The organism is Streptococcus parasanguinis (genome assembly GCF_001073155.1).
GTDB classification, from domain to species: Bacteria; Bacillota; Bacilli; order Lactobacillales; family Streptococcaceae; genus Streptococcus; species Streptococcus parasanguinis_D.
In genome coordinates, this window is the sequence record NZ_JVEE01000046.1 from 1 (window position 1) to 57,671 (window position 57,671).

63 protein-coding genes, 1 tRNA gene, 3 rRNA genes and 1 pseudogene (1 of these 68 running past the window's edge) are annotated in these 57,671 nt (G+C 42.0%); 6 read left to right on the forward strand and 62 right to left on the reverse strand.

Annotated elements, in window-relative coordinates; translation table 11 throughout:
* The 35 genes from rrf to tgt form a co-directional block, all read right to left on the reverse strand.
* Nucleotides 1-116, reverse strand: a 5S ribosomal RNA gene (gene rrf / locus ADH92_RS08320).
* A gap of 79 nt (nt 117-195) precedes the next feature.
* Nucleotides 196-3,095 (reverse strand): 23S ribosomal RNA (locus ADH92_RS08325).
* Between the two features lie 123 nt (nt 3,096-3,218).
* A tRNA-Ala gene (locus tag ADH92_RS08330) sits at nt 3,219-3,291 on the reverse strand.
* Between the two features lie 53 nt (nt 3,292-3,344).
* A 16S ribosomal RNA gene (locus ADH92_RS08335) occupies nt 3,345-4,892 on the reverse strand.
* The 16S, 23S and 5S rRNA genes sit together here with 1 tRNA gene alongside, the layout of an rRNA operon.
* Nucleotides 4,893-5,152: 260 nt before the next feature.
* Nucleotides 5,153-6,424, reverse strand: coding sequence for a glutamate-cysteine ligase family protein (locus ADH92_RS08340; RefSeq protein WP_049498097.1), 1,272 nt, complete (start codon nt 6,422-6,424; stop codon nt 5,153-5,155).
* A 253-nt stretch (nt 6,425-6,677) separates the two neighbouring features.
* Nucleotides 6,678-7,064, reverse strand: coding sequence for a 50S ribosomal protein L17 (gene rplQ / locus ADH92_RS08345; protein ID WP_003002399.1), 387 nt, complete (start codon nt 7,062-7,064; stop codon nt 6,678-6,680).
* Between the two features lie 11 nt (nt 7,065-7,075).
* Nucleotides 7,076-8,014 carry a DNA-directed RNA polymerase subunit alpha gene (locus ADH92_RS08350; protein WP_003009635.1) on the reverse strand — a complete coding sequence of 313 codons (939 nt, stop codon included), beginning with the start codon at nt 8,012-8,014 and terminating at the stop codon, nt 7,076-7,078.
* 45 nt (nt 8,015-8,059) lie between these two features.
* Nucleotides 8,060-8,443, reverse strand: a complete 384-nt coding sequence (gene rpsK, locus ADH92_RS08355) for a 30S ribosomal protein S11 (protein WP_003002390.1) — start codon at nt 8,441-8,443, stop codon at nt 8,060-8,062.
* Nucleotides 8,444-8,466: 23 nt separating this feature from the next.
* Nucleotides 8,467-8,832 carry a 30S ribosomal protein S13 gene (gene rpsM / locus ADH92_RS08360; RefSeq protein WP_003009631.1) on the reverse strand — a complete coding sequence of 122 codons (366 nt, stop codon included), beginning with the start codon at nt 8,830-8,832 and terminating at the stop codon, nt 8,467-8,469.
* A gap of 17 nt (nt 8,833-8,849) precedes the next feature.
* Nucleotides 8,850-8,966 carry a 50S ribosomal protein L36 gene (gene rpmJ / locus ADH92_RS10670; protein ID WP_001808836.1) on the reverse strand — a complete coding sequence of 39 codons (117 nt, stop codon included), beginning with the start codon at nt 8,964-8,966 and terminating at the stop codon, nt 8,850-8,852.
* 23 nt (nt 8,967-8,989) lie between these two features.
* The gene (gene infA, locus ADH92_RS08365; RefSeq protein WP_001029883.1) at nt 8,990-9,208 is read right to left on the reverse strand and encodes a translation initiation factor IF-1; all 219 of its coding nucleotides are present in this window, start codon (nt 9,206-9,208) and stop codon (nt 8,990-8,992) included.
* A gap of 116 nt (nt 9,209-9,324) precedes the next feature.
* Nucleotides 9,325-9,981 (reverse strand): adenylate kinase, encoded by a 657-nt coding sequence (locus tag ADH92_RS08370; RefSeq protein ID WP_049498098.1) that lies wholly within the window; start codon nt 9,979-9,981, stop codon nt 9,325-9,327.
* A 96-nt stretch (nt 9,982-10,077) separates the two neighbouring features.
* Nucleotides 10,078-11,388: a preprotein translocase subunit SecY gene (secY, locus tag ADH92_RS08375; RefSeq protein ID WP_023920186.1), complete on the reverse strand. Its 1,311-nt coding sequence runs from the start codon at nt 11,386-11,388 to the stop codon at nt 10,078-10,080.
* A 12-nt stretch (nt 11,389-11,400) separates the two neighbouring features.
* Nucleotides 11,401-11,841: a 50S ribosomal protein L15 gene (gene rplO / locus ADH92_RS08380; protein ID WP_003002405.1), complete on the reverse strand. Its 441-nt coding sequence runs from the start codon at nt 11,839-11,841 to the stop codon at nt 11,401-11,403.
* 145 nt (nt 11,842-11,986) lie between these two features.
* Entirely contained in the window at nt 11,987-12,169 is a 183-nt protein-coding gene (rpmD, locus tag ADH92_RS08385; RefSeq protein ID WP_002894509.1) for a 50S ribosomal protein L30, read from the reverse strand.
* A gap of 14 nt (nt 12,170-12,183) precedes the next feature.
* Nucleotides 12,184-12,678, reverse strand: a complete 495-nt coding sequence (gene rpsE / locus ADH92_RS08390) for a 30S ribosomal protein S5 (protein WP_003009617.1) — start codon at nt 12,676-12,678, stop codon at nt 12,184-12,186.
* A 17-nt stretch (nt 12,679-12,695) separates the two neighbouring features.
* Nucleotides 12,696-13,052, reverse strand: a complete 357-nt coding sequence (rplR, locus tag ADH92_RS08395; RefSeq protein WP_003010871.1) for a 50S ribosomal protein L18 — start codon at nt 13,050-13,052, stop codon at nt 12,696-12,698.
* Between the two features lie 83 nt (nt 13,053-13,135).
* A complete protein-coding gene (rplF, locus tag ADH92_RS08400; RefSeq protein WP_003010839.1) occupies nt 13,136-13,672 on the reverse strand; it encodes a 50S ribosomal protein L6 in 537 nt (178 codons plus the stop codon).
* A gap of 189 nt (nt 13,673-13,861) precedes the next feature.
* On the reverse strand, nt 13,862-14,260 hold the full coding sequence (gene rpsH, locus ADH92_RS08405; RefSeq protein WP_003010897.1) for a 30S ribosomal protein S8: 399 nt from the start codon (nt 14,258-14,260) through the stop codon (nt 13,862-13,864).
* Between the two features lie 211 nt (nt 14,261-14,471).
* The gene (locus ADH92_RS08410; protein WP_001085699.1) at nt 14,472-14,657 is read right to left on the reverse strand and encodes a type Z 30S ribosomal protein S14; all 186 of its coding nucleotides are present in this window, start codon (nt 14,655-14,657) and stop codon (nt 14,472-14,474) included.
* Between the two features lie 17 nt (nt 14,658-14,674).
* Complete coding sequence (rplE, locus tag ADH92_RS08415) at nt 14,675-15,217, reverse strand: 50S ribosomal protein L5 (RefSeq protein WP_003009606.1); 543 nt, start codon at nt 15,215-15,217, stop codon at nt 14,675-14,677.
* Between the two features lie 23 nt (nt 15,218-15,240).
* Nucleotides 15,241-15,546: a 50S ribosomal protein L24 gene (gene rplX, locus ADH92_RS08420; protein ID WP_003002315.1), complete on the reverse strand. Its 306-nt coding sequence runs from the start codon at nt 15,544-15,546 to the stop codon at nt 15,241-15,243.
* Nucleotides 15,547-15,620: 74 nt separating this feature from the next.
* Entirely contained in the window at nt 15,621-15,989 is a 369-nt protein-coding gene (rplN, locus tag ADH92_RS08425) for a 50S ribosomal protein L14 (protein WP_003002384.1), read from the reverse strand.
* 25 nt (nt 15,990-16,014) lie between these two features.
* A complete protein-coding gene (gene rpsQ, locus ADH92_RS08430; protein WP_003009600.1) occupies nt 16,015-16,275 on the reverse strand; it encodes a 30S ribosomal protein S17 in 261 nt (86 codons plus the stop codon).
* Nucleotides 16,276-16,298: 23 nt separating this feature from the next.
* Nucleotides 16,299-16,505, reverse strand: a complete 207-nt coding sequence (rpmC, locus tag ADH92_RS08435) for a 50S ribosomal protein L29 (RefSeq protein WP_003002350.1) — start codon at nt 16,503-16,505, stop codon at nt 16,299-16,301.
* A gap of 9 nt (nt 16,506-16,514) precedes the next feature.
* Nucleotides 16,515-16,928, reverse strand: coding sequence for a 50S ribosomal protein L16 (gene rplP, locus ADH92_RS08440; RefSeq protein ID WP_000960947.1), 414 nt, complete (start codon nt 16,926-16,928; stop codon nt 16,515-16,517).
* Between the two features lie 3 nt (nt 16,929-16,931).
* The gene (rpsC, locus tag ADH92_RS08445) at nt 16,932-17,585 is read right to left on the reverse strand and encodes a 30S ribosomal protein S3 (RefSeq protein WP_003002336.1); all 654 of its coding nucleotides are present in this window, start codon (nt 17,583-17,585) and stop codon (nt 16,932-16,934) included.
* Between the two features lie 12 nt (nt 17,586-17,597).
* Complete coding sequence (gene rplV / locus ADH92_RS08450) at nt 17,598-17,942, reverse strand: 50S ribosomal protein L22 (protein WP_000818139.1); 345 nt, start codon at nt 17,940-17,942, stop codon at nt 17,598-17,600.
* 11 nt (nt 17,943-17,953) lie between these two features.
* Nucleotides 17,954-18,235, reverse strand: coding sequence for a 30S ribosomal protein S19 (rpsS, locus tag ADH92_RS08455; protein ID WP_000533766.1), 282 nt, complete (start codon nt 18,233-18,235; stop codon nt 17,954-17,956).
* A 96-nt stretch (nt 18,236-18,331) separates the two neighbouring features.
* Nucleotides 18,332-19,165 carry a 50S ribosomal protein L2 gene (rplB, locus tag ADH92_RS08460; RefSeq protein ID WP_049498099.1) on the reverse strand — a complete coding sequence of 278 codons (834 nt, stop codon included), beginning with the start codon at nt 19,163-19,165 and terminating at the stop codon, nt 18,332-18,334.
* A gap of 17 nt (nt 19,166-19,182) precedes the next feature.
* Nucleotides 19,183-19,479: a 50S ribosomal protein L23 gene (locus tag ADH92_RS08465; RefSeq protein WP_003009593.1), complete on the reverse strand. Its 297-nt coding sequence runs from the start codon at nt 19,477-19,479 to the stop codon at nt 19,183-19,185.
* Entirely contained in the window at nt 19,479-20,102 is a 624-nt protein-coding gene (gene rplD, locus ADH92_RS08470) for a 50S ribosomal protein L4 (RefSeq protein WP_003009591.1), read from the reverse strand. Before rplD ends, ADH92_RS08465 begins: the two co-directional genes overlap by 1 nt.
* 24 nt (nt 20,103-20,126) lie before the next feature.
* Entirely contained in the window at nt 20,127-20,753 is a 627-nt protein-coding gene (gene rplC / locus ADH92_RS08475) for a 50S ribosomal protein L3 (RefSeq protein WP_003010846.1), read from the reverse strand.
* Between the two features lie 81 nt (nt 20,754-20,834).
* Nucleotides 20,835-21,143: a 30S ribosomal protein S10 gene (gene rpsJ / locus ADH92_RS08480; RefSeq protein WP_003009585.1), complete on the reverse strand. Its 309-nt coding sequence runs from the start codon at nt 21,141-21,143 to the stop codon at nt 20,835-20,837.
* Between the two features lie 432 nt (nt 21,144-21,575).
* Nucleotides 21,576-22,718 (reverse strand): tRNA guanosine(34) transglycosylase Tgt, encoded by a 1,143-nt coding sequence (tgt, locus tag ADH92_RS08485; RefSeq protein WP_003010858.1) that lies wholly within the window; start codon nt 22,716-22,718, stop codon nt 21,576-21,578.
* A 150-nt stretch (nt 22,719-22,868) separates the two neighbouring features.
* Between tgt and ADH92_RS08490 the strand changes: the two genes are divergently transcribed.
* The gene (locus tag ADH92_RS08490) at nt 22,869-23,738 is read left to right on the forward strand and encodes a DUF975 family protein (protein ID WP_049498100.1); all 870 of its coding nucleotides are present in this window, start codon (nt 22,869-22,871) and stop codon (nt 23,736-23,738) included.
* A 57-nt stretch (nt 23,739-23,795) separates the two neighbouring features.
* Here ADH92_RS08490 and ADH92_RS08495 read toward each other — a convergent pair whose 3' ends face one another.
* The 16 genes and pseudogenes from ADH92_RS08495 to hisS form a co-directional block, all read right to left on the reverse strand.
* On the reverse strand, nt 23,796-24,248 hold the full coding sequence (locus ADH92_RS08495; RefSeq protein WP_021154247.1) for a CoA-binding protein: 453 nt from the start codon (nt 24,246-24,248) through the stop codon (nt 23,796-23,798).
* A gap of 134 nt (nt 24,249-24,382) precedes the next feature.
* On the reverse strand, nt 24,383-27,028 hold the full coding sequence (polA, locus tag ADH92_RS08500) for a DNA polymerase I (protein ID WP_049498101.1): 2,646 nt from the start codon (nt 27,026-27,028) through the stop codon (nt 24,383-24,385).
* 257 nt (nt 27,029-27,285) lie between these two features.
* Nucleotides 27,286-28,749 (reverse strand): alpha-L-fucosidase, encoded by a 1,464-nt coding sequence (locus tag ADH92_RS08505; protein WP_049498102.1) that lies wholly within the window; start codon nt 28,747-28,749, stop codon nt 27,286-27,288.
* A 141-nt stretch (nt 28,750-28,890) separates the two neighbouring features.
* On the reverse strand, nt 28,891-29,667 hold the full coding sequence (trpA, locus tag ADH92_RS08510; protein ID WP_049498103.1) for a tryptophan synthase subunit alpha: 777 nt from the start codon (nt 29,665-29,667) through the stop codon (nt 28,891-28,893).
* Between the two features lies 1 nt (nt 29,668).
* Nucleotides 29,669-30,874 carry a tryptophan synthase subunit beta gene (trpB, locus tag ADH92_RS08515; RefSeq protein ID WP_049498104.1) on the reverse strand — a complete coding sequence of 402 codons (1,206 nt, stop codon included), beginning with the start codon at nt 30,872-30,874 and terminating at the stop codon, nt 29,669-29,671.
* Nucleotides 30,864-31,451, reverse strand: coding sequence for a phosphoribosylanthranilate isomerase (locus tag ADH92_RS08520; RefSeq protein WP_049498105.1), 588 nt, complete (start codon nt 31,449-31,451; stop codon nt 30,864-30,866). The genes trpB and ADH92_RS08520 overlap by 11 nt, the downstream gene beginning before the upstream one ends.
* Nucleotides 31,438-32,205 carry an indole-3-glycerol phosphate synthase TrpC gene (gene trpC, locus ADH92_RS08525; protein WP_049498106.1) on the reverse strand — a complete coding sequence of 256 codons (768 nt, stop codon included), beginning with the start codon at nt 32,203-32,205 and terminating at the stop codon, nt 31,438-31,440. Before trpC ends, ADH92_RS08520 begins: the two co-directional genes overlap by 14 nt.
* Nucleotides 32,202-33,206 carry an anthranilate phosphoribosyltransferase gene (trpD, locus tag ADH92_RS11450; protein ID WP_049498142.1) on the reverse strand — a complete coding sequence of 335 codons (1,005 nt, stop codon included), beginning with the start codon at nt 33,204-33,206 and terminating at the stop codon, nt 32,202-32,204. The genes trpC and trpD overlap by 4 nt, the downstream gene beginning before the upstream one ends.
* Before the next feature lie 9 nt (nt 33,207-33,215).
* A pseudogene (locus ADH92_RS11455) lies at nt 33,216-33,776 on the reverse strand (aminodeoxychorismate/anthranilate synthase component II); the annotation flags it as partial.
* The gene (trpE, locus tag ADH92_RS08535; RefSeq protein ID WP_049498107.1) at nt 33,773-35,131 is read right to left on the reverse strand and encodes an anthranilate synthase component I; all 1,359 of its coding nucleotides are present in this window, start codon (nt 35,129-35,131) and stop codon (nt 33,773-33,775) included. The gene trpE and the pseudogene ADH92_RS11455, both read right to left, overlap by 4 nt.
* Before the next feature lie 514 nt (nt 35,132-35,645).
* On the reverse strand, nt 35,646-36,008 hold the full coding sequence (locus ADH92_RS08540) for a DUF1304 domain-containing protein (RefSeq protein ID WP_023920162.1): 363 nt from the start codon (nt 36,006-36,008) through the stop codon (nt 35,646-35,648).
* Nucleotides 36,009-36,023: 15 nt separating this feature from the next.
* Nucleotides 36,024-36,452 carry a MarR family winged helix-turn-helix transcriptional regulator gene (locus tag ADH92_RS08545; RefSeq protein WP_049498108.1) on the reverse strand — a complete coding sequence of 143 codons (429 nt, stop codon included), beginning with the start codon at nt 36,450-36,452 and terminating at the stop codon, nt 36,024-36,026.
* A gap of 268 nt (nt 36,453-36,720) precedes the next feature.
* Entirely contained in the window at nt 36,721-37,350 is a 630-nt protein-coding gene (locus ADH92_RS08550; protein ID WP_049498109.1) for an HAD-IA family hydrolase, read from the reverse strand.
* Entirely contained in the window at nt 37,347-38,627 is a 1,281-nt protein-coding gene (locus ADH92_RS08555) for an MATE family efflux transporter (RefSeq protein ID WP_049498110.1), read from the reverse strand. Before ADH92_RS08555 ends, ADH92_RS08550 begins: the two co-directional genes overlap by 4 nt.
* A 50-nt stretch (nt 38,628-38,677) precedes the next feature.
* Nucleotides 38,678-40,162, reverse strand: coding sequence for a threonine synthase (thrC, locus tag ADH92_RS08560; RefSeq protein ID WP_049498111.1), 1,485 nt, complete (start codon nt 40,160-40,162; stop codon nt 38,678-38,680).
* A 180-nt stretch (nt 40,163-40,342) separates the two neighbouring features.
* The gene (gene hisS / locus ADH92_RS08565) at nt 40,343-41,626 is read right to left on the reverse strand and encodes a histidine--tRNA ligase (protein ID WP_049498112.1); all 1,284 of its coding nucleotides are present in this window, start codon (nt 41,624-41,626) and stop codon (nt 40,343-40,345) included.
* A gap of 170 nt (nt 41,627-41,796) precedes the next feature.
* Here hisS and ADH92_RS08570 point away from each other — a divergent pair, with 170 nt between their 5' ends.
* Entirely contained in the window at nt 41,797-42,138 is a 342-nt protein-coding gene (locus ADH92_RS08570) for a metal-sulfur cluster assembly factor (RefSeq protein WP_013904437.1), read from the forward strand.
* Nucleotides 42,139-42,301: 163 nt separating this feature from the next.
* On the opposite strand, the gene ADH92_RS08575 is transcribed toward ADH92_RS08570, so the two are convergent.
* Both ADH92_RS08575 and ilvD read right to left on the reverse strand, forming a co-directional pair.
* Nucleotides 42,302-43,576: a uracil-xanthine permease family protein gene (locus ADH92_RS08575; RefSeq protein ID WP_049498113.1), complete on the reverse strand. Its 1,275-nt coding sequence runs from the start codon at nt 43,574-43,576 to the stop codon at nt 42,302-42,304.
* 585 nt (nt 43,577-44,161) lie between these two features.
* Nucleotides 44,162-45,865, reverse strand: a complete 1,704-nt coding sequence (ilvD, locus tag ADH92_RS08580) for a dihydroxy-acid dehydratase (RefSeq protein ID WP_049498114.1) — start codon at nt 45,863-45,865, stop codon at nt 44,162-44,164.
* A gap of 187 nt (nt 45,866-46,052) precedes the next feature.
* Between ilvD and ADH92_RS08585 the strand changes: the two genes are divergently transcribed.
* From ADH92_RS08585 to rpmG, 4 genes are all read left to right on the forward strand, one after another.
* Entirely contained in the window at nt 46,053-47,075 is a 1,023-nt protein-coding gene (locus ADH92_RS08585; protein ID WP_049498115.1) for an SPFH domain-containing protein, read from the forward strand.
* 2 nt (nt 47,076-47,077) lie between these two features.
* On the forward strand, nt 47,078-47,278 hold the full coding sequence (locus tag ADH92_RS08590; protein WP_003011522.1) for a type II toxin-antitoxin system antitoxin: 201 nt from the start codon (nt 47,078-47,080) through the stop codon (nt 47,276-47,278).
* Nucleotides 47,279-47,428: 150 nt separating this feature from the next.
* On the forward strand, nt 47,429-47,611 hold the full coding sequence (rpmF, locus tag ADH92_RS08595; protein WP_003009516.1) for a 50S ribosomal protein L32: 183 nt from the start codon (nt 47,429-47,431) through the stop codon (nt 47,609-47,611).
* A gap of 15 nt (nt 47,612-47,626) precedes the next feature.
* Nucleotides 47,627-47,776, forward strand: coding sequence for a 50S ribosomal protein L33 (gene rpmG, locus ADH92_RS08600; protein ID WP_001265622.1), 150 nt, complete (start codon nt 47,627-47,629; stop codon nt 47,774-47,776).
* 415 nt (nt 47,777-48,191) lie between these two features.
* On the opposite strand, the gene ADH92_RS08605 is transcribed toward rpmG, so the two are convergent.
* The 9 genes from ADH92_RS08605 to ADH92_RS08645 all read right to left on the reverse strand — a co-directional run.
* Nucleotides 48,192-48,971 (reverse strand): dimethylarginine dimethylaminohydrolase family protein, encoded by a 780-nt coding sequence (locus ADH92_RS08605; RefSeq protein WP_049498116.1) that lies wholly within the window; start codon nt 48,969-48,971, stop codon nt 48,192-48,194.
* A 27-nt stretch (nt 48,972-48,998) separates the two neighbouring features.
* Nucleotides 48,999-50,078: an alanine/ornithine racemase family PLP-dependent enzyme gene (locus ADH92_RS08610; protein WP_049498117.1), complete on the reverse strand. Its 1,080-nt coding sequence runs from the start codon at nt 50,076-50,078 to the stop codon at nt 48,999-49,001.
* A 33-nt stretch (nt 50,079-50,111) separates the two neighbouring features.
* Complete coding sequence (locus tag ADH92_RS08615; protein ID WP_049498118.1) at nt 50,112-51,548, reverse strand: amino acid permease; 1,437 nt, start codon at nt 51,546-51,548, stop codon at nt 50,112-50,114.
* 89 nt (nt 51,549-51,637) lie between these two features.
* Nucleotides 51,638-52,414, reverse strand: coding sequence for a dimethylarginine dimethylaminohydrolase family protein (locus ADH92_RS08620; RefSeq protein ID WP_049498119.1), 777 nt, complete (start codon nt 52,412-52,414; stop codon nt 51,638-51,640).
* Nucleotides 52,415-52,946: 532 nt separating this feature from the next.
* Nucleotides 52,947-53,942 carry an alpha/beta hydrolase fold domain-containing protein gene (locus ADH92_RS08625; RefSeq protein ID WP_049498120.1) on the reverse strand — a complete coding sequence of 332 codons (996 nt, stop codon included), beginning with the start codon at nt 53,940-53,942 and terminating at the stop codon, nt 52,947-52,949.
* Entirely contained in the window at nt 53,939-55,321 is a 1,383-nt protein-coding gene (locus ADH92_RS08630; RefSeq protein WP_049498121.1) for a PTS transporter subunit EIIC, read from the reverse strand. Before ADH92_RS08630 ends, ADH92_RS08625 begins: the two co-directional genes overlap by 4 nt.
* A gap of 123 nt (nt 55,322-55,444) precedes the next feature.
* Nucleotides 55,445-56,200, reverse strand: a complete 756-nt coding sequence (locus ADH92_RS08635; protein WP_049498122.1) for a DeoR/GlpR family DNA-binding transcription regulator — start codon at nt 56,198-56,200, stop codon at nt 55,445-55,447.
* Between the two features lie 219 nt (nt 56,201-56,419).
* A complete protein-coding gene (locus tag ADH92_RS08640; protein ID WP_049498123.1) occupies nt 56,420-56,785 on the reverse strand; it encodes a hypothetical protein in 366 nt (121 codons plus the stop codon).
* Between the two features lie 437 nt (nt 56,786-57,222).
* Nucleotides 57,223-57,671, reverse strand: the 3' portion of a protein-coding gene (locus ADH92_RS08645) for an SdpI family protein (protein ID WP_049498124.1). It continues 187 nt past the right edge of the window; only the last 449 of its 636 coding nucleotides appear in the window; its start codon lies off the right edge, out of view — the gene reads right to left on this strand; its stop codon occupies nt 57,223-57,225.

Here is a 57,671-nt window from a genome sequence, read left to right on the forward strand (position 1 = left end):
GCTAAGCGACTACCTTATCTCACAGGGGGCAACCCCCAACTACTTCCGGCGTTCTAGGGCTTAACTGCTGTGTTCGGCATGGGTACAGGTGTATCTCCTAGGCTATCGTCACTTAACTCTGAATGATTAAACATTCAAAATTGAACATCTATATTCTAACAAGTTAACCTTTCGTTGTCAATATCTTCTGACTCTTTGGATAAGTCCTCGAGCTATTAGTATTAGTCCGCTCCATTGCTCACACAACTTCCACTCCTAACCTATCTACCTGATCTTCTCTCAGGGCTCTTACTGATATATAATCATGGGAAATCTCATCTTGAGGTGGGTTTCACACTTAGATGCTTTCAGCGTTTATCCCTTCCCTACATAGCTACCCAGCGATGCCTCTGGCGAGACAACTGGTACACCAGCGGTAAGTCCACTCTGGTCCTCTCGTACTAGGAGCAGATCCTCTCAAATTTCCTACGCCCGCGACGGATAGGGACCGAACTGTCTCACGACGTTCTGAACCCAGCTCGCGTGCCGCTTTAATGGGCGAACAGCCCAACCCTTGGGACCGACTACAGCCCCAGGATGCGACGAGCCGACATCGAGGTGCCAAACCTCCCCGTCGATGTGAACTCTTGGGGGAGATAAGCCTGTTATCCCCAGGGTAGCTTTTATCCGTTGAGCGATGGCCCTTCCATACGGAACCACCGGATCACTAAGCCCGACTTTCGTCCCTGCTCGAGTTGTAGCTCTCGCAGTCAAGCTCCCTTATACCTTTACACTCTGCGAATGATTTCCAACCATTCTGAGGGAACCTTTGGGCGCCTCCGTTACCTTTTAGGAGGCGACCGCCCCAGTCAAACTGCCCGTCAGACACTGTCTCCGTAGATGATGAACCTACCGGGTTAGAGTGGCCATAACACAAGGGTAGTATCCCAACAACGCCTCCATCGAAACTGGCGTCCCGATCTCTATGGCTCCTACCTATCCTGTACATGTGGCACAGACACTCAATATCAAACTGCAGTAAAGCTCCATGGGGTCTTTCCGTCCTGTCGCGGGTAACCTGCATCTTCACAGGTACTAAAATTTCACCGAGTCTCTCGTTGAGACAGTGCCCAAATCATTACGCCTTTCGTGCGGGTCGGAACTTACCCGACAAGGAATTTCGCTACCTTAGGACCGTTATAGTTACGGCCGCCGTTTACTGGGGCTTCAATTCATACCTTCGCTTACGCTAAGCACTCCTCTTAACCTTCCAGCACCGGGCAGGCGTCACCCCCTATACATCATCTTACGATTTAGCAGAGAGCTGTGTTTTTGATAAACAGTTGCTTGGGCCTATTCACTGCGGCTGACTGAAAGCCAGCACCCCTTCTCCCGAAGTTACGGGGTCATTTTGCCGAGTTCCTTAACGAGAGTTCTCTCGCTCACCTGAGGCTACTCGCCTCGACTACCTGTGTCGGTTTGCGGTACGGGTAGAGTATGATTAACGCTAGAAGCTTTTCTTGGCAGTGTGACGTCACTAACTTCGCTACTAAACTTCGCTCCCCATCACAGCTCAATGTTATAGAATTAAGCATTTAACTCAATTCACACCTCACTGCTTAGACGTGCACTTCCAGTCGCACGCTTTAGTTAGCCTACTGCGTCCCTCCTTCACTACATACTCTAGTACAGGAATATCAACCTGTTGTCCATCGGATACACCTTTCGGTCTCTCCTTAGGTCCCGACTAACCCAGGGCGGACGAGCCTTCCCCTGGAAACCTTAGTCTTACGGTGGACAGGATTCTCACCTGTCTTTCGCTACTCATACCGGCATTCTCACTTCTATGCGTTCCAGCGCTCCTCACGGTACACCTTCTCCACACATAGAACGCTCTCCTACCATACCTATAAAGGTATCCACAGCTTCGGTAAATTGTTTTAGCCCCGGTACATTTTCGGCGCAGGGTCACTCGACTAGTGAGCTATTACGCACTCTTTGAATGAATAGCTGCTTCTAAGCTAACATCCTAGTTGTCTGTGCAACCCCACATCCTTTTCCACTTAACAATTATTTTGGGACCTTAGCTGGTGGTCTGGGCTGTTTCCCTTTCGACTACGGATCTTAGCACTCGCAGTCTGACTGCCGACCATAATTCATTGGCATTCGGAGTTTATCTGAGATTGGTAATCCGGGATGGACCCCTCACCCAAACAGTGCTCTACCTCCAAGAATCTTAATGTCGACGCTAGCCCTAAAGCTATTTCGGAGAGAACCAGCTATCTCCAAGTTCGTTTGGAATTTCTCCGCTACCCACAAGTCATCCAAGCACTTTTCAACGTGCCCTGGTTCGGTCCTCCAGTGAGTTTTACCTCACCTTCAACCTGCTCATGGGTAGGTCACATGGTTTCGGGTCTACGACATAATACTATTCCGCCCTATTCAGACTCGGTTTCCCTACGGCTCCGTCTCTTCAACTTAACCTCGCATCATATCGTAACTCGCCGGTTCATTCTACAAAAGGCACGCTCTCACCCATTAACGGGCTCGAACTTGTTGTAGGCACACGGTTTCAGGTTCTATTTCACTCCCCTCCCGGGGTGCTTTTCACCTTTCCCTCACGGTACTGGTTCACTATCGGTCACTAGAGAGTATTTAGGGTTGGGAGATGGTCCTCCCAGATTCCGACGGGATTTCTCGTGTCCCGCCGTACTCAGGATACTGCTAGGTATAAAGACTATTTCGAATACGAGGCTCTTACTCTCTTTGGCTGACCTTCCCATGTCATTCTTCTATAATCTTTAAGTCCACATTGCAGTCCTACAACCCCGAAGAGTAAACTCTTCGGTTTGCCCTCCTGCCGTTTCGCTCGCCGCTACTCAGGCAATCGCTTTTGCTTTCTCTTCCTGCAGCTACTTAGATGTTTCAGTTCACTGCGTCTTCCTCTACCTATCCTTAACAGATAGGAGTACTAGCCATTAGCTAGTGGGTTCCCCCATTCGGACATCTCTGGATCGTCGCTTACTTACAGCTCCCCAAAGCATTTCGTCGTTTGTCACGTCCTTCTTCGGCTTCTAGTGCCAAGGCATCCACCGTGCGCCCTTATTAACTTAACCTTATTTTTGGTCTTGCGACCTAAACTCTTTAAATATTTACAGCGTTTCGGTTTATTTTCTTGTTACTATTTGATATAGATATTCAATTTTCAATGTTCAATCTTAACACCCTTACAGTGTTAATGGAGCCTAGCGGGATCGAACCGCTGACCTCCTGCGTGCAAAGCAGGCGCTCTCCCAGCTGAGCTAAGGCCCCACAAGACCTCTCAAAACTAAACAAGACCAACGTACAGGTTTCCATTTCCTTAGAAAGGAGGTGATCCAGCCGCACCTTCCGATACGGCTACCTTGTTACGACTTCACCCCAATCATCTATCCCACCTTAGGCGGCTGGCTCCTTACGGTTACCTCACCGACTTCGGGTGTTACAAACTCTCGTGGTGTGACGGGCGGTGTGTACAAGGCCCGGGAACGTATTCACCGCGGCGTGCTGATCCGCGATTACTAGCGATTCCGACTTCATGTAGGCGAGTTGCAGCCTACAATCCGAACTGAGACTGGCTTTAAGAGATTAGCTTGCCGTCACCGACTCGCGACTCGTTGTACCAGCCATTGTAGCACGTGTGTAGCCCAGGTCATAAGGGGCATGATGATTTGACGTCATCCCCACCTTCCTCCGGTTTATTACCGGCAGTCTCGCTAGAGTGCCCAACTCAATGATGGCAACTAACAATAGGGGTTGCGCTCGTTGCGGGACTTAACCCAACATCTCACGACACGAGCTGACGACAACCATGCACCACCTGTCACCTCTGTCCCGAAGGAAAACTCTATCTCTAGAGCGGTCAGAGGGATGTCAAGACCTGGTAAGGTTCTTCGCGTTGCTTCGAATTAAACCACATGCTCCACCGCTTGTGCGGGCCCCCGTCAATTCCTTTGAGTTTCAACCTTGCGGTCGTACTCCCCAGGCGGAGTGCTTAATGCGTTAGCTGCGGCACTGAGTCCCGGAAAGGACCCAACACCTAGCACTCATCGTTTACGGCGTGGACTACCAGGGTATCTAATCCTGTTTGCTCCCCACGCTTTCGAGCCTCAGCGTCAGTTACAGACCAGAGAGCCGCTTTCGCCACCGGTGTTCCTCCATATATCTACGCATTTCACCGCTACACATGGAATTCCACTCTCCCCTTCTGCACTCAAGTTAAACAGTTTCCAAAGCGTACTATGGTTAAGCCACAGCCTTTAACTTCAGACTTATCTAACCGCCTGCGCTCGCTTTACGCCCAATAAATCCGGATAACGCTCGGGACCTACGTATTACCGCGGCTGCTGGCACGTAGTTAGCCGTCCCTTTCTGGTAAGTTACCGTCACAGTGTGAACTTTCCACTCTCACACTCGTTCTTCTCTTACAACAGAGCTTTACGATCCGAAAACCTTCTTCACTCACGCGGCGTTGCTCGGTCAGGGTTGCCCCCATTGCCGAAGATTCCCTACTGCTGCCTCCCGTAGGAGTCTGGGCCGTGTCTCAGTCCCAGTGTGGCCGATCACCCTCTCAGGTCGGCTATGTATCGTCGCCTTGGTGAGCCGTTACCTCACCAACTAGCTAATACAACGCAGGTCCATCTCTTAGTGATGCAATTGCACCTTTCAAATCAACATCATGCAATGTCGACTTTTATGCGGTATTAGCTATCGTTTCCAATAGTTATCCCCCGCTAAGAGGCAGGTTACCTACGCGTTACTCACCCGTTCGCAACTCTTCCGCTCGGTGCAAGCACCAAGCTTCAGCGTTCTACTTGCATGTATTAGGCACGCCGCCAGCGTTCATCCTGAGCCAGGATCAAACTCTCATTAAAATAATTGTTTGTCTTAAACTCATTCTGTCACTGACAGATTTATTGTTTTTTTATTGTTCAGTTACTATAACCTTAGTTATAGCGCCCTGCACATTGGTTCGTCTTGTTCAGTTTTCAAAGGTCTTTGTCGCTCTCTCGCGACAACTATATTAGTATATCATGACCTCTCCTTACTGTCAATACTTTTTTCCAAAAAATTTTATTTTTTTGAAAGTTTTTTTGAAAGCAACAAAGAAAAGCCTGTATTACAGGCTTTTCTATTAATCTAGTTCTTTGTTAATGATGAGAAATTTTTCTTCTCCGTAACCTCTTTTCATTAAACCTGCTTCAGCTAGGTCTAGAAGATCTTTTGAAAAGGATTGGATCGCTTCTTTTTCTTCTTTACTTAGAATTTTCTTTGAATATTTCTTTCTAAGTTTTCGATAGTCCTGTTCTTCATTTTTAAAAAATGAAGAATCTTCTAAATAGTTTTCCAGTTTTTCTAATTGTACAAACAAGCCCAACTCAAAGGCAATCGGGGCAAAGGTGGTTTCTAATGGTTGTGTACAAACACTTCTAAATTCCACAGTCCCACGAGCAGTTAAATCCTGAAATTGGTAACTTCGATGTTGTTTTAGATCTTCTTTTACAGGGTTAATGATTTTCTCATTTCCATCAGCCGTATAGGCTGTAATTTCTTTTTGATCTAGATAGTCTTTTACTCGAACGGGTTTAAAATAATAGGATTTGCCCTCTCTAGTTGCCGTAAAAATAGCCGTTCTAGCGAGATTATTAAAAAACTCTTCTTCGCTTTGGTAGTCCTTAGGATAAACCCCTACATTTTCCTTATAATAACCATGTAAGGATTCTTCCCAGAAAATATCTCTAGCAATTTTTGTATTCCAAGCTTCTGCTGTAAATTCTGAGTTAGAAAACAAATACGCTTTTGCTGCTTCAATTTTATTAAATGCATTAATGATGCGAATATAATTATCGCGCCTTACATCCAATTGAACCTGGTTTCCGCATATAAATGCTCCGTACGAAGGATAGGAGTGTGTCTTCATCCCTGTACCATTCATTGCAAGGAAAGCCATTAACATCTTGTATCGTTCAATTTTCACTGGGCTATTATCATTTTCTTTCCACAAAGGATGGATTCCGTGCCCTTGAATTTCGTGTTTATTTTCTTGTAAAATCGGTTGAATGATCTTCAAATAGTCCTCAAAACGTTTGGCCACCTCATTTATAGAACGAGCTCTCTCAAATGCAAATTCAATTGTATTGTAACTCAACTCGAATAGAATACGATCTTTAGAAGAGCAGTGAATCAATTGAATGGGATTTTGATTGTCATCTCTTTTTTCGACTTCAAAATCTGATAAGTTTGCTAAGGTTCGAAAAAGATTTTTCGTCACCTCTATATTTGTTTTGTTTCCATTTGTTTCTACAATCGGAAACTCTAATTCAACTCCGACAAAGAGTTCCGAATCCTCTTTCATATTACTAAGGTACTTCTCTTTTAGTAATTTAATTGCTTGTTGTTTTGTCATTGAATCCTTTTTCTTCTATTGGAGATATGGGTTCCATTATATCATTTTTTGCTATTCTCGACTACTCACGAAAACAAGACAAAACGCCTGCTTACGAAATTGTTTTAAATTAAAGCAATTTCGTAAACAAGCGTCTACCATTCATTCAATATGATGAGTGTTCCCGCTGGGGAAAACCCCCAGCGGTAGACCAGAGCTAGACTAAGAATAACAGTGTATTCCATCATCATAACACTCAACAAAATTGATGATATTATACCAATTCGATGATAGCCATTGGCGCAGCATCACCACGACGTGGTTCAGTTTTAAGGATACGAGTATATCCACCATTGCGCTCAGCATAACGAGGTGCTAATTCAGAGAACAATTTTTGAAGTGCAGTTGTTTCTGAGTATTTACCTGTTTCTTCATCAAAGTTTTGTGATGCAACTTCGTTACGTACGAATGCAGCAGCTTGACGACGTGCATGCAAATCACCACGTTTACCCAAAGTAATCATTTTTTCAACTGATTTACGGATTTCTTTCGCACGTGCTTCAGTTGTTACAATCGCTTCATTGATGATAAGATCTGTAGTCAAATCGCGAAGCATCGCTTTACGTTGTGAGCTAGTGCGTCCTAGTTTACGGTAAGCCATGTATTCCTCCTCTATTTATCGTTTTTTAACCCAAGGCCTAAGTCGGCAAGTTTGATTTTAACTTCTTCAAGACTCTTACGTCCCAAGTTACGAACTTTCATCATTTCTGCTTCTGATTTTTCAGTCAAATCGTAAACAGTATTAATGCCAGCACGTTTCAAACAGTTATATGAACGAACTGAAAGATCTAATTCTTCGATCGTACGTTCTAAAATGCGATCATCAGAAGTTGTATCCACTTCCTTCATAACATCTGTTGCAATAGCAATTTCAGTTAAGTTTGTGAATAGATTTAGGTGTTCTGTCAAAATACGAGCAGACAAACCTAAGGCATCTTCTGGAATGATTGTCCCATTTGTCAAAATTTCAAGGGTTAGCTTGTCAAAGCCATCGTTGCTACCAACGCGTGCTGGTTCAACTTGGTAATTGACTTTAGTCACTGGCGTATAGATTGAATCTACAGCAAGTGTTCCCACTGGTGCATCATCTTTTTTGTTTTGATCAGCTGGAACATAGCCACGTCCACTGTTTACAGTAAGCGTTGCTTTCAAAGATGCTCCTTCTCCGATTGTAAATAGATAATGATCAGGGTTTACAATTTCGATGTCACTATCAGTAAGAATGTCTCCGGCAGTTACTTCTGCAGGTCCTTCTACATCAAGTTCAATAATCTTTTCGTCTTGGACGTAAGATTTAACGGCGATTCCTTTAACGTTAAGAATAATTTGCATAACGTCTTCACGGACTCCTGGAACGGTATCAAATTCGTGGAGTACACCTTCAATGTTGATTGAAGTGACAGCTGCACCTGGAAGTGAAGCCAGAAGTACACGACGAAGTGAGTTTCCAAGTGTTGTACCATAGCCACGTTCAAGTGGTTCTACGACAAACACGCCATAATCTTTGTTTTCATCAATTTTTGTTATATTTGGTTTTTCAAACTCAATCATTTGCTATACTCCCTCTTAAACGAAAAGCTGTGTAATTGTTGATGATTATACACGGCGACGTTTTGGAGGACGAGCACCATTGTGTGGTACAGGAGTTACATCGCGGATTGCAGTTACTTCAAGACCAGCAGCAGCAAGTGCACGAATAGCAGACTCACGACCTGAACCAGGACCTTTAACAGTTACTTCAACAGATTTAAGTCCGTGTTCTTGAGCAGCTTTTGCAGCAGCTTCTGATGCCATTTGAGCAGCAAATGGTGTAGATTTACGAGAACCTTTAAATCCAAGTGCACCTGCAGATGACCAAGCGATTGCGTTACCATGCACATCAGTAATCATAACAATTGTGTTGTTAAATGTAGCGTGAATATGAGCAATACCAGATTCGATATTCTTTTTCACACGACGTTTACGTGTTGGTTTAGCCAAGATTTTTACCTCCTTATTTTATTTTATTTTTTCTTACCTGCAATCGCAACAGCTTTACCTTTACGAGTGCGAGCATTGTTTTTAGTGTTTTGTCCACGAACTGGAAGTCCACGACGGTGACGGATACCACGGTATGAACCGATTTCCATCAAGCGTTTGATGTTCAAGTTTACTTCACGACGAAGGTCACCTTCAACTTTGATTGCGTCAACTTCACGACGGATAGCATCTTCTTGATCTGGTGTAAGATCGCGAACACGAATATCTTCAGAAACGCCTGCAGCAGCAAGGATTTTCTTAGATGTTGGAAGTCCGATACCGTACACATAAGTCAATGAAATTACTACACGTTTGTCATTTGGAATGTCAACTCCAGCAATACGAGCCATGTTTTCTCCTTTCTATCTTATCCTTGACGTTGTTTGTGTTTTGGATTTGCTGGGCAAATTACCATAACACGACCATTACGACGAATTACTTTACAGTATTCGCAAATTGGTTTGACCGATGGTCTTACTTTCATTTTTATCCCTCCAAGTTTTTCGATTATTTAAAGCGGTATGTGATACGTCCACGTGTCAAATCGTACGGACTCATCTCCACTGTAACACGATCTCCCGCTAAAATACGAATATAGTTTTTACGAATTTTACCAGAAACTGTTGCTAAAATCTGATGTCCATTTTCAAGTTCAACCGTAAACATAGCATTCGGCATTGTATCGACTACTTTGCCTTCTACTTCAATCACATCGTCTTTTGCCACGCAAAAGTACCTCCATAAATTTCGATTCATTCCTCTGAGCACAGAGGTAACAATTATAAGTCAGACTAACTAATTGTAACACTAGTTGTCCAATATTGCAAGCATGAAAAACGCTTTTATTTCAAATTTGACAAGACTTTTTCAATGTCTGCAAATACATCATTGATATCTTGGTTCCCTTGGATGTCATGTACAAGTCCTTTTGAACGATAAAATTCAATGATTGGTTCTCCTTGTGCAATATTGACGTCCAAACGACGTTTAACCGTTTCTGGTTTGTCATCTTCACGTTGGTAGAAATCATGACCTTGACAGTTATCACAAGTTCCTTCAACTTTTGTAGGATTAAATACTTTATGGTAAGTTGCGCCACAAGTACGGCAGATGAAACGACCACTCAAACGCTCTAACAAGCTTTCTGGGTTAACTTCAATATTGATAACACCTTCTAATGTGATACCAAGTTCTGACAAAGTTTGATCCAAGGCATGAGCTTGTTCAATTGTACGTGGATAGCCATCCAAAAGGAAACCTGTTTCTTTAATATCATCTTGAGCAAGGCGTTCTTTCACAATTCCATTGGTTACTTCATCTGGTACCAACTCACCTTTATCAATGTATGATTTTGCAAGCACACCCATTTCAGTTTGGTTAACCATCGCTGCGCGGAACATATCTCCGGTGGAGATGTGCGCTACGTGAAACTCTTCAACGATTTTAGCCGCTTGAGTTCCTTTACCTGCTCCAGGCAACCCCATAATTAAAAGATTCATGATGAATTCTCCTTATTTTGTTTTTAAATGGAAGCAGGAGCGAATTCCTATTTCCATTTAAAAACAAAATAGAAGGCTGACAAAGTCAACCTTATTCTATTCTGTTGTTGTGTCCATAAATCCGACATACTTACGTTTTAATAAGTAGCCTTCTAATTGTTTCATTCCCTCAATACCTGTTGAAATAATGATTAACAAACTAGTTCCTCCAAGAGCAACTGCATCTGTCAAACCAAATAAATCTCGAGCTAGGATTGGAATGATGGTAATAAAGCCAAGGAATACGGATCCGACGCTTGCTAAACGACGTAGCAAACGAGACATAAACTCTTCTGTCCCCTTACCAGGGCGGACGCCTGGGATATAGGCACCACTCTTTTGAAGGTTTTCTGCCGTTTTTTCAGGATTGATCTGAACAAACGTGTAGAAGAAGGTGAAGAGAATGATCAATAAGGCATACATTGCCACACCAGTTGGTGTGTTTGTAGCCAACATGGCTTGAGCTGTTTTCACCCATCCTGCATTGTAACCCATAGCGCTAATCACTTGGAAAATCGCAGCAGGCGCTGCTGTAATCGAACTAGCGAAGATGACAGGAATAACCCCTGCTGGGTTTACTTTCAAAGGAAGGTAAGAACTTGATGGAGCTCCTTGTGCAATCTTTGTATATTGGATTGGAATCTTGTATTGTGCTTGCTCTACAAAGGTTGTAAAGTAAACAATAACCAAGACAGCAAGGATTAATACCCCAACAAAAATGAGGGAATTGGTCATTTGACCAGAACGAACATTCACAAATGCATTTTCATAGATTTCTTTAATCATCTCAGGAATTGATGACACAATCCCTGCAAAGATAATCATTGAAACACCATTACCGTAGCCTTTATCTGTGATTTGTTCTCCAAGCCAAGTCACAATCATGGAACCGGTCGTCAGAATCGCACCGATTAATAGATAGGTCTTGGTATTTGGAGTTGCGACTAATTTCGCCTGAGACAAAGTGTGGAAGGTGGCTGTAATCCCGATGGATTGAACAAAGGCTAGAACCAAAGAAATATAGCGTGTTGCTTGGTTGAGCTTTCTTCGACCAACTTCCCCTTGTTTGCCCCATTCAACAAACTTAGGTAACAGATCCATTTGCAAAAGTTGCACGACGATCGAAGCTGTGATGTATGGGCTAACCCCTAGAGCGAAAACTGAGAAGTTCCTCATGGCGTTCCCAGAAACCAAACTGAGCATGTTCAAGAAGGACACATCTTGAAGGTTGTTCAGAATTTTCGCATTTACACCAGGCACTGTAATCGTGGTCCCAATGCGGAAAACAAGAATGATGAAGATCGTAAATAAAATCTTCGACCGTACTTGTTTCACCTTAAATGCATCTTTTAATAATTTAAAAAACATAGGTCACCTCACTTAGATGACTTCAACTGAACCACCTTTAGCAGTGATAGCTTCTTCAGCTGATTTAGAGAATTTAGCAGCTTTAACAGTCAACTTCTTAGTCAATTCTCCGTTACCAAGAATTTTGATACCTGATTTTTCAGCTTTTACAATTCCTGATTCTACAAGTACTACTGGAGTTACTTCAGCACCATCTTCAAAGGCGTTCAATTGATCAAGGTTCACAATAGCATATTCTTTAGCGTTGATGTTTGTAAATCCACGTTTTGGAAGACGACGGAACAATGGAGTTTGTCCACCTTCAAAACCAAGACGTACACCGCCACCGCTACGAGCTTTTTGACCTTTTTGACCACGGCCAGAAGTTTTACCATTACCAGATGAAGTACCACGACCAACACGGTTGCGGACTTTACGTGAACCTGTAGCAGGTTGTAATTCATGAAGTTTCATTATTAATTTTCTCCTCTTTTGTAAATTGCTAACGCATGTAATCAGGAAAAGGTGTCCTAACTACAAACTCGCCTATACTTATATTTAGTTTTAGGGGATGAGAACCTCTCATACCCCTGAAAACTTTGTTTCTATTTTAAATAGATTATTTTACTTCTTCAACTGTTACCAAGTGAGATACAGCAGTGATCATACCACGTACTGCTGGGTTATCTTCTTTAATAACAGAGCTGTTCAATTTGCCAAGTCCAAGTGCTACAACAGTTTTACGTTGTGACGGGATGCGTCCGATTGGAGACTTAGTCAAAGTAATTTTAATTTGAGCCATTTGAATCTCCTTTCTTAAGCCAAGTCAGAAACTGAAATACCACGAAGGGCAGCAACTTCATCAGCGCGTTTCAATTGTGCTAAACCGTTAACAGTTGCACGAACGATGTTGATTGGAGTGTTTGATCCAAGTGATTTAGATGTAACATCTGCAATACCTGCCAATTCGACAACGGCACGAACTGCTCCACCTGCAGCAACCCCAGCCCCTTCGATAGCTGGTTTCAACAATACACGAGCTCCACCAAATACTGATGTTACTTCGTGTGGAATTGTTGTTCCAACCATAGGAACTTCGATCAAGTTTTTCTTAGCATCTTCAACAGCCTTACGGATTGCTTCTGGAACTTCTTGAGCTTTACCAGTACCAAATCCAACACGGCCATTACGGTCACCAACAACTACAAGAGCTGCAAAACGAAGACGACGTCCACCTTTAACAACTTTTGTTACACGGTTGATGGCAACTACGCGTTCTTCAAGTTCAACTGCATTATCTTTAAATGCCATTTTCTAGTGTCCTCCTATTAGAATTTCAATCCGTTTTCACGAGCTGCATCAGCCAAAGCTTTAACACGTCCGTGATATAGATATCCACCGCGGTCGAACACCACTTCAGAAATACCTTTAGCAACTGCACGTTCAGCAACAAGTTTGCCGACAACAACGGCTTGTTCAGTTTTAGTTCCTTTTGAAACTTCTTTGTCAAGAGTTGAAGCGCTTGCGAGCGTTACACCCGCTACGTCATCAATTACTTGAGCGTAGATGCCTGTATTAGAACGGAATACGTTCAAACGTGGGCGATCAGCAGTTCCAGAGAGTTTTCCGCGAACGCGACGGTGGCGTTTTTGACGGATTTTGTTTTTATCTGGTTTCGAAATCACAATTTTCACCTCTTAATTTTAAAATCATGTGCTAAGCACTGAGTTGGTAAGATGAAGGATGGTTGAAAAACAACCAAACTACATTATTTACCTGTTTTACCTTCTTTGCGGCGAACGTATTCACCAACATAACGGATCCCTTTACCTTTGTATGGTTCAGGTGAACGAAGGCTACGTACATAAGCAGCTGTTTGACCAACTACTTCTTTTGAAATTCCGCTAACAACGATTGTTGTTGGGTTTGGAAGTTCAAAAGTAATTCCTTCTGGAGCTTCAACTTCGTCTGGGTGTGATTTACCAACAGCCAAAACAAGTTTTGATCCTTGAAGTTGTGCACGGTATCCAACCCCGCGCATTTCAAGTTCTTTCTTGAATCCTTCTGATACACCAGTAACCATGTTGTTCAAAAGGGCACGAGTTGTTCCGTGGATTGTTTTCATTTCTTTTGAATCGTTTGGACGGTGAAGTGTTACTTCAGTACCTTCCACACGGATTTCAATATCTTTTGAGAACGTACGAGTAAGTTCTCCTTTAGGTCCTTTTACAGTTACAACGTTGTCATTGTTAGTGATTTCAACACCAGCAGGCAACACGATAACTTTATTACCAATACGTGACATGTTTTTTATTCTCCTGTTAAATTGTCAGGCCTTTACGGGCCAGTTTTCACGGGGTTTAAATCTTTTTGATTTAAAAGTTAATGTTTAGGTCTCAATTTCTAAGTGAATCGAGGCATTGTCTCGCAGACATAACTTTAGGTTAGGCAAGAGACAATAACGAAGAGTCACAACGAAATTGGGAGCTAAATATTACCAAACGTAAGCGATAACTTCTCCACCAACATTCTTTTGGCGAGCTTCTTTATCAGTAAGCAAACCTTCAGAAGTTGAAAGGATAGCAATTCCAAGTCCGTTAAGAACTTTTGGAAGATCTTCACGTTTTTTGTAAACACGCAAACCTGGTTTTGATACACGTTTCAAGTTTGTGATAACTTTTTCACCGTTTTGTCCGTATTTCAAGAATACACGGATGATGCCTTGTTTGTCATCTTCGATGAATTCAACGTTTTTTACAAAACCTTCGCGTTTAAGGATTTCAGCAATCCCTTTTTTGATGTTTGATGCAGGCACTTCAAGTACTTCGTGTTTTGCTTGGTTAGCGTTACGAATACGTGTAAGGAAGTCTGCGATTGGGTCAGTCATAACCATTATAATTTCTCCTCTTACTAGTAGTTTGCAAGTTGCACTTGCTAGTTAATGATTGAGCTAGGCTCAGAAAGTTTTGATACACACAGATGAGCATTTCTCATTTGAACACGAGCTACAACCTGGGCAAAAAAGATAGATTTGTTTTGGAGCATCGCTCCTGCACCAAATCTCCTATTTTTGCTATGGTTGTTACGCTCTTTGTATCATGCTATTACCAAGATGCTTTTGTTACACCTGGGATTTGACCTTTGTATGCCAATTCACGGAAGCAAACACGGCAAAGTTTAAACTTGCGGTAAACTGAGTGTGGACGTCCACAACGTTCACAGCGAGTGTATGCTTGAGTAGAGAACTTCGCTGGGCGTTTGTTCTTAGCAATCATAGATTTTTTAGCCATTAGTTTTACCTCCTATATTATTTTGCAAACGGCATACCGAGGCCAGTAAGCAATGCACGTGATTCTTCGTCTGTGTTCGCTGTAGTTACGATTACGATATCCAAACCACGAGTTTTATCAACATCATCAAAGTTGATTTCTGGGAAGATCAATTGTTCTTTCACACCAAGTGTGTAGTTTCCGCGTCCATCAAATGATTTTGTTGGAACACCATGGAAGTCACGTACACGTGGAAGTGAAACTGTTACCAATTTATCCAAGAATTCGTACATACGTTCACCACGAAGGGTAACTTTTGCACCGATCGCAACACCTTCACGAAGACGGAAGCCGGCGATTGATTTTTTAGCCTTAGTGATCAATGGTTTTTGACCTGAGATCAAAGCAAGCTCTTCAGCAGCTTTTTCAAGGTTTTTAGCATTTGATACTGCATCACCGACACCCATGTTCAAAACGATTTTATCAACTTTTGGCACAGCCATAACTGATGAATAGTTGAACTGTTCAGTCAATGATGGTACTACTTCATTAAGGTATTTTTCTTTTAAACGATTAGCCATTATACTTCTCCTTTCCTTCGTGATTAGTCAAGCACTTCGCCTGATTTTTTGTTGTAGCGAACTTTTTTGCCGTCTACAAATTTGTAGCCAACACGTCCAGCAACACCGTTTTTGTCCAAAACTTGAACGTTAGAAGCATGGATTGGAGCTTCTTTTTCAACGATTGCACCTTGAGGGTTTTCGTTATTTGGACGTTGGTGTTTCTTGATGATGTTTACACCTTCTACAACAACTTTATTTACTTTTGGAAGAGCAGTAAGAACAACAGCTTCTACGCCTTTGTCTTTACCAGCGATAACGCGAACTTTGTCGCCTTTTTTTACAAACATTTTATTCTCCTTTTATTCTTACGCCCGACGGGCACCCTGGCTGAGCCAGGGGACTGTGTTTGTTTTTTTATTGATTAAAGTACTTCTGGAGCAAGTGATACGATCTTCATAAAACCACCGTCACGCAATTCACGTGCAACTGGGCCAAAGATACGAGTTCCGCGAGGAGTTTTGTCGTCACGGATGATCACTGCTGCATTTTCGTCGAACTTGATGTATGAACCATCTTTACGACGAGCACCTGATTTAGTACGAACGATAACAGCTTTTACAACGTCACCTTTCTTAACCGCACCACCAGGAGTAGCTTGTTTTACAGATGCAACGATTACATCACCGATGCTCGCGAATTTACGTTTTGAACCACCAAGAACTTTGATTGTCAAGATTTCGCGTGCGCCACTGTTGTCAGCGACTTTCAAACGAGTTTCTGTTTGAATCATTTACGTTTTCTCCTTTCAGGTATGATTAGATGATGACCGCTTTTTCAACGACTTCTACAAGACGGAAGCGTTTTGTAGCTGAAAGCGGACGAGTTTCCATGATACGAACGATATCGCCTTCTTTAGCAACATTGTTTTCATCATGAGCTTTGTATTTTTTAGAATAGTTGATACGTTTACCATAGACTGGGTGGTTACGTTTAGTTTCAACTACAACTGTGATTGTTTTGTCCATTTTGTCAGACACAACGCGTCCAACAAGAACTTTACGATTATTGCGTTCCATTGAAATTCTCCTTCCCTAGTCTATTATTTAGCTTCTGATTGAACAGTTTTGATACGAGCGATTTGTTTTTTCACTTCTTTCAAACGTCCAGTTTGTTCCAATTGACCAGCAGCTGCTTGGAAACGAAGTTCAAACAATTCTTTCTTCAATTCATTTTCACGCTTCGCGAGTTCTTCTTGAGAAAGACCACGAAGTTCTTTAACAAATTCTTTTACTTCTGTAAGTTTCATGACCTCTCCTTATTCTGCTTCACGTTTCACAAATTTAGTTTTAACTGGCAATTTGTGGCTAGCAAGACGAAGTGCTTCGCGTGCGATCTCTTCAGATACACCAGCGATTTCAAACATCACTTTACCACGTTTAACTGGTGCTACCCAACCTTCAGGAGCCCCTTTACCAGATCCCATACGTACCCCGATAGCTTTAGCGGTGTATGATTTGTGTGGGAAAATCTTAATCCAAACTTTACCACCACGTTTCATGTAACGAGTCATGGCGATACGAGCAGCTTCGATTTGACGGTTTGTGATCCAGTGGCTAGTTGTAGCTTGAAGACCGTATTCACCGAATGCTACTTCTTTTCCACCTTTTGCTTCACCGCGCATTTTACCACGGAATTCGCGACGGTGTTTTACACGTTTAGGTACTAACATTGGTTATTTACCTCCTTTAGCGTCTTTACGAGCTGGAAGAACTTCACCACGGTAGATCCATACTTTAACACCAAGTTTACCGTAAGTAGTGTCTGCTTCTTCCCAAGCGTAATCGATATCAGCGCGAAGTGTGTGGAGTGGAACAGTTCCTTCAGAGTATCCTTCTGCACGGGCAATATCTGCACCGTTCAAACGACCTGATACTTGAGTTTTGATTCCTTTAGCTCCAGCACGCATAGCACGTTGGATTGCTTGTTTTTGTGCACGACGGAAAGCAACACGTTGTTCCAATTGACGAGCGATTCCTTCACCAACAAGGTGAGCATCCAAGTCAGGACGTTTGATCTCAATGATGTTGATGTGTACTTGTTTACCAGTCAATTTGTTAAGAGCTGCACGAAGTGCATCAACGTTTGCTCCACCTTTACCGATAACCATACCTGGTTTAGCAGTGTGAAGAGAAACGTTAACTTTGTTTACTGCGCGTTCGATTTCAATAGTTGAAACAGCTGCGTCAGCCAATTCTTTTTGAATGAATTTACGGATTGCAAGATCTTCATGAAGGTAATCCGCGTATTCTTTTTCAGCATACCATTTGGCATCCCAATCACGGATGATACCAACACGCATACCAATTGGATGTACTTTTTGACCCACGAGTTTACCTCCTTATTTTTCTGCAACAGCTACTGTGATGTGAGCTGTACGTTTGTTGATTGGTGAAGCTGAACCTTTCGCACGTGGACGGAAACGTTTCATTGTTGGTCCTTCGTTTGCGAATGCTTCAGATACTACCAAGTTAGCTTTTTCCAAACCAAAGTTGTTTTCAGCGTTTGCTACTGCTGAGTTCAACACTTTAAGGATGATCCCTGCAGCTTTGTTTGGTGTGAATGTCAAAATAGCGATGGCATCGGCTACGCTTTTACCACGGATGTTGTCAAGAACAAGACGTGATTTACGAGGTGAAACACGCACTGTACGAGCCATTGCTTTAGCTGAAGTAATTTCTGCCATTTATGTTCTCCTTATTTTCTACGTGTCTTCTTGTCGTCTGCCGCGTGACCTTTGTAAGTACGAGTTGGTGCAAATTCACCAAGCTTGTGACCTACCATGTCTTCTTGGATGTAAACAGGTACATGTTTACGTCCATCATAAACTGCGATAGTGTATCCGATGAAACTTGGGAAGATCGTTGAACGACGTGACCAAGTTTTAATTACTTTTTTCTTTTCGTCGTTTGCTTGAGCTTCAACTTTTTTCATCAAATGCTCATCGACGAAAGGTCCTTTTTTAAGACTACGTCCCATTTTGTAATTTTCTCCTTTAAAATTTAGTACCACAGCGGCTTGCGCTGCTAAGCAGCGCTACCGAGCTGGCGGAAAGTGTAAGCTAGTTGCTTATGATTATTTTTGGTTGCGACGACGAACGATAAGTTTGTCAGATTTCGCTTTCTTGTTACGAGTTTTAAGACCAAGCGCAGGTTTACCCCAAGGAGTAGATGGCGCTTTACGTCCAACTGGTGCTTTACCTTCACCACCACCGTGTGGGTGATCATTCGGGTTCATTACAGAACCACGAACTGTAGGGCGAACACCTTTCCAGCGGTTACGTCCCGCTTTACCAAGGTTTACAAGTCCATGTTGTTCGTTTCCGACAACACCAACTGTAGCACGGCAAGTTCCAAGAATCATACGAACTTCGCCTGATTGAAGACGAACAAGTACATATTTACCTTCAGAACCTAATACTTGAGCAGAAGCTCCAGCAGCACGTACCAATTCTCCACCTTTACCAGGTTTCAATTCGATGTTGTGGATCAAAGTACCAACTGGGATGTTAGCAAGCGGAAGAGCATTTCCGACTTTGATATCTGCTTCTGATCCTGATACGATGCGTTGACCTACTTCAAGACCTTTAGGGGCGATGATGTAAGCTTTCACACCGTCAGTGTAGTGTACAAGCGCGATGTTAGCTGAGCGGTTTGGATCGTATTCGATCGTTTTAACGACTGCTTCAACTCCATCTTTGTTACGTTTGAAATCGATCAAACGGTAATGACGTTTGTGTCCACCACCTTGGTGACGAACAGTGATACGACCGTTATTGTTACGACCTGCTTTGTTTTTAAGAGAAACAAGCAAAGTTTTCTCAGGTGTGTTTGTTGTGATTTCAGCGAAATCCAAAGAAGTCATATTACGGCGACCGTTTGTTGTTGGTTTATAAACACGAATTCCCACGATATTTCCTCCTTAGATTATTCAGCTTCAGTAGCAAACAACTCGATTGCTTTAGAATCAGCTGCAAGCGTGATGATAGCTTTTTTAGTTTTTGAAGTAAAACCAGTGTAACGTCCAACGCGTTTTGCTTTAGGTTTTACGTTTACAGTGTTCACATTCGCAACTTTTACACCTTCAAACGCTGCTTCAACAGCTTGTTTGATCAAAAGTTTGTGAGCGCGAGTGTCAACTTCGAATACATATTTGCCTGCTTCAAGTTGAGCCATTGACTTTTCAGTGATAACAGGTTTTTTGATAACATCATACAAATTCATTATGCAAGAACCTCCTCGATTTTAGAGATAGCTGCTTGAGTAACAAGAAGTTTGTCACTATTTGCGATGTCAAGAACACTTGCAGTTGTAGCAGTCGCAACTTTCACGTTTGGAAGGTTACGAGCTGAAAGAGCTGCGAATTCATTTCCTTCTTCAAGAATAACAAGGACTTTAGAATCGATGCTCAAAGCTGCAAGAACTTTTGCAAATTCAGCAGTTTTTGGAGCTGTAAATTCAAGAGAATCAACGGCTACAAATTTGTTTTCAGCAACTTTTTCTGAGTAAACAGATTTAAGTGCAAGGCGACGAACTTTTTGAGGAAGTTTGTACGCATAGCTACGTGGAGTTGGTCCGAAGACGATTCCACCACCACGCCATTGTGGAGAGCGGATAGAACCTTGACGAGCACGTCCAGTTCCTTTTTGACGCCATGGTTTGCGTCCGCCACCTGAAACGGCTGAACGGTTTTTAACTGCGTGAGTCCCTTGACGAAGGCTAGCACGTTGGCTGATGATCACATCAAATACAACTGCTTGGTTTGGTTCGATACCAAAGATCGCATCGTTAAGAACAACTTCGCCCGCTTGTTTACCAGTTTGGTCGAATAATGTTACATTTGCCATTTTGACTGTATTCCCCTTTCCTTATTATTTACCAGCTTTAACTGCTGACTTGATAGTGATAAGAGATTTCTTAGCACCTGGTACGTTACCTTTGATAAGGATAACGTTCTTTTCTGGAACAACTTGTACAACTTCAAGGTTTTGAATTGTTACACGATCGCCACCCATGCGTCCTGCAAGGTTTTTACCTTTGAATACGCGGTTAGGTGCAACAGGTCCCATAGAACCTGGACGACGGTGGTAACGAGAACCGTGAGCCATAGGTCCACGTGATTGTCCATGGCGTTTGATAACACCTTGGAAACCTTTACCTTTAGAAGTACCAGTTACATCAACAATGTCTCCAGCTTCGAAAGTGTCAACTGTGATTTCAGCACCAACTTCCAAGCCTTCAACGTTTTTGAATTCACGAATGAAGCGCTTAGGAGCCGTGTTAGCTTTTGCTACATGTCCTTTAGCAGGTTTGTTGCTCAATACTTCGCGTTTGTCATCGAAACCAACTTGGATAGCGTTGTAACCATCTGTTTCAACAGTTTTAACTTGAAGAACAACGTTTGGAGTTGCTTCGATAACTGTTACAGGGATCAATTCGCCAGCTTCAGTGAAGATTTGAGTCATTCCCACTTTTTTCCCTAAGATTCCTTTTGTCATGAGAAAATAGTTCCTTTTCTATAGTTTTTTATTAAAAAAGTTTTTAACGAGCGTTTTTTATGCTCTGGATCAAGCTTTTGATTAAAGTTTGATTTCTACGTTTACACCACTTGGAAGATCCAATTTCATCAAAGCGTCAACTGTTTTTTGAGTTGGGTTGATGATGTCGATCAAACGTTTGTGTGTACGCATTTCGAATTGTTCGCGAGAATCTTTGTATTTGTGAGTCGCACGAATGATTGTGTAGAGGCTACGCTCAGTTGGAAGTGGGATTGGACCCGCAACTTGTGCACCTGTACGAGTAGCTGATTCTACGATTTTTGCAGCCGCTGTGTCGAGTGTACGGTGTTCGTACGCTTTCAAACGGATGCGGATTTTTTTGTTTGCCATCTTTTTCTCCTTTTCGTCTATTTAAGATAATAGGCTAGCTCCACAAGAAAACCGACGCGCGTTGCGTGGCAATGCAACCGAGCGTGTCGCAACCTCTTGCATCAAAGCTAATAGCTGTTTTTCACAGCACCATAGTAGTTTAACACAAACAAAGGCCCAATGCAAGGGATTTGAGAAGATTTTTTTCGTTTTTTTGATGAAAGTGTTTTCGAAAGAAATAGAGTGCTAAAAAAGTTGCTATTATATAGGAAAAAGGGAGCGAGACAGAACAAATTTATATCCAATTTGTTCGTCGTCTCGCCCCCGCACAGTTGATTAGGTTATCTTTGGAGCTTAACAAGCGAACAAAGATACCAATCAACCACTGCGTCTAGCAGTTATTCCTATTATTCTCAGATGGCTGTAGTCTTTTTTCTTCCTATTTATCTATTTCTAGAAATTCCGTCCTGACTTGTTATAGCCATATTTTTCGACGAAATGCTCACGGAATTCTAAGAGATTGTCATCCATGATGGCTTGACGGACCTGCTTCATGAGGTTGATCAAGAAATAGAGGTTGTGGTAGCTTGTCAAGCGAATGCCGAAGGTCTCATCTGCCTTGAGGAGGTGGCGAAGGTAAGCTCGGGTATAGTTCTTACAAGTGTAGCAATCACATTCGGGATCTAGCGGTGTAAAGTCTTCTGCAAATTGCGCATTTTTCACCACTAGGCGTCCTTGGCTGGTCATACAGGTACCATTTCGCGCAATCCGCGTCGGTAAGACACAGTCAAACATGTCCACTCCACGAATAACGCCATCGATCAGACTGTCTGGAGCTCCTACTCCCATGAGATAGCGTGGCTTGTTCTCTGGCAAGAGCGGAGTTGTGAAATCCAGCACGGCATTCATCTCTTCATGGCTTTCCCCAACAGCTAAGCCACCGATAGAATAGCCTGGGAAGTCCATGCTGACCAGATCTTGAGCAGACTGACGGCGCAAGTCTTCAAATCCAGCCCCTTGGACAATCCCGAAAAGACCTTGATCATGAGGGCGACGATGAGCCTTAAGCCCACGTTCTGCCCAACGACTGGTCCGTTCGATCGATTTTTTCACATAATCATAAGGCTGATAGAACTGAGGGCATTCATCAAAGGACATCATGATGTCGCTTCCTAGATTGTTTTGGATGGAGATGGCCTTTTCTGGAGAGAGGAACATCTTCGAGCCGTTGAGGTGATTTTTAAAGGTTACCCCTTCTTCGGTGATGTTGCGGGTATCCGCCAATGAATAGACCTGGAAGCCTCCACTATCTGTCAAAATGGGCTGGTCCCAGTTCATGAACTGGTGCAGTCCTCCTGCTTTTGCGACCAAGTCGTCCCCCGGACGAAGCCAGAGATGGTAGGTGTTGGCCAAGATAATTCCGGAACCCATTTCCTTGAGTTCTTCTGGCGATTGGGTCTTAACGGTTGCCTGAGTCCCTACAGGCATAAACATTGGGGTCGGGAAGGTCCCGTGAGGGGTAATAATTTCTCCCAGACGAGCACCTGTATGCTTTTCTTTTTTGATTAATCGATATTGAATCGGTGAATCTGTCATGGTTACCTCCGTACTGGGAAAAACAGTCCCAGCCTTCTTATTCCTGTCACAGTTTTCCTGTGAGCACCTGTACGATTGTACCAAATTTTACCGGCTCTGTCACGGACTTATGTTATAATAAAAAGTACTACTATGAAGAGAGTGTCATCTATGAACCTTAAACTGATTCGCCTCCGGGCACGTACCATGCAAGTCCAGCAACCGGGCTTAGCTATCCTTTTTGCCTTGCCGGTCCTGTTGACCATTCTTGCTAACTTTCTCTTAAGTGGGCAAGATCTGGTCGATCTACTACCGGACATGACCTTGCAGCAAGCAGGTATCTACATGATCCAGCGGCAGCTCTTTCCTTCTGTCGTCTCCTTTGTCATCTCCATTTTAGTGGTCGGTGCGACTTTTAGCTATTTAGATACGATCAATCCCAAGATCGAACACCGAACACGCGTGTTAGATATCTTTAAACAAGATCGCTTTACCTCTGTATTTGCCACCTTGATCTTGAAGCAAGTCGTCCTCTTTTTATGGGGACTCATCCTCTATGTAGGGAGCCTCATCAGCACCTACGCCAGCATTCGATTTTTGGCGATTTACGACAAGGTGAGCAACCCTAGCACTCTGAGTGCTTCCAGTCCTGAATTCCAATCTCTCATGCAACAAATGCCTCTGATGACTACCGGTGTCGTGCTGGGCCTACTCGGCCTCCTCTTTTACCTGCCACAATACTACAGTCTCAGCTTGGTCGAATTGATCCTCTATGAACAATTACGAGACGGCGACTACAAGGGAGCCTTTGGAGTGCTTCGCCAAAGTCGTGAAACCATGAAAGGGTTCCGCAGCAATCGCTTGGTGCTCGATCTAACCTTGATTGGTTGGTACTTCTTGAATTACTTCACGCGCGATGTCATCGGCTTTTACACCATGCCTTACTTTATCAACTGCCAAATTGCCTTTTATGATCAAATCAAGCAGATTAAACAAGGGCCGCGCCATTTTACAGGCCATCCAAGCCATGAAACTGAATAAGAGTAATAAGAAAACCCCAGCAAGCTGGGGTTTTCTTCTATGTCAATTGTTTAGCATTTATAAACCGTATAGGGAGTCTCCTAAAATCAGTCGGGTGTGTTCCCGTTTGATACAGCGGTTCATGACGATATCTTCTCGTCCAGCTCCACGAAGGATTTCTTCTGCTTCTTGATTTTCCAGTTCCAATTGTGCCCAGAAAATTTTCGCATCCGTCTCAATAAAATCACGTGCCACATCTGGCAAAAACTCACTGCGACGGTATACATCGACGATATCTACTGGGAAAGGAATCTCCTGTAGGCTAGCGTACACCGTTTCTCCAAGGATCTGGCCACCAGCTGCGCGGGGGTTGACAGGAATAATCCGATAGCCCCGCTCTTGCATCTCCTTGCTGACACGATGACTGGTCGTGTCTTCACGATCAGATAATCCAACTACAGCGATGATCTTGCTGGTTTCTAGGTAATGTTTGATAATGCCATCACTAGGATTGCGAAATGAATAAGCCATAAGAATCTCCTTTTGTATGCGTTTCCTTTCTTTAAATAGTATAACAATACGGAAGGCATTGCAAGTGTTTGTCGTTAAAAGCGGTAGGAAACTGAAAAGTCTCCTACCGCTTTCTGTTTTTGACAAACTTAATCTTATTTGGCTTCATACCATGTTTTGCCTTCATTTTCATCGGCTTCCAGTGGTACTGCAAGTTCGATAGCAGATTCCATGGTCTCTTTGACAAGTTCTTTGATCGCTGCCAGTTCATCACTTGGTACTTGCAGAACGATTTCATCGTGCACCTGAAGAAGCATCTTGGTCTTGTATGCTCCTGCTTCTAGCGCTTGGTCCAAGTGGATCATAGCAATTTTCAAGATGTCTGCTGCCGATCCTTGGATGGGTGAGTTGATAGCTGTCCGCTCCGCAAAGCCTCGAACATTGAAGTTGCGAGAATTGATATCTGGAATCTCCCGACGACGCTTGAAGAGGGTCTCCACATAGCCTTTATCACGCGCTTCCCGTACCACTCTCTCCATATAGTCCTTGATGCCAGGGTAGCGTTCGAAGTAGGTCTCAATGTAGGCCTTGGCTTCTTTTCGACTGATCCCTAAGTTGTTAGACAGTCCAAAGTCGGAAATTCCATAAACCACACCGAAGTTTACTGCCTTGGCATTGCGACGGTCATTCGGCGTCACGTCTTCTGGTTTTTCAATGTTGAAGACGCGCATAGCAGTCGATGTATGGATATCTGCCCCATGCTTAAAAGCATCAATCAAATGCTCATCTCCCGAAATATGGGCCAAGACGCGCAATTCGATTTGTGAATAGTCCGAACTCAGCAAGACACTGTTTTCCTCTTCTGGGACAAAGGCCTTACGAATAAGGCGACCTTGTTCCAATCGGACAGGGATATTTTGCAAATTGGGATCCACGCTAGACAAACGGCCTGTCTGCGTCAAATCCTGTACATAGCGGGTATGGATCTTCCCATCTTCCAAAATCCAATCTTGAAGACCGATGACATAGGTCGACTGGATCTTAGCAATTTGGCGGTATTCAAGAATCTTAGACACAATCGGTGCGATAGGAGCTAGGCGTTCCAAGACATCAACGGCTGTTGAATAGCCGGTTTTGGTCTTCTTAGTATATTCAAGAGGAAGTTCCAATTTTTCAAAGAGGATGACCCCCAATTGTTTTGGAGAATTTATGTTAAATTCCTCTCCAGCAAGCTCATAGATTTCTTGAGTCAAGCGCTCCAAGACCACTTCGTTTTCCACTTGCATATCTTGGAGGGTCTGGCGTTCTACCTTGATCCCCGCGATTTCCATCTTGGCCAAAACAGCTGCTAGTGGTTGCTCCATATCATAGAGCAAATCTAGCTGGTCATGGGCTTGCAACTGCTCCACCATGGGCTCTTCCGTGTCTAGTAAAACAGCGACTTTCCGTGCCAAATGCTCTAATAGGGCCGTCTTTTCTGGGATAGCTTTTTTGGCTCCCTTGCCATAAACGACTTCGTCCAGCGGTAGCGCAATCTGACTATAGAGACTCGCAATGGTTGAAATTTCATTGTCCTCTACGGTCGACAAGAGATACTTGGCCAATCGACTGTCAAAAGCCGGATTTTGAAGGGTAATGCCCAAGTGGCTGAGCAAGACCTTAGCCCGCTTGAAGTCATAGACCTTGAGGGGCGTTTTTTCGAGAAATTCTTTGAAAATCGGTGTTTGTAAAAGACCAGTATCTGTACTCGCGTGGAGTTGACCTTTGGTCCCCCATGCGAAACCAATAATGGGTTCCGTATGGTAATTGTCCCCAAAAATCTCAAAATGGAAGAAACTATCTTCCGTGAGCATATCTGAAGTGACTTGCTCGACTTCTGTGTAGTCAATAGCTACAGGAGCTGCTTCTTCTCCACTGAGATCCAAGGCCTGACGGAGTTGCTTGAAGCCCATCTCCTCATAAAACTTGGCTAGATTTTCTAGATGAGGGCCCGTATAGGTGATATCGTCAAGCCCAATTTCAATGGGAGCATTGGTATCGATGGTTGCGAGAGTTTTGGATAGGTAGGCCTGCTCCTTGTCGTTGATGAGGTTTTCCTTCATCTTAGAAGCCTTCATCTCGTCAATATGCTCGTAAATGCCATCGAGAGAGCCGTACTCTAGGAGTAGTTTGATCCCGGTCTTTTCTCCGATCTTGGTGACACCCGGGATGTTATCCGACTTATCTCCCATCAAGGCCTTGAGGTCGATAAATTGCTCTGGTGTCAGACCCATTTTTTCTTTGAGATAGGCTGGAGTGAATTCCTCAAACTCCGCTACCCCTTTTTTAGAGATTTCAACCACCGTATTGTCATCTGTCAGCTGGATCAAATCCTTGTCCCCAGAGACAATGGTCACATCAAATGGCACCGAGGTAGTTTCTGCCATCTTATCGAGCGTTCCAATAATATCATCCGCTTCATACTGGGCCAGCTCATAATGGCGGATTCCCAAATGATCCAGTTGCTCACGAATGAAAGGGAACTGCTCACGAAACTCATCTGGTGTTTTTGCACGCCCCCCTTTGTAGTCGGCATACATCTCCGTCCGAAAGGTCGTCTTTCCTGCATCAAAAGCAACAAGGACATGGGTTGGTTGGATGCGCTCCAAGAGATGGCTCAACATGAGATTAAAGCCATAGACCGCATTGGTATGCAGACCATTGGCATTTTTGAAGCGATCAATTTGATGATAGAGTGCGAAAAAGGCACGAAAAGCGACGGAAGACCCGTCGATGAGTAGTAATTTATTCTTTTTTTCCATAGGCCTATTATACCACGAATCACAAGGTCTCTGGTACATAAAAACTCTACCCTTTCGGGTAGAGCCTTCTTTAGGAGTTTCTTATGAAAAATGAAGAGAAGTGTTTATTCGCCGTAACAAGAACCTTGTTGTGGCAATTTCTTAAAGCGTTTTGGATAATTGACTGAGATTTTCATTTTCTGTACCTCATTTCTTATTGGATGAGTACAGTATACAAGAGAAACCTAAACGATTCCTTATAGAAAGCTTCAAGAAAACTAAAAGCTGAGGCGCAAAACACGCGGTTGTTTTTTCCTACAAGCTGGTAACTGAAGATGGAGCCCTGTCTCATCTTGGCTCCAAGAAAGAAGCTGACTTTCTCCAAGGAGTTCCACCTTTTGAATGCGCGCATGAAGAACTCTCGGTTGCTTGAGGTCATAGGCGAGAGACGGCAAGGTCAACTCTTCCGTCCTTCCACTTGGTTCCAGCTGGATAGCATAAAGAAAACCATCACGCATGGTATAGCGAAAATCTTGGCTGGTATAGAGTGGCGCTTCTCCATCTGAGAAGGAACCTTCCTGGGCCTCGGTCGGTCCGTCCGATGACACCCGCCAAGGCCGACTCTGATAAATGGCTTCTCCATTTACCGCCAGCCAGTCCCCGATCTCTGTGAGGATGTCTTGGTCTTGCTCAGGGATAGTGCCGTCTGCCTTGGGTCCAATATTGAGCAGAAGATTGCCATTTTTGGCCACAACATCGACTAAATTTTGTAGCAATTCCTTACTGGTCTTGTAGGCTAGATCCTGGGTATAGCACCAAGAATTACGGGCGATCGCGGTATCCATTTGCCACGGAAAGGCTTGCGTCTCTCCGTATCCTCCCCGCTCCATCTCAACGATTCCTGAACCGAAAGGGAGGGCATCCTGTTTGTAACAAACAGCCACCTTGCGATCCTCTTGTGCTACTAGATTGTAATAATAAGCCAAAAAGCGCATCAAGTAGGGACGGAAACTCTCATGCTGGATCCACCAGTCAAAATATAGGAGCTCTGGTTGGTAGTCCCGCACCAGTTCACAGGTTCGCAAAAGCCAATCTTCCAAGAATTCTTTGCTTGGATAAGGCTTGGAAGTCAGATCAAAATGATCCTTGGGTTCTGGCTCCGCCGGCCAATAAAGGCTGTCTCTTGGGACTTCTTTCGGAATGTCACTAGTGAATTTCTTGCCATGTGAAAAGAAAAACTGGTGTTCTGCCCGGTGAGAGGACGTACAGAAGTGCAGGCCACGTTTTTCTGCTTCCTCCCTCAGCTCTCCTAAGACATCTCGTCTCGGCCCCATTTCTAAACTATTATAAGGCGAGAGAGTAGAGGCATACATCTGAAAACCATCGTGGTGCTCCGCAACTGGAAAAAGATACTGGGCTCCCGCTTTTTGAAAGAGATCTAGCCAAGATGCCGGATCAAAGCGATCGGCTGTAAAAAGAGGAATGAGATCCTTGTAGCCAAAGCCGGCCTGGTCTCCAAAATGCTCTCGATGATAGTCATAACAAGGATTCCCTTGGATATACATATTTCGCGAATACCATTCCGAACCGAAAGCAGGTACACTGTAGACACCCCAGTGGATAAACATTCCAAATTTGGCATCTCGATACCAATCTGGACAGACTTGATGGCTAAGAGAGTCCCAGGTGGGTTCAAAAGGACCTGACTGGACAACTTGATCAATCTCTTCAAGGCTTATCATTCTCTTCTCCTCTTTTCTTGTTACTACCTCTATTGTAACGAGAAAGCCTCGTTTGTAAAGACCAACGAGGGGAATGTTTAAAATAGTAGACAAAGAGCTTGATCTAGGAGAATCAAGCTGATGATGAATGAAATGAAGCGTCTAGCCCTTCACTGCTTGAGAAATAAAACGAGCAATGGCGTCTGTCTCTCCTTGGTGGAGAGCCTTAACGATTTTGGACCCCACAATCACTCCATCCGAGACCTTGTTGAAACGGTGAACATCCTCCATGCTGGAAACTCCAAAACCTGTTAAAACAGGAATGGACGCTATTTCGTGTAATTGGGCCAAGTGGTGATCCAAGTCATCTCGATAGCTACCAGCTTTCCCCGTCACTCCATTGACAGCAACGGCATAGATAAATCCTTCTGCATCTTGGATCAATTTCTTTTGGCGCTCGATTCCTGTGGTTAGGCTCACTAGTGGCACCAAGGCGATGTCTTTATCCGCTAATAGAGGCTCTACCAGATCCGCATGCTCATGAGGAAGATCGGGAATAATCACTCCCTTAACCGCTGTTCCTTCTACATCTCTAAAGAAGTTTTCGAGCCCATATTGGAACAAGGGGTTGAAATAGGTCATGATGACCAAAGGAACACTTGTCTCTAAGTGCTGGATCGTTTGCACCAGTTCCTCTGTCGTCGTCCCATGGGCTAAACTTCGTAGTCCCGCCTCTTCAATCACAGGACCATCTGCCACCGGATCTGAAAAAGGAATGCCAACCTCAATAGCTGAGACACCAAGCTCCTCCAAAAATTGGATGGTTTCCTGCAAACCTGCCAAGCCTTTTTCATGATCTCCTGCCATGATATAAGGAACAAAGATCCCTTGCTGCTGGTCTTTCAGCTTTTGTAAACGCTCTGTTAAGGTCTTTCCCATCTTACTCTCCTCTCTCTTGTTCTAGGCGGTCTTTGACTTGTACCACATCTTTATCCCCACGACCTGACAAGCAAACGATCATAGATTTTTCAGGCCCCATCTCCTTGGCCAACTTCACCGCATAGGCGATAGCGTGGCTAGATTCCAGGGCCGGAATGATTCCTTCCACTTTTGAAAGCAATTGAAAGGCTTCTAGCGCTTCCTGGTCTGTCACAGGCACATAGGTTGCCCGCTTGATGTCATGGAAATAAGAATGCTCTGGCCCAATTCCTGGATAATCGAGACCTGCCGAAATCGAGAAGGCTTCTAAAATCTGTCCATGGGCATCCTGTAACACATCCATCAAGGCACCGTGAAGGACTCCCGGACGCCCCTTGGTCAAGGTGGCTGCATGCTGGTCTGTATCCACTCCAAGCCCAGCAGCTTCCGCCCCATACATGGCAACAGAGGCATCCTCTACAAAAGGATAAAAGAGGCCAATGGCGTTCGATCCGCCTCCTACACAGGCTAAAACGGCATCTGGCAGCGCACCATCATTTTGCTCTGCAAATTGGCGTTTGGCTTCTCGACCGATGACACTTTGAAAATCACGGACAATTTCTGGGAATGGATGAGGTCCTAGAGCAGAACCCATGATATAGTGGGTATCCTCCACATTTGCTACCCAGGCTCTAAGAGCAGCATTGACCGCATCCTTGAGAACACGTGACCCATCTGTTACTGATTGAACCTTGGCGCCCAATAACTCCATCCGAAAGACATTGAGGGCTTGGCGTTTGACATCTTCTTCCCCCATGTAAATGGTACATTCCATATCAAATAAAGCAGCAGCTGTTGCTGTTGCAACACCGTGCTGGTCAGCTCCTGTTTCTGCGATGATCTTCTTTTTGCCCATCCGGTGTGCCAACAAAACCTGTCCTAGGGCATTATTAATTTTATGAGCCCCTGTGTGGTTGAGGTCTTCTCTTTTAAGAAAGATCTTGGCTCCACCGACGTACTTGGTAAGATTTTTAGCGTAATAGAGCGGTGTTTCCCGACCGACATATTGTTTCAGAAGCTGATCCAATTCTGCTTGAAAAGAAGAATCTTTTTGACTTTCTCTGTAGGCTTCTTCTAATTCTAAAACTGCTGTCATCAAGGTTTCAGGGACAAATCGTCCCCCGAACCGCCCGTAAAATCCGTTTTTATCTGGTTGTTTATATGCCATGCTTGACCCTTTCTATAAATCGTTTTATCTTTTCTTGATCTTTTTTTCCATTTGTCTCGACCCCACTGGATACATCCACCGCATAAGGATGAAAGAAGCGAATGGCGTCTGCTACATTGTCTACCGTCAAGCCTCCTGCAATAAAGCAGGGCTTTGTAACGTTTTGACTTTCGAGTTCTTGCCAGTCAAAGGTCTGCCCACTTCCTGCTACAGGAGCATCAAAGAGCAGATAATCGGCACTGGTCTCAGGAAGAGCGACATCTTTCCCCATATGAATAGCGCGAATCGTCTGTTGGGGAAGGTCTTGCAAGATGGTTTCATCCATCGGTCCATGCACTTGTATCAGGTCCAATCCCACTACTTGGCAGGCCTGCTCCACTTCTTCTCTTTGTGGGGATACAAAAACACCGACTTTTTGAACCCCCTTTGGAATCCCTGTAGCCAACTGCCGAGCTTGCTCCAACGTGACTTGCCGTTTGCTTGGTGCAAAGACAAAACCAATGTAGTCCGCACCGGCTTCAACAGCTGTCTGGACGGCTTCCGGAGTGGACAATCCGCAAATTTTAACCTTTGTCAATCTGCAACTCCTTTACTTTTTCAGCCACATTGTCTGCCTTCATGAGAGCTGTCCCAACGAGAATGCCATTAAAATAAGGAGCCAGCATGCGCGCGTCTGCTGCTGTGAAAATAGCAGACTCAGAGATGTAAACTGGTTCTTGTTCAAAGCTGGTCGCCAATTCAAGGCTAGTATGAAGATCTGTCTCAAAGGTCACCAAGTTGCGATTATTGACCCCTATGATCTGAGCCCCAATCCGGTGAGCGACCTCTAGTTCTGTCAGATTATGGGTCTCCACCAAGACCTCCAGGCCAAGATGGGTCGCAAAATCGAAGAGTTCTTTCAGACGAGCCTCTGATAAGGCTGCAACTATCAACAAGATCACAGTCGCCCCTGCGTTTCGCGCCCGAATTATTTGCTTTTCATCCACAATGAAATCTTTGTTGAGGGTGGGGATACGTACTTGACTAGATATTTCCCGGAGATACTCGATACTGCCCTTGAAAAACACTTCATCGGTCAAGACAGAAATCATCACGGCCCCATTTTCTTCGTAAGTCTTAGCCTGCGCGACGATATCCACATCGACATGAATATCTCCCAGACTCGGGCTAGCCTTTTTCACTTCCGCAATGACCTGAAGCTTTTCTGGATGACTCTTTAGGTAATCATACAGGCGGTAGGTCTCGCGCAAAGGTTGGAGTTCCTCTTCTTTCATCGCAGCCACTTCACGCGCCTTTTCCTTTAGAATCTTTGGCAAGAATTCTTGACTCATTTTTGATACTCCTGTAATAATCTCAATTTCTCAAGGGCATCCCCACTGGCAATCACTTCACGTGCCAAGGCAATCCCTTCCTTGATAGAATCTACCTTGCCATTGGCATAAAAACCAAGGCCAGCATTCAAGACAGTCACCTCTAAGAAGGGACTCGCTTCATTCTTCAAGACACTGAGCAAAATTTCTGCATTGCATTTGGCGTCTCCACCTCTTACTTGATCAATTTCAATGCGCTCCATTCCTATATCTTCTGGTTGAAAGCTTGATAAGGTAACCTGTCCATTTTCCAGAATTGCGAGCTGGGTTTCCCCATCAAGGCCTGCCTCGTCCAAACCTTGCGGGCCACTCACCACCACTGCGCGTTTCCGACCCAAATTCTGTAGAATCTCTGCCGTACTTTCTAGCATGTCAGGACGACTGGTTCCCAATAGCTGGGTTTCTAGAGGAATCGGATTGATAAGAGGACCGGTTAAGTTCATCACCGTTGGAACCCCTAGCGCCAAGCGAGCGGGCATAATATAGCGCATGCCAGGATGCAGATTTTTGGCAAATAGGAAGACAATCCCCGCCTTTTCAAACACTCGTCCCAAGTCTTCTGGACCCAAATCAAGGTTGATCCCTAGAGCTTCTAGTACATCCGCAGAACCAGATTTAGAAGAGATCGAACGATTTCCGTGTTTTGCCATCTTGATGCCACCACCAGCAAGGACGAAGGCAGCTGTTGTTGAAATATTGAAACTATACGAACGATCGCCCCCCGTTCCACAATTGTCCATTGCTCCTTGAACTTCTGTAGGAATAGCGACTGCATAGGCCTGCATCACTTTTGCAATAGCCGTCCGCTCTTCAACCGTTTCTCCCTTCATTTTGAGACCTAGAAGAAGGGCCGTCACCTGTGCTTCTGAAGCACGACCAGCAACGACTTCCTCCATGGCAGCTTCTAACTCTGCACTGCTTAGATCCATTCCTTCCGCTACTTTTGCAAGCACTTGTTTCATCTTCCGCTCCTTGACTAGTTTGACAAAATTTTCGATGGTCTTGAGCCCATCTGGCGTCCCGATACTTTCTGGATGGTATTGAAAACCATAAATCGGTAAACTGCGGTGTTGAATTCCCATAATCGCTTGATCATCCGTCGTCCGAGAGGTAATGACAAAATCCTCTGGCATGTCTTCAATCGTCAGCGAATGGTAGCGCATGACTGGGACTTCTTTTGCGACACCCGCGTATAGCGGAGAGGGAGCTTCTAGTTGGATCTGGCTTTGTTTGCCATGCATGACCTGTGGCGCCAATCCCAAGCGCCCTCCAAAAACTTCCGCAATCGCTTGATGTCCCAAACAAATCCCCAAGATTGGTTTGACCCCCGCGAAATCTCGGATCATCTCCTCCATCTTGCCCGCGTCCTTTGGCCAACCTGGACCTGGAGAAAAGACCAAGGCATCTGCTTCTTGGGCAACCTGGTACAAATCCGGATCATCATTTCGAAGCACCTGGACCTCATCAAATTTTCCGATATACTGTGCTAAATTGTAGGTAAATGAATCGTAATTATCGACTAATAAAATCATCCTTCTTCTCCAATCCTTGTCATCGATTTTGCCTTATTGACGGTTTCTTGGTATTCATTTTCAGCGATTGAATCATAAATGATTCCTGCTCCAGCCTGCACATAAGCCTTCTTATTTTTGAGGATCATGGTTCGAATCGCAATAGCAAAATCGAGATCCCCCGTCAAAGAGAGATAGCCAATAGCCCCCGCATAGACGCCTCGTTTCTCTTTTTCTGCCTCATAGATTCGCTTCATGGCTCGAATCTTGGGAGCACCCGAAACGGTCCCAGCTGGAAGGGTTGCCTTCAGAGCCTCAATGGAAGCTAGTCCAGGAAGTAATTGTCCCTTGACTACACTCGTCAGGTGCATGACATAACGGAAGAACTCCACTTCCATATATTTGGTCACTTCAACCGACCCATTTTGAGCGATACGACCAATATCGTTTCGACCTAGATCCACCAACATCCGGTGTTCTGCGACTTCTTTTGGATCCCCTGCCAAATCAGTTGCCAATTGCCGATCACTCTCTTCATCAATCCCTCTAGGTCGCGTGCCAGCAATGGGATTGGTTGTCACCACTCGATCCTTGACCGACACCAGACTTTCTGGACTAGCACCGATAATTTGGTACTCCCCAAAATCATAAAAGTAGAGATAATTCGAAGGGTTGGTCACGCGCAAATTGCGGTAGTAATCTAGCGGTTTTCCTGAAAAATCAGCTGAAAAACGTTGACTGAGCACGCATTGGAACATATCTCCTTTTCGAATATAGTCCCGCGCTAGGGCCACCATTTCCTCAAACTCTTTTTGCTCCAAATGATTGTGGAAATGAAGCGCATGCAGGTCCTTGTCCTGAAACTCTTCTTTTGCAGGTCTTGCCAATTGTGCTAATACTTGCTCCAAGCTCGACGCTTGCTCTGCTTCACTCCGTCCACTATAGAGGTTCTCTTCCACCACATAGACCTTTTCCTTTTTGTGATCAAAAATCACATAGCTCTCATATAAGAAAAAGTGAAGATCTGGTGTGCCAATCGTATCTTCAGGAATGGAACCAATGTTCTCATAGAGGCCAATCAAGTCATAGCCGACAAATCCAATCGCCCCACCGTTAAAAGGAAGCTCTTCAGAAGTTTTCGTTTTGACCGTGATGCGATTCAAAAAGTCCAAAGGATCCTCTTCAACAATTTGATCATTGAAATAGAGGACGCCATTTTCAAACTTGACTTCACTGACTGGCCGATAGGCTACAATTGAAAAACGCGCATTCTCTTTTTCACGAGGGATCGACTCCAAGATCATTTTATGGGGCGCATCCAAACGCATATAAGCCAAAATTGGACTCAACACATCAGCAGATAAAACTTTTTTCATATCAGAAACCTCTCTTTTAGAACTCTTTTATTCTAATGAATTCAGCCGCACCCTGCTTCGCTTGCTAAGGCGATCAAGGGTATCCCATCGCTCTGTTTTCGCTTTGGGATCAATGTGCCTAAGCTCGCTTCGCTTGCTAAGGCACATAGAAAAGCCCTCACACAAAAACTGTGTGAGGGCGTAGTGTCCGCGGTGCCACCTCTTTTATAGGGAAAAATAGCTGGTCTTTCCCTACATCTCTATCTCCTCTATCAAGGAGTTGCACGGTAAGGGGTGCCAACCGAATTCACATGGGTTAGAATTCATTAATCATAACAGTCCAATTTTCATCAGTCGCTATTGCTTGTTCACAATTCCCACAAGCTCCCTGAAAATAGCTGACTCATTACTTTTCTGTTGCTACCATTATAACCCTTTTTCTTAGAAAGTCAATAAAATTTTTAGTCTTTTTTTATACTTTTTTCTACACTAATTTAATAAAATCTGCTCAAAGAGCCCTAGCGGCCCGCCCTTTTTATCCTAAAAATAGGATACTCAACAAAGCCAAAATTGCAGGGCCACCTTGGGTCAAGATAATCTTTTTATTGGCTGTCATCGCACCGTAGGCCGCAGCTCCAATAATAAAAAGCACAAAAATTGTAACAACTTCACTATTTTTAGAGACAAACAAGCCATATAAGAGAAACACACCAATCAAGGCATTGTATATCCCTTGATTCTTAAATAAAGAGGTCACAGATGGGCGAGCGAGTTCTTCTTTATCCATGTTGAAAACCCGACTTGTGGTATCAGATGTGGTTCTGATGCTCTCCAAATAAAAAATATACAAATGCTCCAGTGCAGCAAGACTTGCTAAAATAATCGTCAGTAATGACATCGTAGATTCTCCTTTTTATTCAACTGTTATTTGTTCAATGCCAGATACTAATTTGTCCAGCAGGTAAGAAAATTGCTCTTGTTCTTGAGCAGTTAAAATCCGACTCATCTGTTCTTTCACCGCCACATGATAGCGAGGGGGATGTTTGACCAAACGATTATAGGCCGTATCCGTCAAATGAATTAAGATTTCCCGCTGGTTTTTTGGATTTCGACTCCGATGGACAAATCCTTCCTTTTCCAATATTTTGAAATGCCGGGTTAAAGCCGCTGGATCAATTTGCAAACGTTCCTGAACCGCGATCTGATTGCAAGGCGCTTGTTCTAATAAATCCTGCAAGATTTGGTAACGTGTTAAGCTAATCCCTAGGCGCTTTTCAAAAAGTTGCGTAGTTGATTGATCTGCCAAGCGTAGTTGGTAGAGCAAATCATTCATTTCTGCCATATTCCTTCTCCTTATTATTTTTGATAAATCAATAATTGACTAATCAATTATAAAATATTTCATATCCTCTTGCAAGGAAAAGAGCTTGCACTATTCTTTCGCACAAAAAAAGCCGCCTGATTTGGCGACTCTTAGGGAGATTATTATGAAAAAGAAAAGTTTTAGGATTTTTCTAAACAAAGTTAGGAGGTCTTTGTTTATGCTTTTATTATAGCGGACATTTCTTAAAGAAAGCTTACGACTTTATTTCAAAATGAAAACAAATTCTTTACAGATTTTTTTCAGCGTTTAAAATACCTGGAATATCTAGTAAGGTGTTCATCTGATGATTGCCTTGATAGTCAGACGTCAAGAAATTGATACTCTGAATCTGGCTATTTCTTGCAAAGTCAATATCCAGGCTCCGATCCCCAATATAGTAGGTATTTTCTGGCTCCAACCCGTACTTCTCCATCAGATACCTAGCAGCTTCTGGGTCAGGCTTGCGGGCAAAACCACTTTGACTGGTCAAAATCTCTGTAAAAAAAGATTCCAAACCCAAATCCCGTAGGATGACAAAGGCATTCTCTCCCTTATGGGTATAGACAAACTGCTCAATTCCAGCTTCTTGTACCCAGGCTAGGACATCACGCGCCCCATCCATCAGAAGGACCTGGGCATTTTTCTCCGCTAGACTTTCTGCTCGGCGATGATTCAAGTCGGTCACATCCAGATGATACTCCTCCGCCACAGCTACTAAAAGATCTTGAACCGAATGCTTCAAGATGAAATCTTTAATGCTGGCTCGGTCAAAGGGAAGCTGATAAGTTGCATAGGTCTCCTCAAGACCTGCCAGAATAGCATCATAGGAATCCAGCAAAGTTCCGTCCAAATCCCAAATAAAGGCTCGTTTTGTCATTTTTTCTTCTCTCCTACTTTTCGTCTATATAGCTGACTCAAAAATAGCCAACGGAAACCATTGTCGAGCAGTGTCCCCGTCCAGACCCCTGGAAGGCCAAAGCCAAGGGTTACTCCAAGCAGATAACCGGCTCCAATTCGAATGACCCACATACCAATCGTCGTTGCATAAAATGGAAGTTTCCCATTTCCCAAGCCTTGCCAAACAGCTGTATAGATGACCGTTCCTGCTGTAAACGGCGTTCCTAACAAAGAAAAGAGGACAACCGATAGGCTAGCTTCGACTGCTTTTGTATCCTGTGTGTAGAGATGGGTCAGAAGGGTGCCCCCAAAAAAGATTCCCAAGGCAATGGGTAACATGAACACGAAGGACAACCAGTAAGACTGCTTTCGAAGACGGTCAAGCTGCTCAAGATCACCTTCACCCAGGCTCCGTGCCACGAGCATGACCGTCGCTGTGGCCACTCCAAATACAGGCATATAATTAAACTGGGTTAGGGTCTCTCCGATAGCATTTCCTGCGACTGCCTCGGTCCCAAAAGCAACCACGATCGCAATGATCACCACATCTCCAGCCCGCATCATCAGCCGCTCTCCAGCAGCTGGAAGTGCTAAGTTCAAGAGCTTACGATCCAATCCCCAACGAAGGGGTGCAAAGGGTAACTGAACCTTTTGCCACAAGAGGATGACTCCCACCAGACGGGCCAGCACCGTCCCCAAAGCTGCACCAACAATGCCCCAACCAAAAAGGAAAATGGCCACAGAGGAGAACAGAGCGTTTAATAGATTGGTCAACAGGCTCACATACATAGGAATACGTGGATTGTTGGCCACCCGAACCAAGGAGCCCAAAGTCGTCATCAAGCCTAAGAGAACAATGATCCCGCCGACCAAGGAAAGGTAAATCCCCCCGCTTTCGGCTACTGCAGCTTCAGTCCCCAACAGCGAAATCATCTGGCGTCCAAATAACAGCGAAGTCCCTCCTAAGAGAGCACTCAACAACAAGGTCACCTTCAGTGACTCTGTCGCATGGTAGGCAATGTTGGCTTGATTTTTTTCACCCAAGCTTTTGGACATGACACTAGCAACTGCCGCACCCAGTGCCAAAAAGATGGCTTGATAGATGGTGATGATATTCCCTGCGACGGAAACACCTGAAATGGCAATCAAGCCCAGGTGAGCCACTAAATAAGAGTCCACCATGCCCATCAGCATTTGTAAGAAATTTTCACCCATGGCAGGAAGGGCGATGTTTAAGATTTTTTTGTATGAATTCATGCGTATAGAAAAGAGCCAAACGGCTCTTTTGATCTTTCTAATAGGAAGAATTAAAGTCCCAAGTAGTCTTCTACGGCTGCTTGCATGTCTTTGGCTGCCACGCTTGTACGATGGCGAACCGGTGCAGTTTCAAGGCCGTCTACAGCCGGTGGCACAGGAACACCTGAGAGTGTGTGTAATTTAGCCAAGGCTTCGAAATCTCCTAGACCTGTCTCGCCTGTCACCGCTTCTACTGCCACAACAGGGAATTTGTAAGGACTTGCTGTAGAGGCAATGACTGTTTTAGCAGTATCTCCTGTTTGAGTCCGGTATTTTTGATAAACGGCTGATGCTACGGCTGTATGAGGGTCTTCGATGTAATCAGACGCTTCATAGACCCGCTTGATCTCTGCAGCAGTTTCTGCTTCATCTGCGTATGCAGCCGCAAACAAATCTAAGATGTCTGCATCAAAGTTGGACAATTGGTACTGACCTGTTGCAACAAGGCTTTCCATCAATTCTTTGGTCTTTGTGGCATCATTGCCTACCAAGTGGAAAATCAAGCGTTCCAAGTTTGAAGAGACCAAAATATCCATCGATGGACTGGTGGTCACCTTGAACTCACGTTTCTTATCATAAACATGTGTTTTGAAGAAGTCTGTCAAGACATTGTTTTCATTTGACGCACAGATCAATTTTCCAACTGGAAGACCGATTTGTTTGGCATAGAAAGCTGCCAAGATATTTCCAAAGTTTCCTGTTGGGACGGTAAAGTTGACTTTTTCTCCCGCGGTGATTTGGCCTGTCTTCACCAATTGCGCATAGGCGTATACGTAATAGACAACCTGAGGCACCAAACGACCAATGTTCATAGAGTTGGCTGATGAGAATTGCATCTTGTTGGCTGCTAATTTTTCACGAAGGGCCACATCATTGAACATGTGTTTGACATTGGTTTGGGCATCGTCAAAGTTTCCATCGATCGCGATGACATGGGTATTGTCTCCCGTTTGAGTCGTCATTTGCAATTCTTGCACCTTGCTGACACCATCTTTTGGATAAAAGACAATGATTTCTGTCCCTGGAACATCAGCAAATCCAGCCATGGCAGCTTTTCCTGTATCTCCAGAAGTCGCTGTCAAGATGACAATCTTGTTTTCCAGACCGTGCTTTTTAGCTGCTGTCGTCATGAAGTAAGGCAAGATCGACAAAGCCATATCTTTAAAGGCAATGGTTGAACCGTGGAAAAGTTCCAAGTTGTATTGACCATCGAGTTTGACAAGCGGAGCAATGGCTGGATTATCAAACTTGCTGTCATAAGCATGAGAAATACAGTAGTCTAACTCTTCTGCTGTAAAGTCGTCCAAAAAGGCTGACAAAACAAGCTTGGCCACTTCTTGGTAAGAAGCGTCTTTGAGGGTATTAAAATCCAGCTCTACTTGAGGATAAGAGACTGGAGTAAACAAACCGCCATCTGTCGCCAACCCTTGAAGGATGGCTTGACTAGCTGTTACAGTATTTTTTTCATCTCGTGTTGATTGGTAAACTAATGTCATGACTGTTTCATTCCTTTACTTGTTATCCTCTCATTATATCATAAATGTCAGAAAATTTAACGGCTTTTCGCCAAATCTTGGCAAAGGTCGGCAAACAGAAGCTAGATAAAAGAGAGCAGGAGCAACCATTTTGCCCCTACTCCCATTTGAATCTGTTTTACAGGTGTCTGAAAGATTCGATCAAGCCAATCCCAACTCTGCTAAAACAGATGGGAAGTCTTTCTTCAAGCTTTCAAGAGCTACCGTTACTTCTTGACGAGTTTGGTTATTTTTCACAGTAACTTGACCGCTCTCAACTTCACTACTTCCTAAGGTAATCAAGGCTTTGGCCTCAAAGACATCCGCTGACTTAAATTGAGCCTTGAGCTTGCGTCCAAGATAGTCGCGTTCTGCCTTGAAACCTTGGATTCGAAGGGCCTGAACCAAGCTAAGCGCTGCTTCATTGGCCTCATCTCCTAGGACGGCGATATAAGCATCTAAGCCTGTTTCAATCGGTAATTCAATACCTTTCTTTTCAAGAACGAGAAGGATCCGTTCCACACCGATACCAAATCCAAAACCAGCTGTCGCAGGGCCACCGAAGTATTCAACCAAACCATCATAGCGACCACCTGCACAAACTGTCAATTCATTGCCTTCAATTTCTGTAATGAACTCAAAAATCGTGTGGTTGTAGTAATCCAAGCCACGCACCATATTGGTATCGATGACATAGGCCACACCTAAATCTTCTAACATCCGACGAACCGCATCAAAATGCGCTTGGCTTTCTTCATCTAGATAGTCTAGGATGGAAGGAGCCTGTTCAACCGCAGCCTTGTCTTCTTTTTCTTTTGAATCCAAAACACGAAGCGGATTTTCTTCTAAGCGACGTTGGCTGTCCTTAGACAATTGATCCTTCATTGGCAAGAGGTAATCAATCAAGGCTTGGCGATAAGCCTGACGACTGGCAGGGCTTCCCAAGGTGTTCAAGTGCAAGGTTACATTGTCAATCCCTAGTTCTTTCAAGAATTGCGCTGCCATGGCAATGGTTTCGACATCCGTTGCAGGATTGCTCGATCCAAAGCATTCTACCCCAATTTGGTGGAATTGACGCAAACGACCTGCTTGAGGACGTTCGTAGCGGAACATTGGGCCTATGTAATAGAACTTACTTGGTTTTTGTACCTCAGGCGCAAAGAGTTTATTTTCTACATACGAGCGGACAACAGGAGCTGTTCCTTCTGGACGAAGCGTGATATGACGGTCTCCCTTGTCATAGAAATCATACATTTCTTTGGTAACAATATCCGTCGTATCCCCTACTGAACGACTGATGACTTCATAATGTTCGAAGATCGGTGTGCGGATTTCATCATAATTGTATCGCGCAAAGACCTTGCGTGCAAAGCCTTCTACATATTGCCATTTCGCTGAATCGCCGGGAAGGATATCCTGGGTCCCTTTTGGTTTTTGTAATTTCATAGCCTTCATCCTTTGTCTTACTTTTGCCTCTATTTTACCACAAATTCGAAGAGAAATGGAGGCTGGATCGAATTTCCTTCGATCGACATGTTCAAAACCTCTTTCTCTTCTTGCCTTATCAGCCGAATTATGAGAAAATGGAAGCCATACTACACTGAAAGGATCTTGCGATGAGAGAGGATATCAAAATCAATGACCGCGCCCTGGCACTAGAGAAGTCGTTAATCGAAAAATTGGAGCTTGTATTTGATACCGATGTTGAGTTAGATGTCTATAACCTAGGACTGATCTACGAGATCCATCTAGATGAAGCCGGCACTTGCAAGGTGGTTATGACCTTTACCGATACGGCTTGTAGCTGTGCTGAGAGCCTTCCGATCGAAATCGTCGCTCGCCTAAAAGAAATCGAGGGGATCGAAGATGTCAAGGTTGAAGTAACTTGGTCACCCGCTTGGAAAATTACACGAATCAGCCGATACGGGCGCATCGCCCTTGGTCTTCCACCACGATAACAATCATTACCATTTAATAAACGCAATCAACTAATAAAGGAAGGCCTCTTTGGAAATCCGATCCACAATAAAAAAACGAGGAACACCAGCTCTGCCATCAGAGTTTGTTCCTCGTTTTTTATAATGTTTAAATCCATTCAAACTTTTTCACTACCAGAATGGTCTAAGCCTGGTCAGCTTTTGGTTCTGGAAGGATTTGATACAACACAATTCCAAGAATGGTTGACGTTGCGACACCAGTGATTTGAAGACCACCGAGGTCAATCATCAAACCACCGATCCCTGATACCAAGATCACACTTGCAATCAAGAGATTCTTTTTATTATCAAAATCAATCTTATGTTCAACTAAAATTTTCAAACCGCTAGCAGCGATAACCCCAAAGAGGGCAATAGACAAACCTCCCAATACAGGAGTTGGAATAGAGTGCAAGAGTGCTGATAGCTTCCCAATAAAGCTCATGACAACCGCAATCACTGCTGCGCCTGAAATAACGTAAACTGAGTAGACCTTACTAAGGGCCATCACCCCAATGTTTTCCCCATAAGAAGTTACCGGAGGAGCTCCAAAGAATCCAGCAATAATCTGTGCCAAGCCATCACCAGTAAGCGTATGGTCAAGTCCTGGATCCTTGAAGTAATCACGCTCAGTCAAACTATTTAAAACCATGAGGTGGCCAAAATGTTCCGTCATGGTCACAAAGGCAATCGGAGCCATAGTCAAAATCGCACTTGGATAGAGCTTAAAGCTATAATCCACAAATGGAATGTCAAAGTTTGGAACTTGAATCCAATGCGCCGCACTTACCTCTGAGAAATTGACAAAACTATGTCCTGTCAGCAAACCAAGAGCCAATGAGAAAATATAGCCCACAATTAATCCAAGTAAAATTGGGACGACACCGACAATCTTCTTGCCATACATGTTAAATAGGATAACCGCAAAGAGGGTCACCATCGAAATCAATAGAGCATAGCCGCTGTAGCTATTATTTAAGGTTGTCGCATCAGTGACGGCATTCTTCGCAAGACTCAAACCAATTACCATGATAATGGGACCAACCACGATTGGTGGAAGGACCTTATTAATCCAATCTTTACCCGCATGCTTAACAATCAGAGCTACAAACAAGTAGACCAAACCACCCGCCATAGCACCCTGGGCAACTGCCGCGATCCCATCTGACTTCATCAGCATTTGCATCGCTGCAATATAAGCAAAACTAGACCCCATGTAAGCAGGGATCTTATACTTGGTCACGGTTAAGTGAGCCAAGGTTCCCAAACCAGATGAAAACAAAGCAATGGCAGGATCAATCCCAACCAAAATCGGCACCAGCACTGTCGCCCCAAACATGGCAAACAAATGCTGGAAAGATAAACCAACCAATAAACCAGGTTTTGGCATATCATTCACATCATATTTAACGTCATTCACGATCGTAAAAACCTCCTAAAATTAAGATGCGACAAGCTATGGCTGAACAAAAACGTCTACCTTCGATGACCAAATCGTAAGGGAGTGCTTCATGCTCCATCATCGACGATTTCTTTTTTATCAAACCACTTTTCAATATACAAAAAAATCCCCCACAACAAGGAGATACACAAAATATAGGCTGGTCTTCCCAGGCCTTTCATTTCCATAGCTCCTTGCCTGCCTCTCTGGACAGTATTAAAGGATTGATTCGATTAGTCACAATTATAGCAGATTATAGACGGATTTACAAGAAAAATGACAGATGATACACCCAAATCCCCCAAAAAGTAATATTCATACGTTTCAGCGACAGGGTTGAAAATAGCCACTCTAAGACAAAAAAGAGGCTGGGACAAAAGTCCTAGCCTCTCAATTATTTTTGGATTGTCGAGCAAGACGCAGTGGTTGAGTGGGCTCTACTACACTGATTTCATCAGCTTTTACAGCCCTACTCAACTGTGCGGAGGTGGGACGACGAAATCGAATTCTAACGAATTACCGATTTCTGTCCCACTCTCTCTTTGAACAAAGTCGTCCTTGCAATTACTGTTTACCAGACTGTTCCATATTCCAGAAGTCGGTTACAGCACCACGTGATGCTGAAGAAACGATGTGGGCATATTTACCCAGAACCCCACGGCTATACAGTGGTGGCAAGGTTGTTTCAGCTTTACGTTTCGCTAACTCTTCGTCTGAAACGTGCATGGTGATTTCTTTGGTATCTTGGTCAACCGTTACCATGTCCCCAGTGTGGAGGTAGGCGATTGGGCCACCGACCTGAGCTTCAGGCGCAATGTGACCGACAACGAGACCGTAAGTCCCACCAGAGAATCGTCCGTCTGTCAAGAGGGCTACCTTGTCTCCTTGGCCTTTCCCAACGATCATAGATGACAAGGACAGCATTTCCGGCATACCAGGACCACCCTTAGGACCCACGAAACGGACAACAACAACGTCGCCATCCACGATTTCATCCGAAAGAACCGCTTCAATGGCAGCTTCTTCAGAGTCAAAGACCTTAGCAGGGCCCGTGATGTTACGGACCTTCACACCTGATACTTTGGCAACTGCCCCTTCTGGAGCCAAGTTCCCTTTCAGGATGATCAATGGGCCATCGGCACGTTTAGGATTTTCAAGTGGCATGATGACTTTTTGACCTGGTGTCAAATCAGCGAAGGCTTCTAAGTTCTCAGCAACAGTTTTACCAGTACATGTGATGCGATCCCCGTGAAGGAAACCATTCTTAAGAAGGTATTTCATGACGGCTGGCACACCACCAACATTGTAAAGGTCTTGGAAGACATATTTCCCTGAAGGCTTCAAGTCCGCCAAGTGAGGCACGCGCTCTTGGAAATCGTTGAAGTCTTCCAGCGTCAAGTCAACGTTAGCCGCATGAGCAATCGCAAGCAAGTGAAGGGTTGCATTGGTAGATCCACCCAGTGCCATGGTTACTGTAATTGCATCTTCAAAGGCTTCACGGGTCAAGATGTCAGATGGCTTCAGTCCCATTTCAAGCATTTTGACAACTGCACGACCTGCTTCTTCGATATCGGCTTTTTTATCAGCTGATTCAGCAGGGTGAGAAGAGGAACCTGGCAAGCTCATCCCAAGAACCTCAATCGCTGTCGCCATGGTGTTGGCTGTATACATCCCACCACAGCCACCAGGGCCAGGGCAGGCGTTACATTCTAGTTGCTTCACTTCTTCAGCGGTCATATCGCCGTGATTCCACTTCCCAATTCCTTCGAAAACAGAAACCAAGTCGATATCCTTGCCATTCAGATTACCCGGTGCAATGGTTCCTCCGTAGGCAAAGATCGCTGGGATATCCATATTGGCAATGGCAATCATGGAACCAGGCATGTTCTTATCACAGCCACCGATGGCTACAAAGGCATCGACGTTGTGGCCACCCATAGCAGCTTCGATAGAGTCCGCAATGATATCACGAGACGTCAAGGAAAAGCGCATCCCTGGTGTCCCCATAGCGATCCCATCCGCAACTGTAATGGTGCCAAATTGGACCGGCCAAGCTCCTGCATCTTTCACACCTTCTTTGGCCAATTTTCCAAAATCATGGAGGTGGATGTTACAAGGGGTATTTTCCGCCCATGTCGAAATCACTCCGACAATCGGTTTCTCAAAGCTTTCATCGGTCATTCCCGTCGCGCGAAGCATGGCACGGTTGGGAGATTTTACCATGCTATCGTAGACACTACTACGATGGCGTTTGTCTAATTCTGTCATGTCATTCCTCTCATCGTATTTTTTATTATTATAGCACAATTCAAGCTTCAACGATAGAAGAAAATTCTTGAATTTTCAGACAATTCAGCTTGCTCGGTTTCTTGCTAAAATAATTTACAGTTATATCTTGACTTTTGTAAGCAAAGTGATATCATTTAGATATCACAAAGAAAGAAGGGTTCGTCCCATGGAAGAAAAAATTTTAACCCAAAAGAAAAACGGCTTAGCTGCCCTTATAGGCTTGCTAGTTGGGGATCTTGTCTTAGTTTTAGCCTTTATTAGTGCGATTGCTAGTCTACCAGAAGGTTTTCCACTTGCGATTGCAGTTATTACCTGTATTTTTCTCTTTATTGCTAGTCTGGTGTGCTATGCAGGGATCAAAATTATTAAACCGCAAGAGGCCTTGGTTTTGACCTCGTTTGGGAACTATATTGGAACCATTCGAGAAGCGGGTATTTACTTTGTCAATCCCTTCTGTGTCGCTGTCAATCCTGCCAATAACACCCGCTTAGGCCAAAGTGGTGATGTCACCACCAAGTCACCCATGTCTGTCAGAAAAACAGCAGAAGGTAACAATATTTCTATCGAGACAGGTAAAAAGAATATTTCCTTAAAAGTGATGACCTTGAATAACTCTCGTCAGAAGATTAATGACTGTTTGGGAAATCCTGTAGAAATCGGTATTGCAGTCACTTGGCGTGTAGTGGATACGGCTAAAGCAGTCTTCAATGTGGATAACTACAAAGAATATCTCTCATTGCAGTGTGATAGTGCTCTTCGTAATATTGTCCGCATCTATCCTTATGATGTAGCTCCTAATGTCGATACGACAGGAGACGGCCAGGCAGATGAGGGTAGCCTAAGAGGCTCCAGTGAAATTGTGGCCAGTCGTATTCGAGAAGAGATTCAAGCACGTGTAAAAGATGCTGGACTCGAAATTCTAGAAGCTCGTATTACCTACTTGGCCTATGCTCCAGAAATCGCAGCTGTCATGCTTCAACGCCAACAAGCTTCTGCCATTATCGATGCGCGGAAGATGATTGTCGACGGAGCAGTTGGGATGGTTGAAATGGCCCTTGAACGCCTGAGCGAAGGAGAGATTGTAGAGCTAGACGAAGAACGGAAGGCTGCTATGGTTTCGAACCTTCTTGTCGTTCTCTGTGGCAATCATGATGCACAACCAATTGTTAATACGGGAAGTCTCTATTAAGAATGGCTGACCAAAAGAAAAAACAGATTCCACTTAGATTGTCAGCCAAGTTATATGCTGCTATCGCATCATGGGCAGAAGATGACTTTCGATCGGTCAATGGGCAGATCGAGTACCTACTGACAGAATGTGTCAAACAACGAAAAAAGGATGGCAAATACGTTTCGGAAACGATTGATGAGCCATTTGAAATAGACCTTTAAGGAGAACTCCTGTCCCATTTGATGGGGTGGGAGATTTTTTTAACAATTTTTTGTCAAGTAACTTTACTTTACAAAAAAGTTTTGTTATACTGTTAAAGTTGATGAAAATCAAACCTAATTGAATTTATATCTTAAAAGGAGAAAAACGAAATGGCAGTACCTGCACGTCGCACATCAAAAGCGAAGAAAAACAAACGTCGTACGCACTACAAAGTAACAGCTCCATCTGTAAACTTTGACGAAGCAACTGGAGATTACTCACGTTCACACCGTGTATCACTTAAAGGATACTACAAAGGACGTAAGATCGCTAAAGCTGCATCAGCTGAATAATAGAAGGGAGATACCATGCGCGTAAATATTACACTTGAACACAAAGAATCTGGTGAACGCTTGTACCTTACTTCTAAAAACAAACGTAACACTCCAGACCGTCTTCAATTGAAGAAATACTCACCAAAACTTCGCAAACACGTTGTGTTTACAGAAGTTAAATAATAGGTCATTACGTTTCAGTAGAAACGAAAAAGCCTTGATTTAACGTAATTCTTGAATTTTCGAATTTCAATGTATTGCAATAAAAATCAACCGGATGACTACATTTTTGACTACATTTTTTGTGAAATAAATTAGATGTTCGGATATATAGAAAACGCTCTAGTCATATTGTCTAGAGCGTTTTTGTGTTGTTTAAGAAATTGGATCTATAATTTCTGTAGCGGGTAAAACTACCATAGGAATTATGGAATCCATAATAAGACCTCTTAAGTAGATTTTGAGTATTTACCATGTCTACTTAAGAGGTATCATATCAGAATGTGAATTAGAGTGTTTCTTTTGCTGTAAGCAATGGAAAATTACTCTCAATAGTATTTTAAAATAATCTTTTTATTCTTGAGGGTAACTAAACAAATTAGAAACGCAAAGATAAACAGGTTAAGCTACCATCGATTTTCTTAAATTCGTCTGTATTAACGACTTTTACAGGGTAACCTAGATTTTTTATATGTTCTAATGTTTTTGGGTATCCATCAGGAACCAACACTGTGCCATTTATATACAAACTATTAATTGCATATAATTCCTCTTTAGGAACTACAAATCTATTAAATTCTCTGAACTCGGGAACTTCATTCATTTTTGCACTAACTAACATATTGTTATTTTCTAGATAAATCACAAAATCTTTCAAATGCAAACCTTCTGTCACTGGTATTGTGGAAGAAGTGTAACCAAATTGAGAAACTATTTCATCAAATTGTTTAGCACCTTCTTTATTGGTACGATCAGATAAACCTACATAGAAATGTTTTCCTACAAGCATTACATCCCCACCTTCCATCGTTCCTGGGGATTCAATGTGAAAGATTTGTTCGTCAGCGTAGAATTTCTTTATAGCAGGTTCAATTTCAAATTTTTCACCGTTCCTCGATTCTCTTGGAGAATTAGTAATAATTGCACATTCTTTCATTACTACTGCTGGATCCTCAACAAAACATGAATCTGGGTATTCCTCTAAAGCTTCAAGAACCAGTGCTTTTACTCCTAAACTTTCAATTGCGTCAACATATTCTTGGTGCTGACTAATTGCTTTTTCATATATAGGCTTATCGTCACTGAACATTCCTGTACTAATTCCTTCAAGCATCGCTTTACATGGTTTTCTAAAAATAATATTCTCATATTTTATCATATTACTTCCTCCAACAATCATATTCTTCTAAATATATTCTTTTTCAACATACTCAGATTGGCTCAACATCAATAGATTTTCATACATTACATGGAAACTAACAATATCTCCTAATTCGTAACAATGTTCGCTTTCAGTAATATCTAATATCGTATGGTCGCTACTACCACCAATTACTTCAATGTTTGAGTCTAATGGTCGAAGATGTAAACAATCTCCTAAATCTTGCCTTCCAACAGCTATCAGAGCCCTGCGACGAATACCTTTGTCTTCATATTCCTTCTTGTTTCCAAATGCATCAACTGCAATTGTACCAATTGGATGACTTGGTTTGTTTTTCAATTCAACAATTTCCGCCTGTAGCGTAAACGCTTCATCTTCATCAGGAAATACCTTATAATCAAAACAATCATCCAAATCACTAATATACAACGCATCCCCAACTCTTAGCTGCGTGATACCCTCTGGCATAGTTCCCTTTGCAACTAAAGGTAAACTAGTTGAAGCACCCCCAGAAACAACCTCAATCCTACGTCCAATTGCTTTACTAACTTTTTCAGCCTTTGAAATCAGTTCCATCATTTTTTCTGGAGTAGGCATAATTGAGCCATAACACCCTAGATTTGTTCCAATGCCTAATAAATGTAAGTTTTTTAATTCTTGTTCAACAGTACGTGTTGTATTCAGCAATTCCTCTTCATCAAAAATTCCCTCACGCAAATCACCACATTCAGTCATAATAATCACATTATGAATTTTATTTTGCTCTGAAGCAGCCCGGTTTAATTCTTTTAAAATCTCTAACGAAGAATTCAAGCTAATATCTGCACAAGAAACTAATTCATCAACTTCACTAAGCATTGGTATACGTAAGTCGTAAGTAAGAATATTTGGATTAATCTCTTTTACTCTTTTCAATTGAGATAGTCGCGAAGAAGCCAACGTTTTAAAACCTGCATCTATTAATGTCTTAATAATTTCTTCAAGTCCGTTAATTCCTTTTATTACACCAACAACCTCAATTCCAATATCATTACACATGTCTAATACATTTTTGGCATTATGTTTTAACTTTTTCTTATCAATAACAAACTTTGGATAACCCACGTTGTTCACCTCAAATCTATTATTATTAATTTTTTACATGGTAGATAAATCAATTGTACCGTTAAAAATCAGGACTAGACTGATAATTGCCAAGGCTACTATTACTAGGGCAATAATTTTTTCGATATTAGTGAGGAATTTCTTATTATTTTCTTTACGAGCCAAATAGTAAACAATCATACAAGGGGCGAAAAGAAGTGCTGTAATAATAATATACTTCCAGCCTGTTGAATACATCAAATATCCCATTGCAATAGTTGAAATACAACCAAGCAAAGCATTCAATTTAAAACCGTTATCAAACTTGATTGATTTTTTAATCATAGTCAAACTAACTGTGAAATATGGAACCAACATTGTACTTGAAGCAAATAAAGCCATAACATTATAAATTGATTCATTGATTATGATGGTAATGAAAAATGCTTGTTGAATAATTGTGGATACCAGTAATGAATTTGTTGGTTGCCCAACAGTATTTTCAACACCAAAGAATTTAGGGACAATTTCATGCTTCGCTGCAACATCTAAAATTTCGCCAGCAAATAAACAACATCCGAACCAACATCCCATCGCTGAAAGTGCAATACCTAGGTTCATTAGAATTGCTCCCCATTTGCCTACGACTGCCTCTAATATGCCACCTAATGCAGGTACTTCCATTTTTGAAACTTGTACTTGTGAAAGTACTCCAAAGGTTAAGAAGGTCAGCAAGAGATACGTCACTGCAATTACAATATAAGAAATCACAATTGCTTTTGATGCATCTGATTTCGATTTCGCACGTGCAGAATAGATTAATGCCCCTTCAATACCAACATACACCCAAATAGTTGAACTCATAGCTGTTCCAATTTGGCCATTTATAGATGAAGGTAAATCATTTGAAGCAAAAGCGTTTTCCCACAGTCCAGAGTTAAATACATCTACCTTAAATGCCATCAATAAAGCTATAATAAATACTACAATTGGAATCATTTTTGCAAACCAAATAACAGTATTAACTAATGAAGCGTTTCTCGCTCCTGACGCACATATATAGTAGAATACCCATAAAATAACTGATAACAGAATTAAAGAAGGGATATTATTTCCTCCACGAAACATTGGAATAAAATATCCAAGAGAACTTACCGAAAGTACTCCTAATGAAATATTACCTACAACAATAGATAGCCAATATCCTACACAAGATAAAAATCCAATAAACTTTCCAAATCCTTGTTCTGGAAAACTAAAAATTCCTGCATCTAAATCTGGATAGTGATCTTGTAGATATTTCAAACAGTAAACGAAAACAGCAAAGGCAATACTTGCAAATACTAGTGCAATTAAAGCAGGGCCTGGAGCTACAGATTTTGCTAAATCACGTGGTAAATTAAAAACCCCTGCACCTATTACCGTAGTAACTGTTAAAGCAACTAAGCCGAGTAGACTAACATTTTGTTGGACAGTATTTTTCTCAGTCATATAACTATCCTCCCCATAAAAATTAAATTATTTTTTATTTAGTATGATAGGAAAAAGAAAATCTTTATCCCATCATATATATTGTTTAATTAAAAACGTAATGAAAGACAGCTCAAACCACCATCAATTTTACGATATTCAGAGGTATCGACAACAAGAACATCATATCCTAAATGTTCAACGGCAGATTGAACCTTAGGATATCCGGCTGGAACAATAACAGTTCCATTAACCCATATACAGTTTGCGGCATATGCTTCATCAGAATCAACAACTATCTTATTAAATGATTCAAATAAAGGATTATCAACAAATTCACCAGCGACCAATAAATTATTATCCTCTAAATAATTGACTCCTGTCTTAAGATGCAATACTTCTTCCAACGGAACTTGAATGACAGTTTTACCATATCCCTCTAATATTTCCTTCATCTGTGCAAAACCTTCATCATTTGTACGTGCTGATTTCCCAACATAGAAGGTATCACCAACCATCATAATATCCCCAGGTTCAACCATTCCTGGAGCTTTAATTTCATGAACATTTGAATAAAAACTAGATAGCAGTTTACGGAAGTCTTCTAGTTGAGTCTCATTTCGACGAGTATCCGCACCTGGTCTGGAAATTATAGCACATTTATCCGTACAGAGTGCAGTATCTTCCATAAAACATGAATCTGGAAAATCGTCATTTGGTGGTAACACATTAACTTTGACTCCACATTTAGTTAAAGCTTCAACATAATGTTCATGTTGAACTAATGCACTTTCATAAACAGGTTTTCCAAGTTCTGGATTAGAAGTAATACCTTCACTAATTCCTCTTCCAGGAATACGAACAATTACATTCTTAAAGCGTTTCATAAATTACACCTCTCTAATACAGCCTGTAAAGTCTGAGTGATCCAAACGAAAACATGCCCCATTGTGTATGCGCTTACATTTTTGTGGAGAAAATAACAATGGGACACATAATGGACGCCATCTTTACTTTGAGCAACTATTGAAATCCAATAAAACTAAGTTCATTGCACATCATTTTTCCTGTTTTACATGAAAATGTTAACAATATTGTTTCCGAGATTATTCCTTTCTAGTTAACAATTCATGTTCTATTTCTATTTTACCACTTAATTGTTGCATGTCAATATTAGCACTTTGAAACTAGTTTCAAAAACATATAATATCAAGTATTTTGGTATTTCAAAATAGAAAGTTGATATTGGTTGATTTCTATAATAGAAGTTAAAATATATATTAGCAGTGAAATCACTAGATCTTTAAGCTCGCTTTAATTTAATTTTCAAATAAGAAAACGAGCATTCTCAATTACAGTAATACTCGTTTTTATCATATACCAGAGCGATTCTAGAATTATGATTAGTTATTTAAAAAGTCAAATCGATTTAATATAAGATGCCAACCTTTTAACAAGATCTAAAGCCTCATCACAATAACCTAACCGTTCAAAAAAACCATGGTCTACACCTAAATAATTAATTACATCCACATCAATATCATATAAATTGTGCTTTATAAAATACCTATTGCTCCACCTGAAGTAATCAAACTCCGCCTCAATATACAGCATTCTGTTTATTCGTGAATAATTATCCTTCTGAAATAAATTATTTTTTTCTAACATATCGTCTGTTGTATATAGTTTTGTAAAGAAGCGCATCTGTCTTCCAAATTTACTTAGCCTAGAATCTAAAATATCATATTGTGAAGGAATAATATCATATCTCCCAATGGACCACTGATACATATTATTTTTTTCCGGTAATAAATCTACACAACCATAGATATTAATAAATGACAAGAAATTGACACTCTCATATGCACTTACCAACATTAGCCCCAAATTTACACCAGCACTATCTCCCAAAAAAATAATTTTTTCCTTGTTCCAACTGTATTCATTCTCTTTAGAACAGATCCAATCGTAAACCTTTTTACAATCAAATATACTAGACGGAAATTTATTCTCTGGGGCTAAACGATAGTTTATAGCAACTATTGGTACACCCGTCAATTCTACTATCAATTTAAGTTGGTTTTCATATTGGAAAAAGTTTCCACCGATGAACCCACCACCATGAACAAAATATATCACTTTGTCTGTATACTTACAACGTTCGCTAGAAAACAAACCAATCTCAATATAACCTTCTACTAAACCAACTTCTAAATTTATGTTTTCTTTAGTAAAATCTATGTTTTTTTTCCCCATATTTTGTCTTGTGATAGTTAGGGAAAAATCATCAAAAGAAATATCTGTTTTAAAATCAATATCTAAATCACCTGATTTTTTAATTTTATCGATTACACTTTTTGACAATTCATTTGCTTTATGATTTTCTAAATTAATAACTTCTTCATAATTTATCACTGATTTTCACCTTCCAATGCAATACCTTCCAGCATAGAATCATCAAAACCAAAGAAGTATGTTAAAATTGCAGAAATTATAAATGCTCCAAAATAACCAACTAAGAATCCAACAAAGCCAGTTCCAAAGTAAGCTGGAAATGTTGGTACTGCAGCTACAGCTACTGCTAACGCACGTGCGCCAGTTGCACCTGCAATAGCACCACCTATACCACCACCAATTATCGCCATAATAAATGGCTTCTTAAATTTCAGATTGACTGCATAAATCGCAGGCTCTGATATTCCGAAAAATCCCATTATTGTTGTAGGGGTAGTAATTTTTTTCAATTCTGGATTTTTAGTTTTCAAGAAAACCCCTAAAGTTGCACCTGATTGAGCTATAATACTAGGACCAAATACTGCAAGGATTGTGTCAAACCCTAATTTTTCTATATTGGAGAATATTATAGGGAATAGTCCCCAATGCACCCCAAAGACAACCATTACTTGAGCTAAAGCTCCAATAAAGCCACCTGCGACTGTTGGATTCCAATTATATATCGTTGAATAGACAGTTGCAATTCCATTACTTAATGATGCTCCAATTGGCCCGAAAATCATAATAGTAATCGGTACTACTGTGATTAATGAAAAGAATGGAGCAATTCTACTTCTAATTGATTCAGGCAAAAATTTTGTTTCTAGCTTTTCAATATAACTTAATAGTAAAATCGCAAAAATAATCGGAAAAACACTACTCTTAAACGCAGTTAATACAAATGGTATCCCTAAGAAAGTTAATTTTGCTCCCTGATCATATAATGTCGATAAATTAGGATACAAAAGCGCACCAGCGATTGTCACTGAAACAAATAGATTTGTTTTAAATCTCTTTGATGCTGTGATAGCCAAAACAATAGGAAGAAAATAATATAAACTATCAGAGGCGGCATTTAGAATCTGAAATGTTCCAGAATTAGAATCAAGCCATTTAAATGCAGTACAGACACTCAATACTCCTTTTAGTATACCTGCGCCAATAAGAACATCAATTAACGGAGTAAACAAACTAGAAATGATATCTATAAATTTTGAAATCATTCCCTTGGAGACATCTACATCCTCATTAGGTGCAACCTCACCTTTTCCATTTCGATTTAATAAAGTCTCGAGTTCAGGGTAATAATAAATCACTTCTGGGCCAATGACCACTTGAGTTTGACCTGCTACCTCAACGACTGACATTACATTTTTTAATTTATTCAACTCTTCTTTTTTTACAAGATGATTATCATAAAGATCAAATCTCAGGCGTGTGGAACAATGAGAGAAATTTTTTATATTTTCATTTCCACCCAAATTATTGACAATTTGGGCTACTACTTCTTTTTTTGTCATAATTATTTATCCTTTCTTTTTCTCTATGATAACACACTATGAAAGGATCTGAAATCGGTTACAAGTCTTTTGAAAAATTATCAAAAAAAATGACTATTCAAAGTCATTTATGAAAAGTATTGGTCATTCATTATAATAATAATTTAAATTATTATTAGTAATTAATTGCTTTATAGCCTCATTTGATACAGTATCTGTTATTAATATATCCAAATCTCTTAATGAAAAACTTGTAAATGTAAAAGATTTTCCAAATTTCTTTTCATCTGCTACTAAAAATAATTCTCGTGTCTGTTGACGAATAATTTTTTTTAGCATAGCCTCTTCTTCCAATAACTCTGATACATACCCTTCATCACTAATACCTCTACAAGATAAGAAAGCTTGGTCAAAAAAAACATTTCTTAATAAGAACTCGGTACACGAACCTCCAACTTTTCCATTCGACAATTTTCCACCAACGAAATAAATATTATGATTATTTTGTTGCTTATCTAAAATATCCGCTGTAGATAAATTTGTTGTAAAAATAGTCAGATTTTTTTTATCTTTAAGACGCTTTGCAATGTATTGACTTGTCGAACTTGAATCTAAGAAGATCGTCGAATGATCAGCAATAAAATCAATAGCAAGGTCAGCTATTATTGACTTTTGTTGGCTATTAATACGTGACTTGATTTCCGTGGGATCTTCTGTATGTTCTTCTTTTACATACATAGCTCCACCAGAAATTCTCTTAATCATCTTCAAATTTTCAAGTACTGTGAGGTCCCTTCTTACAGTACTTTCACTATAATGTAATTGTTTTGATAACTCCATGATACTCATGAAATTTTTTTCTTTTACTAATTCACAAATTTTTTCTTGACGTATATTCATAACACATACCTACATTTATACTGTTTTTAAATTTACTTTTAGGGAATTAAGTTTATTGATCGTATTACTACTTAAATTCCATATTCTTTATATCTGAACTTCCTGCATAATACAATATATATTGCACCTTATTCTTTTGGAGCTGTATTCTTAACCGATATCCTGCTAACCAACTGACTCTATAGGAATAACAGGAATCAGATTAAGAGCAACATAGACTTATAGCATAGATTTTAAGCTTGGCCTGTAGTCAATATTATTTCTCATTTTTGATTTAACACTGAGATCTATATCAGTATCATAAGCTATATAATTAGCATGATAATCAATCCACTCCATTATATATGCCAAAGACGATTCAATTATTTTAAGGATTTTCTCAATTAAGTGTAACTGTTGATTTAATGTTTCTTTAATTTTATTTTCATTAAAAATATCTTTGAAAATATAAGCACTTGATAAATTTATATCAATATTGGTACTGTCTGGAGAATTGATGTTTATTTCCGGTTTGTTAGGTGTACGGCATTCTTTTAAATTATCTTTTACAAATTGAGTTAATCTAAGAAACTTACTTCTTCTCATTATCTCAATTACTTGGTAAAGCTTTTTCAGTCAGTAATAATAATCTTGAAGTTCTCTATTTTATGGTTATTCGATTTCATTTGTACACACTCATCTTCCGATAAAAAAATATCTTACTTGGTATATTTTATAAAATTTATGATCCAATTACCACTACAAATATCACTATTTAACTATGAATAATACGTAAAATTTGATATTAGGTATTGATAATTCGAATTCTTCATTGTCCAAACGACATTTAAGTCATTCTGGTTTAAAATTTAAATGGTGGGTCTTTACGTCTCAATAGGAACAAAAAAGCTTTGATTTAATGTGATTTTTGATTTTTCAAGCAACTATTTAATATGACATTTGATCTATTTTTATGAAAACAAGTAAAAACAACCGGAAAAGAAACAGTTCACGACTGCTTATTCTCTGATTGTCTTTTCATACTAACGATTTTTCCGACTTAATTGATAAGAGTACATTACAGGGATAAACACAATGGCGAGGATGACCAGCACCAGTACATAAGAAAGCGCGAATTGAAGGCCTGCTTCAAGCAGAAGGATCAACCCTCCGAGAACCCACAACTTCCCTGCCAAGCGATGGGTTTTGTGCCAGTTATCTTCACTCTGCAAGGTCCAGGGCAGACGGATCCCAACCGTGTGATTCACTTTCAACTTAGGCATGTAATTGCCCATGATCACAAAGATAAACCCTAGCAGAACCGAAACAAAAACAGATGGATTGGTAGTAGATCCTAGCGCCTTGCTATAAATGAGATAGGAGGTACTTAAGGAAACGATTGGGGTCAACCAGTAAATCGCTCTGATCATTTTTTCATTCATAGCGCTATTCTTAGAATCGCGACCGATCATAAAGATCATAAACAGATGCA

Coding starts and splice junctions, on each gene's coding strand:
- ADH92_RS08340 (WP_049498097.1), bottom strand. CDS start 6,424: ATGACAAAACAACAAGCAATTAAATTACTAAAAGAGAAGTACCTTAGT.
- rplQ (WP_003002399.1), bottom strand. CDS start 7,064: ATGGCTTACCGTAAACTAGGACGCACTAGCTCACAACGTAAAGCGATG.
- ADH92_RS08350 (WP_003009635.1), bottom strand. CDS start 8,014: ATGATTGAGTTTGAAAAACCAAATATAACAAAAATTGATGAAAACAAA.
- rpsM (WP_003009631.1), bottom strand. CDS start 8,832: ATGGCTCGTATTGCTGGAGTTGACATTCCAAATGACAAACGTGTAGTA.
- rpmJ (WP_001808836.1), bottom strand. CDS start 8,966: ATGAAAGTAAGACCATCGGTCAAACCAATTTGCGAATACTGTAAAGTA.
- ADH92_RS08370 (WP_049498098.1), bottom strand. CDS start 9,981: ATGAATCTTTTAATTATGGGGTTGCCTGGAGCAGGTAAAGGAACTCAA.
- secY (WP_023920186.1), bottom strand. CDS start 11,388: ATGTTTTTTAAATTATTAAAAGATGCATTTAAGGTGAAACAAGTACGG.
- rplO (WP_003002405.1), bottom strand. CDS start 11,841: ATGAAACTTCATGAATTACAACCTGCTACAGGTTCACGTAAAGTCCGC.
- rpmD (WP_002894509.1), bottom strand. CDS start 12,169: ATGGCTCAAATTAAAATTACTTTGACTAAGTCTCCAATCGGACGCATC.
- rpsE (WP_003009617.1), bottom strand. CDS start 12,678: ATGGCATTTAAAGATAATGCAGTTGAACTTGAAGAACGCGTAGTTGCC.
- rplF (WP_003010839.1), bottom strand. CDS start 13,672: ATGTCACGTATTGGTAATAAAGTTATCGTGTTGCCTGCTGGTGTTGAA.
- rpsH (WP_003010897.1), bottom strand. CDS start 14,260: ATGGTTATGACTGACCCAATCGCAGACTTCCTTACACGTATTCGTAAC.
- ADH92_RS08410 (WP_001085699.1), bottom strand. CDS start 14,657: ATGGCTAAAAAATCTATGATTGCTAAGAACAAACGCCCAGCGAAGTTC.
- rplE (WP_003009606.1), bottom strand. CDS start 15,217: ATGGCTAATCGTTTAAAAGAAAAATACCTTAATGAAGTAGTACCATCA.
- rplX (WP_003002315.1), bottom strand. CDS start 15,546: ATGTTTGTAAAAAAAGGCGACAAAGTTCGCGTTATCGCTGGTAAAGAC.
- rplN (WP_003002384.1), bottom strand. CDS start 15,989: ATGATTCAAACAGAAACTCGTTTGAAAGTCGCTGACAACAGTGGCGCA.
- rpsQ (WP_003009600.1), bottom strand. CDS start 16,275: ATGGAACGCAATAATCGTAAAGTTCTTGTTGGACGCGTTGTGTCTGAC.
- rpmC (WP_003002350.1), bottom strand. CDS start 16,505: ATGAAACTTACAGAAGTAAAAGAATTTGTTAAAGAACTTCGTGGTCTT.
- rplP (WP_000960947.1), bottom strand. CDS start 16,928: ATGTTAGTACCTAAACGTGTAAAACACCGTCGCGAATTCCGTGGTAAA.
- rplV (WP_000818139.1), bottom strand. CDS start 17,942: ATGGCAGAAATTACTTCAGCTAAAGCAATGGCTCGTACAGTGCGTGTT.
- rpsS (WP_000533766.1), bottom strand. CDS start 18,235: ATGGGACGTAGTCTTAAAAAAGGACCTTTCGTCGATGAGCATTTGATG.
- ADH92_RS08465 (WP_003009593.1), bottom strand. CDS start 19,479: ATGAATTTGTATGATGTTATCAAAAAACCTGTTATCACTGAAAAGTCA.
- rplD (WP_003009591.1), bottom strand. CDS start 20,102: ATGGCAAATGTAACATTATTCGACCAAACTGGTAAACAAGCGGGCGAA.
- rplC (WP_003010846.1), bottom strand. CDS start 20,753: ATGACAAAAGGAATCTTAGGGAAAAAAGTGGGAATGACTCAAATCTTC.
- rpsJ (WP_003009585.1), bottom strand. CDS start 21,143: ATGGCAAACAAAAAAATCCGCATCCGTTTGAAAGCGTACGAACACCGT.
- tgt (WP_003010858.1), bottom strand. CDS start 22,718: ATGACAGATTCACCGATTCAATATCGATTAATCAAAAAAGAAAAGCAT.
- ADH92_RS08490 (WP_049498100.1), top strand. CDS start 22,869: ATGAACCTTAAACTGATTCGCCTCCGGGCACGTACCATGCAAGTCCAG.
- ADH92_RS08495 (WP_021154247.1), bottom strand. CDS start 24,248: ATGGCTTATTCATTTCGCAATCCTAGTGATGGCATTATCAAACATTAC.
- polA (WP_049498101.1), bottom strand. CDS start 27,028: ATGGAAAAAAAGAATAAATTACTACTCATCGACGGGTCTTCCGTCGCT.
- ADH92_RS08505 (WP_049498102.1), bottom strand. CDS start 28,749: ATGATAAGCCTTGAAGAGATTGATCAAGTTGTCCAGTCAGGTCCTTTT.
- trpA (WP_049498103.1), bottom strand. CDS start 29,667: ATGGGAAAGACCTTAACAGAGCGTTTACAAAAGCTGAAAGACCAGCAG.
- trpB (WP_049498104.1), bottom strand. CDS start 30,874: ATGGCATATAAACAACCAGATAAAAACGGATTTTACGGGCGGTTCGGG.
- trpC (WP_049498106.1), bottom strand. CDS start 32,205: ATGAGTCAAGAATTCTTGCCAAAGATTCTAAAGGAAAAGGCGCGTGAA.
- trpD (WP_049498142.1), bottom strand. CDS start 33,206: ATGAAACAAGTGCTTGCAAAAGTAGCGGAAGGAATGGATCTAAGCAGT.
- trpE (WP_049498107.1), bottom strand. CDS start 35,131: ATGAAAAAAGTTTTATCTGCTGATGTGTTGAGTCCAATTTTGGCTTAT.
- ADH92_RS08540 (WP_023920162.1), bottom strand. CDS start 36,008: ATGTCATTACTGACGATTATTTTAGCAAGTCTTGCTGCACTGGAGCAT.
- ADH92_RS08545 (WP_049498108.1), bottom strand. CDS start 36,452: ATGGCAGAAATGAATGATTTGCTCTACCAACTACGCTTGGCAGATCAA.
- ADH92_RS08550 (WP_049498109.1), bottom strand. CDS start 37,350: ATGACAAAACGAGCCTTTATTTGGGATTTGGACGGAACTTTGCTGGAT.
- ADH92_RS08555 (WP_049498110.1), bottom strand. CDS start 38,627: ATGAATTCATACAAAAAAATCTTAAACATCGCCCTTCCTGCCATGGGT.
- thrC (WP_049498111.1), bottom strand. CDS start 40,162: ATGACATTAGTTTACCAATCAACACGAGATGAAAAAAATACTGTAACA.
- hisS (WP_049498112.1), bottom strand. CDS start 41,626: ATGAAATTACAAAAACCAAAAGGGACCCAGGATATCCTTCCCGGCGAT.
- ADH92_RS08570 (WP_013904437.1), top strand. CDS start 41,797: ATGAGAGAGGATATCAAAATCAATGACCGCGCCCTGGCACTAGAGAAG.
- ilvD (WP_049498114.1), bottom strand. CDS start 45,865: ATGACAGAATTAGACAAACGCCATCGTAGTAGTGTCTACGATAGCATG.
- ADH92_RS08585 (WP_049498115.1), top strand. CDS start 46,053: ATGGAAGAAAAAATTTTAACCCAAAAGAAAAACGGCTTAGCTGCCCTT.
- ADH92_RS08590 (WP_003011522.1), top strand. CDS start 47,078: ATGGCTGACCAAAAGAAAAAACAGATTCCACTTAGATTGTCAGCCAAG.
- rpmF (WP_003009516.1), top strand. CDS start 47,429: ATGGCAGTACCTGCACGTCGCACATCAAAAGCGAAGAAAAACAAACGT.
- rpmG (WP_001265622.1), top strand. CDS start 47,627: ATGCGCGTAAATATTACACTTGAACACAAAGAATCTGGTGAACGCTTG.
- ADH92_RS08605 (WP_049498116.1), bottom strand. CDS start 48,971: ATGATAAAATATGAGAATATTATTTTTAGAAAACCATGTAAAGCGATG.
- ADH92_RS08615 (WP_049498118.1), bottom strand. CDS start 51,548: ATGACTGAGAAAAATACTGTCCAACAAAATGTTAGTCTACTCGGCTTA.
- ADH92_RS08620 (WP_049498119.1), bottom strand. CDS start 52,414: ATGAAACGCTTTAAGAATGTAATTGTTCGTATTCCTGGAAGAGGAATT.
- ADH92_RS08630 (WP_049498121.1), bottom strand. CDS start 55,321: ATGACAAAAAAAGAAGTAGTAGCCCAAATTGTCAATAATTTGGGTGGA.
- ADH92_RS08635 (WP_049498122.1), bottom strand. CDS start 56,200: ATGAATATACGTCAAGAAAAAATTTGTGAATTAGTAAAAGAAAAAAAT.
- ADH92_RS08640 (WP_049498123.1), bottom strand. CDS start 56,785: ATGAGAAGAAGTAAGTTTCTTAGATTAACTCAATTTGTAAAAGATAAT.